Below are 57,671 nucleotides of genomic sequence, written 5' to 3' on the forward strand. Positions count from 1 at the left end.
TTCTTGGCTCGCTACAATGGATCCTCCAAAAATATGAGCAACCTACAGAATCCACCCACATTGAACTCAATTAGCCCCCTGGGATTTTGGGATGACGCTCTTGGCATACTTGCACGTGAGCTATCCCCCCAACAATTTAAAACCTGGATTCAACCCCTGAGCTTGGTTTCTTATGATGAAAGTGAGCAATCACTCATACTGGGGGCTCCGAATAGATTCAAACTTGACTGGATTAAAAAGACATTTTCAGATCGCTTCCAAGCTATTGCCGACCAATACTTTGGCCGACCAATCAACTTAAACTTCGTCCTCAATGTTGAAGGCGCGAGCACCCAAACAATAGAGTTGACTTCACCCAAGGAAAAGCTTGAGCCGCAAGAGGTCGCAATTACCCCAGATAACTCTTCCACAGAAGAACAGTCGTTTGAAATTGAAGACCACTCTAAACTCAACCCAAACCTTACTTTTGAAACCTTTGTAACCGGTAAGGCCAATCAACTAGCAAGGGCAGCATCCATTCAGGTGGCACACAATCCAGGGACCTCATATAACCCAATGTTTTTATATGGTGGTGTGGGCTTGGGTAAAACCCACTTAATCCACGCTATTGGCAATCATCTTTTAAAAGAAAAGCCCAACGCCCGAATTCGGTATATCCACGCTGAGCAATACGTCTCTGATGTGGTTAGAGCCTATCAACAAAAGGCTTTTGACCGCTTTAAGCGCTATTACCACTCTTTAGACCTCTTACTTATTGACGATATTCAGTTTTTTAGTGGGAAGTCGAGGACGCAAGAGGAGTTTTTCTACGCCTTTGAAGCTCTTTTAAGCAACAAAGCCCAGGTCATCATTACAAGCGATACCTACCCGAAAGAAATGGCTGGGATTGACGATCGCCTCATCTCTCGTTTTGACTCCGGACTAACCGTAGCAATCGAGCCGCCAGAACTTGAGATGCGGGTCGCCATCTTGATGAAAAAGGCCTTAAGCGAGGGCATCCCCATGAGCGAAGATGTTGCCTTCTTTGTGGCAAAGCACCTTAGATCCAACGTACGTGAGCTTGAGGGGGCGCTAAGAAAGATACTGGCTTTTGTGCGCTTTCACGGCAAGGAGGTCACAATTGAGGTGGCCCGCATAGCCTTAAAAGACTTACTTTCAATACAAAACCGACAGATTTCAGTCGAAAACATCCAAAAAGCTGTGGCAGACTTTTACAGCATTAAGGTTGCGGATATGTATTCAAAGAAGCGGCCAGCTAATATCGCGCGCCCACGTCAAATTGCCATGTTTATGGCTAAAGAATTAACCCAAAAAAGCCTCCCGGAAATTGGTGAATTATTTGGGGGTCGAGACCACACCACCGTCTTGCATGCGGTTCGTAAGATTGGTGAGGAGCGTTCTCATGATGGGCAGCTTAACCATGAAATCCACGTTATTGAGCAAACCCTAAAGTCCTAGGTTTTTTGCCTGTGGATAAGTTTGTGGATAGCTCAATGGATAACTTTGGGGATAAGGGGTGGATAAATTGTGGAAAGCTCACGCTTCATGCAAAAATAGGGTGTTGATAAAAAGTTATCCAATATTTATGCAGTGTTTATACAAAAGTTTTCCACAGGTTTTTTTGGTTTTAATAGCTTGTTTTATATACGGTTTTTGACTTATCCACTGAAATAACAAGCCTTATTACTACTACTAATAAGATATATACAAGGATTTAAAAGCAATGCAACTCGTAAACACTTCACGTGACAGTTTATTAAAACCACTTCAAGTTGTTAGTGGCATTGTTGAACGTCGACATACTTTACCCATCTTGGCAAATTTATTGTTTAAGAAGCAAGGCGATAAGGTTTCTTTTATATCCACCGATATAGAAATTCAAATTACAACCAATGCTAGTTTTGGTGTTGGTGCTGAAGATGTGACAACTACAGTTGCTGCAAGAAAGTTGCTTGATATCTTGCGCGCACTTCCGGAGGGTCCGGTTGCACTGAATCTTAAAGATAACAAGATGGTTGTTCAGAGCGGTAAGAGCCGTTTTTCTTTACAAACACTTTCTGCAACCGAGTTTCCGGTCATGCAAAGCGTTGGTGAAGTGACTGCAAGTTGGAAGATGACTCAAAAGAGCTTTCGTCAACTGGTTAGTCAAGTGCATTTTGCAATGGCGCAGCAAGACATCCGTTATTACCTCAACGGTATGCTGTTGGTTGTTGAGGGTAAACAGGTGATCGCTGTTGCCACGGATGGTCATCGCTTAGCCTATTCTCAAGTTGAGTTATCCGATGCTCCGGTGGGGTCTGGCCAGCGACAGGAAATTATTATTCCCCGCAAGACTATTCTTGAGTGTCAACACTTACTTGAAGACTCAGATGAATTATTAGAAATGAGTCTGACATCAAACCAAGTCAAATTTACATTTGGTGATATTGAACTCATCTCAAAATTGGTTGAGGGTAAGTTCCCTGATTTTCAGAGAGTGATCCCTAAGGGCCATAAAAACTCATTAGTGGTAGGTCGGGATGTTTTGCAATCAGCATTACAGCGAGCGGCAATTCTGACGACCGATAAATTCAAAGGTGTGCGTTTTTCTTTATCACCAAATCGAATTACCGTTCAATCCACTAACGCTGAACAAGAAGAGGCTCAGGAAGAAATTGAGACTGAGTACAGTGGTGACACTGTTGAGATTGGATTCAATGTGAGTTACTTGTTAGATGTTTTATCAAACTTGAAAAATGAGAAAATTCAAATTAGTTTAGGTGACGCCAATAGTAGTGCGGTGATTACCTTACCTGGTTCGGAAGACTTCAAGTATGTCGTGATGCCAATGCGTATTTAATTTAGAAAAAAATGACTGAAGAAAAAAAAGTAGTAGAGCAGTATGGTGCATCATCAATCCAAATCTTAGAAGGTCTCGAGGCTGTTCGTAAGCGTCCGGGTATGTACATCGGAGACACCTCCGATGGAACAGGTTTGCATCACCTGGTTTTTGAGGTTTTAGATAACTCTATTGATGAGGCTTTAGCGGGTTATTGCTCTGAAATCACTGTCGTTATTCAAACCGACAACTCTATTTCTATTGTTGATAACGGGCGCGGCGTTCCAACTGGAATTAAATACGACGATAAGCATGAGCCAAAAAGGAGTGCGGCCGAGATCGTCATGACCGAGTTGCATGCTGGTGGTAAGTTTGATCAAAATAGCTACAAGGTTTCTGGTGGTTTACATGGTGTGGGTGTTAGTTGCGTAAACGCGCTTTCTAAGTGGCTGAAGCTCACCATCCGTCGTGATGGTAAGGCACATTACATGGAGTTTGCGCGTGGCGTTATTCAGAACCGCAATATTCAAGAGGAAAATGGTGTTGCAGTTTCACCAATCACCGTTACAGGTGACACAAGCCTGTCTGGTACCGAGGTACATTTTTTAGCTGATGAGGAGATCTTTGGAAATATTGAGTTCCATTATGAAATTCTGGTTAAGCGTATACGTGAGCTCTCATTTTTAAATAATGGCGTTCACATTAAATTAATTGATCAACGCTCTGGTCAAGAAGAAGACTTTGCCTTCTCTGGCGGTGTCAAAGGTTTTGTTGAATACATTAACCAAACAAAAAATGTTTTACACCCCAATATTTTTTATGCAGAAGGTATTCGTCCATCAGACTTGGGCGGCAATATTACTGCTGAAGTATCGATGCAGTGGAATGATAGTTTTAGTGAGCAAGTCTTATGTTTTACTAACAACATCCCTCAGCGTGATGGTGGTACCCACCTAACAGGCTTACGCGCAGCGATGACGCGTGTTATTAATAAATATATTGATGAGCATGAAGTAGCTAAAAAGGCTAAGGTAGAAATTTCTGGTGACGATATGCGCGAAGGCCTTGCTTGCGTTTTGTCGGTTAAAGTCCCGGAGCCAAAATTTTCAAGCCAAACAAAAGACAAATTGGTTTCTAGCGAAGTTCGTGGGCCTGTTGAAGAGATTGTTGCTGAAGCATTAAGCGCCTATCTTCAAGAGCGCCCAGCCGATGCAAAAATTTTGTGTGGAAAAATTGTAGATGCTGCTCGAGCTCGTGAAGCAGCTCGTAAGGCTCGCGACATGACTCGTCGCAAGGGTGTTCTTGATGGTTTGGGTCTTCCTGGAAAGCTGGCAGACTGCCAAGAGAAGGACCCAACAAAATCAGAATTATTTATTGTTGAGGGAGATTCCGCGGGTGGTTCTGCTAAGCAGGGTCGTGACCGACGTTTCCAGGCGATTCTTCCATTAAAAGGAAAAATTCTCAACGTTGAAAAAGCTCGATTCGATAAAATGTTGGCTAGCCAGGAGGTGGTTACCTTAATTACCGTTCTTGGAACCGGTATCGGTGTTGAGGAATATAAAGCTGACAAACTACGTTATCACCGCATCATTATCATGACCGACGCGGACGTAGATGGCAGTCACATTCGCACACTCTTACTCACCTTCTTTTACAGACAGATGCCTGAGTTGATTGAGCGCGGCCATATTTATATCGCTCAACCACCTTTGTATAAAGTAAAGTTTGGTAAGAATGAGCAGTACATTAAAGATGATGCTGAACTGAACCAGTTGCTCTTAAAGATTGCATTAGAGTCAGCATCTCTACAAACCCCGTCAGGCGAGGTTATTGAGGGTGAGGCATTGGGTGAGCTTGCTAAGCACTATCAAGTTATTCAGTCGGTTGTAGATCGCCTATCCCGTAACATTGATGAAGATGCCCTGCGTGCCATTGCCTCAGGCACTCAATTAAATCTAGACACTGAGAAATCAGCACAAGAGTCAGCGGAGCGTTTGCGCCTTGCCTTAGCAGACTCTTTAAACCCTTTAGCACTTCCACCAGAAATCATCGTGCAAAAAGAAGAGCGCACTGAACGCTTTAAGTTGCTGTTATCGCGCCGCATCCATGGCAACTTAAAACTATCTGCAATCAACTCTGATTTTGTACATGGTGACGACTATCAGAGCCTAGCAAATGCGGCAGCAGTTTTGTCTGGCAAAGTATTGCCGGGCTCAAAAGTGCGCCGAGGTGATCCAGATAAAAACCAAAAAGAACAATCCATTCAAAATTTCAGGGCGGCTTTCGCTTGGCTACTTTCTGAAGCGGAGCGCGTACTCAGTCGCCAGCGATATAAGGGTCTTGGTGAGATGAACCCATCACAGTTGTGGGAAACCACAATGGATGCGGGTTCGCGTACCTTGCTTCAAGTCAAAATTGAAGATGCCATTGCTGCCGACCAAGTCTTCACCACTTTGATGGGTGACGAGGTTGAGCCGCGCCGCGCCTTTATTGAGAAAAACGCTCTAATCGCTCGTAACCTGGATGTTTGATTTAAATGGCTAAAAAGAAATTGGTTGTACCGAGTGTGGATAGGTCTTGCATTGTTGTTAAGTCATCACCAATCCACGGCAAAGGGGTTTTTGTTGCCAAACCCATTAAAAAAGGTGCAGCAATTATTGAGTACAAGGGTGAGCGCATTAGTTGGAAGTTGGCCGAGAAGCGCCACCCACATGATCCAAAAGACCCAAATCACACTTTCTATTTTTCACTAGAAGATGGCCGCTGCATTGATGCCAAATATGGTGGTAACGCCGCTCGTTGGATCAATCACTCTTGTAAGCCAAGTTGTGAGACTAGGGAAGATAGTTTTAATGGTGAGCCTCGTGTATTTATTTATGCGAAACGCGACCTAAAAAAGGGCGAAGAGCTTTTTTATGACTATTCCCTTGATGTTGAGGGCCCGGTTACCAAGCAGATGAAAAAAGACTACGAGTGTCGTTGTGGTGCCAAAAAATGTCGCGGCACCATGTTATCGCTCGATACTAAATAATTTTGAAGATGTTGTTCGTTAGTATTCAGGACTTGGAGGCGGCCATCAATTATTGGCGCAGTCAATCACCGGCGGTTGGTGAGGAGTTGCATTTGTGTCCTGAAGCTGCGGTGCTTGCGAAGCCTTATGCCCTCATGATTGTTCAGGGGTCTCAAAGGGTTCCCATGGATGTCTTAGATGAGGCGGCCAAGGCGGCAATCCAAGCCTTTCTAAAAAATAGTAAAAATAGTTAAGCTACTTAACTTAGGTTTTACATAAATACCAATAAAAACAATGGGTTAGAAGTTTTATTTTGATACTTGGCCTATGTTTTTCCAGATTTGTTTCACGTGAAACCTACAAAATGCTATGATCATCGCCCTATCTGAGGCAAATCATGCGTTATTCAAAGAACTTCGATGTCATTGTGGTTGGTGGTGGTCACGCCGGAACTGAGGCCGCCCTCGCGGCTGCGCGCATGGGATGCCAAACCCTCCTGATTACCCATAGCATTGAGAGTTTGGGGGCCATGAGTTGTAATCCCTCAATTGGTGGCATCGGTAAAGGGCACCTAGTTAAAGAGATTGATGCAATGGGTGGCGCCATGGCGGCTGCTACTGATGAGGCTGGTATTCAGTTTCGGATCTTAAATTCAAGCAAGGGCCCCGCTGTTCGTGCGACCCGCGCACAAGGGGATCGCGTTTTATATAAGGCCGCAATCCGTCGTCGTCTTGAAAACCAAGCAAACCTAACCCTTTTCCAGGCCGCCGTTGACGATCTTCTAGTTGTGGGTGATGAGGTTCAGGGTGTGGTGACGCAAATGGGCTTGAAGTTTATGGCCAAAAAGGTGGTGCTGACTGCGGGCACCTTTTTGGATGGGAAGATTCACGTTGGTTTAAATAATCATGCTGGCGGTCGAGCTGGTGATCCCGCAGCCGTTTCTTTATCGGCAAGATTAAAAGAGTTGAAGCTGCCTCAAGGAAGGCTAAAGACTGGTACTCCACCCCGGATTGATGGAAGAACCATTGATTTCTCGGTGATGTTGGAGCAACCTGGGGATCTAGACCCTGTACCTGTTTTTTCATACCTGGGTCGACCAGAGCAACACCCTAAGCAAGTGCCTTGTTGGATTTCTCATACGAATGAGCAAACACACGACATTATTCGCGGCGGCTTAGATCGTTCCCCAATGTATACCGGCGTTATTGAGGGGGTTGGTCCGCGCTACTGCCCCTCTATTGAGGATAAGATTCATCGCTTTGCCTCCAGAAATAGTCATCAGATTTTCTTGGAGCCAGAGGGTTTAACCACAAACGAGTTTTACCCTAACGGTATCTCCACCAGCCTACCATTTGATGTTCAATGGAATTTGGTGCGTAGTATTCGCGGCCTAGAGTCGGCGGTTATTGTGCGCCCCGGCTATGCGATTGAATACGACTTCTTTGATCCGCGCCATTTACGCCACAGTTTAGAGACCAAGGCTATCGCAGGTTTGTATTTTGCCGGCCAGATTAATGGCACAACAGGCTATGAAGAGGCCGCCGCCCAAGGCATGCTTGCTGGCATTAATGCCGGCCTGGCGGCACAAGGCAAAGAGCCATGGCTACCCAAGCGCAGTGAATCCTACATCGGTGTTTTGGTTGATGACTTGATTACTCTTGGTGTTCAGGAGCCCTATCGCATGTTTACTAGTCGCGCGGAATACCGCTTGAGCTTACGTGAGGACAATGCAGATCTGCGCCTAACCACCATTGGTCGTAAGCTTGGTTTGGTCGACGACTATCGCTGGAATACGTTCTGCAGAAAACAAGAGGCTGTTTCACGTGAAACATCCCGTTTGCAGGATATTTGGATTGGTCCAAAGCATGCCTCGGCAATGGCTGTTTCTGAGCTTTTGGGGCAAGACTTGTCCCACGAGTGTAGTTTGGCAGACCTTTTAAGGCGTCCCGGCATTACTTATGAGGCGGTTACTGGCTTGGCAGATGGCCTTTGGTCGCCAGGAACGTTGGATGACGACCTGGGTTTAGCGCAACAAATTAGCGACCAAGTTGAAATTTCCATTAAATATCAAGGGTATATAGATAGGCAGGCGGTTGAGATTGCTCGGCAAGAGCATAACGAGACCTTCCCTTTGCCGGACGCTTTGGATTACACCCAGGTTCTTGGTTTATCTAAAGAGGTTCAGCAAAAACTCAATTTGCATAAGCCTGGCACCTTGGGTCAGGCCGGCAGGATCTCCGGCGTTACTCCCGCAGCCCTTTCCTTATTATTGGTCCACTTAAAAAAAGGCTTAGGCCGCACCCAAGAAGAAACCCATGAGCCATGATTTGGTTTCTTTGGGAATTGAGGATTTAGGCCTCAATCTCAGCTCTGGGAATATTGCCGATTTGGAGCTTTTCCTGCAGGAAATGGGCCGCTGGAACCAGGTGCATAATTTAACTGCAATTGAGGGTGAAAAGAACTCTGTTCGTCTGCATCTTATTGATTCCATTACAGTTTTGCCAGTAATGCGCCAATTTCTAGGTGTACAAAACCCTAAAATTGCTGACTTGGGGTCGGGCGGTGGCCTGCCTGCAATTCCTATTGCTATTTTGCAGCCCGAGTGGCATGTGACCTTGATTGAGGCCATCCGGAAAAAGACGGCATTCTTGCAACATGTGCGCGGTAAGCTGGGTTTAAAGAATATTCAGGTGCTGAGTGATCGTGTCGAGGCGGTGGCCAAATCTCAACCAGGACAGTTTGATGCGGTGATTTCTAGGGCGTTTACTAATCTTGCCCACTTTCTAGAGCTTTCCTTACCCCTTCTCAAGCCTGATGGCTTGGTATTTGCGATGAAGTCTAAGCGCGCAGATGAAGAGTTGCAGGATGTTTGTATGGATGACTGGCGATTGGTAGCTGATGAGCCCCTACAGATCCCGAATTTAGAGGTAGATCGCCGGCTTTTAGTTTTATCCCCCATGAGAAAATTACCCCTTTAAAGCACGACATTTTTAAGAAAAACTATGGCCAAAATATTTTGTATTGCAAATCAAAAAGGTGGTGTTGGAAAAACGACTACCGCTGTGAATTTGGCTGCCGGTTTAGCTGGGCATCAGCAACGTGTTTTATTGGTAGATTTAGATCCGCAGGGTAACGCCACAATGGGATCTGGAATTGAAAAAGCGGATCTCAATAGTACGGTGTATCAAGTCCTAATTGGCTTGTCGTCGGTGAAAGAATCTGCTGTGCGTTGCGAGAGCTCTGGCTACGATGTGTTGCCAGCAAATCGAGATTTAGCTGGCGCAGAAATTGAGTTAGTAGATTTGGATTCTCGCGAGCAAAGATTAAAAGATGCGCTTGCGCTCGTAGCAGATGATTACGATTTTATTTTGATTGATTGTCCCCCTGCGTTATCTCTGTTAACGCTGAATGGATTGTGTGCGGCGAACGGTGTGATCGTACCAATGCAGTGTGAGTATTTTGCATTAGAAGGTTTGTCAGATTTAGTGAATACCATTAAACAAGTGCATGCCAATTTAAATCCCGACCTGGTGATTATTGGATTGTTGCGCGTGATGTTTGATGCGCGCATGACATTGCAGCAACAAGTTTCCGATCAATTGCTTGAGCACTTTGGTGACAAAGTATTCAAGAGCATTATTCCCCGCAACGTCCGCCTGGCCGAGGCTCCGTCCTACGGGCTTCCTGGGGTGGCGTTTGATAAGTCATCACGTGGCGCTAAAGCTTACTTAGAGTTTGGTGCCGAGATGATTGAGCGCATCAAGCAAATGTAAAACTTAGGAACAATAAAATATTATGGTTGCAATAAAGAAAAAAGGTTTAGGTCGCGGCTTGGAGGCCTTACTCGGTGACAAAGCGCAAAAAGAAATCACAACAGAAATTAATCGTTTGCCTTTGACTGCATTGCAGGCGGGTAAATATCAACCCCGACAAAAAATGGAAGCGGGCGCATTACAAGAGCTGGCTGAAAGTATTCGTGAGCAAGGTGTGATGCAACCACTATTGGTGCGTTTAGTTGCTCCCGGCAAATACGAAATTATTGCGGGTGAGCGCCGCTTTCGTGCCGCAACTTTAGTTGGCTTAAAAGAGGTGCCCGTTTTAGTTTCTGGCGCCAATGATCAAGCTGCTGCAGCGATGGCTTTGGTCGAGAATATGCAGCGCGAGGATTTGAATCCTCTAGAAGAATCTCAAGGCCTCGCCAGATTAATTGAAGAGTTTGGTTTTACGCATGAGCAAGCTGCAAAAGCGGTAGGCAAGTCACGTAGTGCTGTAACAAATTTATTGCGCTTAAATCAATTAGCAAAACCAGTGCAAGCCATGCTATTGGCAGGCGATATTGACATGGGCCACGCCCGCGCTTTATTACCCTTGCCTGGTGCCAGTCAAATTGCTTTGGCGCAAAGAATTGCGGCTCAGGGCCTGTCTGTTCGAGAGGCTGAAAAAATGTCTACTGCCCTCGCGCTTGCCGGAGGCCAGATTGGGGACAAAAAAGCCAAAATGAAGTCGGAAGTGGGTGCGCCAAGTCGAGATCCTGATATGCGCCGCTTAACTCAAGAAATTGCTGATTTGATAGGCTTAAACGCTGAATTTAAGTTCAAAGGCAAGGGTGGCGAGCTCAGAATCCGGTTTAGCCAATTTGATGAGTTGGATTCATTGTTGAAAAAGCTGGGCGTTGGGGCTTAAAACTCTTCAAAAATGACCCTAAAACATTTGACCTATTGCAGTGCACACATTAAACTCACGGGGCTAAATTGATTCCTCAAAAAAATCGATTTTCCGAGGCAAATGACTGGGATGAGCCTGACGAAGAGGTTTACCGAGTCCTAAGCAAGGGGGAAATGACGGCGCTGCAACTCAGCAATGCTGTTAAACACCCCCCGCTGTCGCCTTGGAGGATCTTGGCAGCACAAGTAGTGCTTACAGTGCTCAGTATGGTGGTTTGGTCAATTTTTGGGGAGCCGGTAGGGGTAAGCCTTTATACTCAGTCGGCCTTTTTAGGTGGTTTAATTAGCGTCTTGCCTTCAACCCTGTTCTTGATTAGGTTGGAGTTGGCAAAAAAAACGCAAATATTGAATCCTGGGAATTACTTAGCGGCATTGGTTTCGGGCGAATTTATCAAAATCGTCGTCACCTTGATGCTGTTTTTAGGGGTCGCTTTTTTGATCCCGGGTGTGCATTGGGTCCCATTGTTGGTGACTTATGTGCTTGCCCTAAAGTGTGTATGGCTAGCGTGGTTGTGGCGCTAAGAGTAATAAATGTGATTGAACCAAAGGACTAGTTAAGAGATGTCTAGCGAAGTAAACCAGGCCCACGCGGCTGCCGAGCAAATGACGCCAACAGCGTACATTTCTGAGCACTTACAAAACCTCAACAATACAGGTGGACCACAGACGTCCATTATTGATTTCAGCATCATCAACTTGGATACTATTTTTTGGGCATCAGCCATGGGCCTGCTCACCGTATTGATTTTGTTGATTGCAGCACGTCGTGCAACCCCAGGTGTGCCAGGCCGCTTTCAGTGCTTTGTGGAAATGATTGTCGAAATGGCAGAAACCCAATCGAAAAGCATCGTTCATGGCGACCGCTCGTACATTGCTCCACTCGCCCTATTTGTATTCTTTTGGATCATCCTTCTTAACACCTTAGACTTGGTCCCTGTGGATTGGGTTTTGGGCGTAAATCATTTCATCGAAAGCTTTGGTGTCCATGTTCCGCACCATAAGGTTGTTCCTACAACCGATCTCAATGCGACCATGGGCATGTCCATGTCTGTTTTGCTTTTGGTTTTCTTTTACAGCTTCAAAGTAAAGGGTTTTGGTGGTTTCTTGCACGAGCTCGTTTCTGCCCCGTTTGGTGCTAAGTGGTACTTGGCGCCATTCAACCTCGCTTTGAACATCATTGAATATCTTGCTAAAGGTGTTTCATTGGGAATGCGACTGTTCGGCAATATGTATGCCGGCGAGTTAGTTTTCTTGTTGATCGCATTGCTAGGTAGTGTGTGGACATTTAATTTAGATTTATCCCTGTTCGGATTGGTGGGCCATGTTATTGCTGGATCAGCTTGGGCCATCTTCCACATTTTGGTTATTTTGTTGCAAGCCTTTATTTTCATGATGTTGACTTTGGTTTACATCGGGCAAGCGCATAGCCATCACTAAGATTTTTACTTTTAACTTATCTCTTTAACTTCAGGAGTCAGCAACATGCAACAATTTCTCGCAAACATTCAAGGTTTCACAGCAATCGCTATCGGCATCATCATCGGCCTCGGCGCGATCGGTGCTTGTTTAGGTATTGCATTGATGGGTGGTAAGTACATCGAAGCTTGTGCACGTCAACCAGAATTGATGGAGCCACTCCAAACTAAGATGTTCCTTTTGGCTGGTTTGATCGACGCTGCGTTCTTGATCGGCGTTGGTGTTGCAATGTTGTTTGCTTTCGCAAACCCACTGCTCGCAGTTATTAAGTAATTGTTTTGGCGTGGATGACCACCGGGTCATCCAACCGTTCTCAACAATACTGAAAGGAATATCGTGAATCTGAACGCGACCCTATTCGCGCAAATGATCGTTTTCTTCGTCTTATGGTGGGTTGTTGCACGCTTTGTGTGGCCACCGCTAGTTAAGGCGTTAGACGAGCGTTCAAGCAAAATTGCTGACGGCTTAGCTGCTGCCGAGCGCGGTAAAGAAGCACTCGCATTAGCAAGCAATGAAGCAGAGCAAGAATTAAATAAAGCACGCCAAGAGGGTGTGCAGCGTGTTGCAGAGGCAGAAAAACGTGCACAGATGTCCGCCGAAGAAATTCGCGTCAATGCACAAGCTGAAGCAGCCCGCATCATTTCTCAAGCTAAGCAAGATGCAGATCAACAAGTAACTCGTGCTCGCGAAGTGTTGCGTGCTGAAGTTGCCGTGTTGGCTGTTAAAGGTGCAGAGCAAATTTTGCGTCGTGAAGTTGATGCAAAAGCCCATGGCACATTGCTTGATCAACTAAAGGCAGAACTTTGATATGGCTGAATTAGCCACGATTGCACGCCCTTACGCTGAAGCGCTTTTTCAAAGCGCTAAGCCTGCTGAGCTTGCTACTTGTTTAGAGCAGTTAAATGAATTGGCGCAGCTAGCTGCATTGCCAGAAGTTGCTGCTTTATCAAACAATCCAAAAGTATCTGCAGATGATTTAAGCAAATTGCTTTCCGGTATGGTGAAGACAAAGCTGGACGGCAAAATTGCAAGTTTTTTAAGTCTTGTAAATCAAAACCATCGCTTATCTGCCATTCCTGAAATTGCGCGTCAATTTGAGGCAATGAAGAATCAAAGCGAAGGTGCAGCAGAAGTAATGATTACTAGCGCATTCCCATTAGAGGGTTCAGCGTTAAATGATTTGTTGTCAAGTTTGAAGAAGCGCTTTGGGGGTAAAGAATTGCGCCCAACTATTCAAGTAGATCCTGCATTGATTGGCGGAGTTCGCATTCAAGTTGGTGATGAGGTATTGGATAGTTCAGTTAAAGCACAGTTAGCTCAAATGCAAGCAAGTCTTGGCGCATAAGTTATCCCTATTAAGAACATACGAAATAAGACCCAGGAGTAAGTAATGCAACTCAACCCTTCCGAGATCAGTGAACTGATCAAAAGCCGAATTAGCGAAATGGGTGTTGATTCCCAACTTCGCAACGAAGGCACTGTAATTTCAGTGACCGACGGTATTTGCCGTGTACATGGCTTGTCTGGTGTTATGCAGGGCGAAATGTTGGAGTTCCCTAACAACACAATCGGCCTCGCGTTGAACCTTGAGCGTGATTCAGTTGGTGCTGTGGTGTTGGGTGAGTACACCCATATTAAAGAAGGCGATCCAGTTAAGTGTACTGGCCGCATCTTGGAAGTTCCAGTTGGCCCAGAGTTGCTCGGTCGCGTTGTAAACGCGCTCGGTCAGCCGATTGATGGCAAAGGCCCAATCAACACTAAGTTGACTGACTTTATCGAAAAAGTTGCTCCAGGCGTTATCGCACGTCAATCTGTTAGTCAGCCAGTTCAAACTGGTTTGAAAGCGATTGATGCAATGGTTCCAATCGGCCGCGGTCAGCGCGAGTTGATCATTGGTGACCGTCAAACAGGTAAGACAGCAGTTGCAGTTGATGCGATCATCAACCAAAAAGGTAAAGGCGTTTATTGCGTTTACGTTGCGATTGGTCAAAAAGCTTCTACTATTGCTAACGTTGTGCGCAAGCTCACAGAGCTCGGCGCAATGGAATACACAGTTGTTGTTGCAGCGAGTGCTTCCGAGTCTGCAGCGATGCAGTACCTCTCAGCATATGCTGGTTGCACAATGGGTGAATACTTCCGCGACCGTGGCGAAGATGCGTTGATCGTTTATGACGATTTAACTAAACAAGCTGTTGCATACCGTCAGATTTCATTACTCTTGCGTCGCCCACCAGGCCGCGAAGCTTACCCTGGCGATGTGTTCTATCTCCACTCACGTTTGCTTGAGCGTGCTGCTCGTGTAAGTGCTGATTACGTTGAGAAATTTACAAACGGTTCAGTAAAAGGTAAGACAGGCTCATTGACTGCATTGCCAATTATTGAAACTCAAGCTGGTGACGTTTCTGCTTTCGTTCCAACCAACGTTATTTCGATTACTGACGGTCAGATCTTCTTGGAAACTGACTTGTTTAACGCCGGCGTACGTCCTGCGATTAACGCGGGTATTTCTGTGTCACGTGTTGGTGGTGCAGCACAAACTAAAGTTATTAAGAAACTGTCTGGCGGTATTCGTACCGACTTGGCGCAGTATCGTGAATTGGCAGCGTTTGCTCAGTTCGCTTCTGACCTTGACGAAGCAACTCGTAAGCAGTTAGAGCGCGGTCGCCGCGTTACAGAATTGTGTAAGCAAGCTCAGTACAAGCCTTTGCAGGTTTGGGAAATGGCGGCTTCACTCTACGCTGTGAATAACGGCTACTTTGATGACCTCGAAGTAAAGAACGTATTGCCATTCGAAAAAGGTTTGCAAGATCATTTGAAGTCCAAATACGCTGATTTAGTTGGCCGTATTGAAGAGACTAAAGATTTGAGCAAAGATGACGAAGCTGCTTTGCGTGCTGCAATTGAGGATTACAAGCGTTCAGCCTCTTTCTAAGAGGGCTCGCATAAATCATGGCAAGCACAAAAGAGATACGATCTAAGATCAAGAGCGTGCAAAACACGCGCAAGATCACGAAGGCAATGGAAATGGTCGCCGCATCTAAGATGCGTCGCGCCCAAGAGCGCATGCGTAATGCGCGTCCATATGCTGAAAAAATTCGTGAGATTGTTGCTAATCTTTCTAAAGCAAATCCTGAGTTCCGCCCTGCTTACATGGCAACTCGTGAAGTGAAGAAAATTGGCACGATTTTGGTTACAACAGACAAAGGTTTATGCGGGGGTTTGAATACCAACGTATTGCGTCTGATTGCAAACCAAGTGCGCGATATGGAAGGCAGCAATGTTGGTATTGAATACACCGCCATTGGTTCAAAAGGCCTCCAGTTTTTAAATCGCTCTAAAGCAAAACTCATTTCTCAAACAATTCAGATTGGCGATACGCCACATATGGATGTTTTGATTGGTGCAATTACTGCCCAATTGGAAGCGTTTGAGCGCGGCGAAATTGATGCTGTCTATTTGGCATACACCCGCTTTGTTAACGCAATGAAACAAGAGCCTGTTTTAGAAAAGCTCTTACCTTTGGAGCCGGCTGCATTAACTCCAGAAGAGAAAGCAGGAAATTCTTGGGATTACATCTATGAACCAGATGCAGAGTCCATTTTGAATGGCTTGCTCAAGCGTTACGTAGAGGCAATGATTTATCAAGCTGTTGCTGAGAATATGGCTTCAGAACAATCTGCTCGCATGGTCTCAATGAAGGCCGCTTCAGATAATGCGAAGAATGTAATCGGCGAATTGCAATTGGAATACAACAAAACACGACAGGCTGCTATTACTAAAGAGTTGTCAGAGATTGTTGGCGGAGCGGCTGCTGTTTAAGCGGTCAGCGTTTAGGAATACGAAAGAATTCAGGAATTAAAAGCGGAGAAATGCGATGAGTAACGGAAATATCGTGCAGTGTATCGGTCCAGTGGTGGACATTCAGTTCCCACGCGACAAAATGCCAAACATTTATGATGCGTTGACATTAGTTGATAGCGGCGAAAAATCATTTGCTGAAAAAGGTTTGACCTTTGAGGTACAACAACAGATCGGTGACGGCGTAGTTCGCGCGATTGCCATGGGCGCAAGCGATGGTTTGCGTCGCGGTATGGAAGTCAAATCTACTGGCGGTCCAATTTCTGTTCCTGTTGGCCCGGCAACATTAGGCCGCATCATGGACGTTTTAGGTCGTCCGATTGATGATGCAGGTCCAATTGCTACTGAAGAGCGTCGCGCAATTCACCAGCCAGCACCAAAATTTGATGAACTCTCCCCTTCCGTTGACTTGTTAGAAACCGGTATTAAGGTTATTGACTTAGTTTGCCCGTTTGCTAAAGGTGGTAAGGTTGGCTTGTTCGGTGGTGCGGGTGTTGGTAAGACCGTAAACATGATGGAATTGATTAACAACATCGCTAAGCAACACTCAGGTTTATCAGTGTTTGCTGGTGTTGGTGAGCGTACTCGTGAAGGTAATGACTTCTACCACGAGATGAAAGAATCTAACGTTATCGACAAAGTTGCGATGGTGTTTGGTCAGATGAATGAGCCTCCTGGCAACCGTCTGCGCGTAGCGTTGACTGGTTTGACAATGGCTGAAGCATTCCGTGACGAAGGCCGTGACATTTTGTTCTTCGTTGATAACATCTACCGTTACACACTCGCAGGTACTGAAGTATCAGCGTTGTTAGGTCGTATGCCTTCAGCTGTAGGTTATCAACCTACTTTGGCTGAAGAAATGGGTAAGTTGCAAGAGCGTATTACTTCAACTAAGACTGGTTCTGTTACATCTATTCAGGCCGTTTACGTGCCTGCGGATGATTTGACCGATCCATCACCAGCTACAACCTTCTTACACTTAGACTCCACAGTTGTGTTGTCACGTGATATTGCTGCTTTGGGTATCTACCCAGCGGTTGATCCATTGGATTCAACCAGCCGTCAGCTCGATCCACAAGTGGTTGGTCAAGAGCACTATGAAGTTGCTCGTGAAGTTCAGATGACATTGCAACGCTACAAAGAGTTGCGCGACATTATTGCTATTTTGGGTATGGATGAGTTGTCACCAGAAGACAAATTAGCTGTATCACGTGCACGTAAGATTCAACGTTTCTTGTCCCAGCCTTTCCACGTTGCTGAAGTATTTACTGGTTCACCAGGCAAATACGTTCCATTGAAAGAAACTATTCGTGGTTTCAAAATGATTTGCAGCGGTGAATTGGATCACTTGCCAGAGCAAGCGTTCTACATGGTGGGTTCAATTGATGAAGCCATCGAGAAAGCTAAGAAGCTTTAATCGAACTCATCTAGGGAAATTATGTCAACCATACGCGTCGATGTAGTAAGTGCTGAGCAATCTATTTTTAGCGGTGAAGCCAAGTTTGTTGCGCTTCCTGGTGAGAATGGTGAGCTCGGTATTTTGCGCGGCCACACCCCTTTGATTACACGCATTCGTCCAGGTTCAGTTCGTATTGAAAAAGCTGATGGTGATGAAGAGTTTGTATTCGTAGCGGGTGGCTATTTAGAAGTTCAGCCCGATCATGTCACTGTGTTAGCAGACACTGCTATCCGCGGCCATGATTTAGATGAAGCTAAGGCTAACGAAGCTAAGAAGCGCGCTGAAGAAGCAATGCAAAATCGTGGCACCGACTTTGATTTGGCATTAGCTCAATCAGAGTTTGCAATGGCAGCGGCACAGCTTGCAGCGATTGCTCGTTTCCGTCGTAAAAAGTAAGAGCCGGTCATCTCCTTGTTGTTAAATGATCGGTTTTTAAAAGCCTGCTTGGGCGAAGCGGTTGATCAAACACCGCTTTGGCTCATGCGCCAAGCGGGCCGCTATCTACCTGAGTACAACGCTACTCGTGCAAGAGCCGGAAGCTTTCTTGGCCTTGCAAAAAATCCAGCATATGCAACTGAAGTAACGCTCCAGCCATTGGATCGCTACCCGCTGGACGCCGCAATTTTGTTCTCCGATATTTTGACCATTCCTGATGCAATGGGTTTGGGCTTGAAATTTACGGCGGGCGAAGGACCTAGCTTTGATCACCCCCTTCGTACAGAAGATGCGGTAAGGAAATTACATGTTGCGGATATGGATCAGCTCAAATATGTTTTTGATGCTGTCTCTGAAATTCGCAAAGCATTAATTCAGGATGGAAAGCAGCGTGTTCCATTAATTGGTTTCTCTGGAAGCCCATGGACATTAGCTTGCTACATGATTGATGGTTCAGGTTCTGATGATTTCCGTCACGCCAAGACCATGATGTTTAGTCGCCCTGATTTACTTGAGCATATTCTTGAGATTAATGTGCAGTCGGTTTCCGCTTATTTACTTGAGCAAGTAAAAGCCGGAGCACAAGCGCTCATGATATTTGATACATGGGGAGGCTTGCTTCCTGACGGTTGGTATCAGCGCATGTCTTTGGCGGCTATGCAAAAAGTTATTGCTCTATTGCCTCGCGAACATGAGGGCCGCAAGATCCCAATCATCATGTTTACTAAAGGCGGTGGAATTTGGTTAAATGACATGGCTCAGGTCGGCGCAGATGTTATTGCGATTGACTGGACTATGCGTTTAAGTCGTGCCCGTAAACAGCTATTAGAAATTAACAAGCCGCTAGCGCTGCAGGGAAATTTAGATCCACTTATCTTGTTTTCAGAGCCAAATCAAATTTCGGCAGCAGCCGAATCCCTTTTGAACGATCTGGCTAGTGCCCCCGCATTAAAGCCGGGCCTTCATTCGCTGGATGGCCATATCTTTAATTTGGGTCATGGCATCAATCAATTTACCCCACCCGAAAGTGTGGCAGCTCTATCTGAGACGGTAATCTCAAGGTCAAAAGCCCTTCGGGCAGCCAAATAAGCACAAGTAATTGCTAACTTTAGCCAATATTTCGGCAAAAGTTATGCACAGAAATGTGCAAAACCATAAATACAGTGAGATTGAAGGGAATTATAAACTTTCACCTTTAGTAATCACTGTAACTTATTGATTAATATAGGAAATAAGTAAAATACTAATTTTCTGCCCAAGATGGCGCTCCTATAAAATAGCTATAGAAATATTAAAGAACAAATGATATCCACAGACTTATCCACAGGGTAAGGCCAAAAATTTACAAAATGATGCTTAAACCCATTGTTGTTCAGGTAGTGATTGATAAGCCCTTGGCCCAGGGCTTTGATTACCTATGGGATGCTGAAAAATTAGGCAAATTACCAGAAATAGGCCACGTAGTTGAGGTGCCCTTCGCAAGGATAAAGGAAGTCGGTCTTGTAATAAAAGTGAGTAATCACTCTGATTATGAGATTGAAAAACTCAAATCTGTCGAGCGACTAGCTCCACTCCCGGCATTCGATCCAGCACTATTGCGGCTAACGAACTTTGCCAGCCAGTATTACATTCATGCGCTTGGTGAAACCATCTTGCCAGTGATTCCACAAATGTGGAAAAAGGCGGATAACTGGGAAAAAATTCCAGAAAAAATAGAGGCAGTAAAAAAGAAGAATAAAGAAACTGACTTGGTGGCAGAGGGATTGATCACGCAGGACCAATTGAACCCAAATCAGAAGATTGCCTTACAAGAGCTATTTGCAAGCAGAGAAACAGAAAATCAATTTCGAGCGATCTTATTGCAGGGTCAAACAGGAAGTGGAAAGACCGCAGTCTTCCTCAATTGGCTGGCAAGCATCTTGAACGATGAAAGTGCTCAAGTACTTTTGTTGGTGCCAGAAATTAATTTAACGCCGCAATTAGAGCGACGCGTAATGGCCTATTTTCCGAATAAGAAAATGGCGGTACTGCATAGCGGCGTTAGTGAAAAGAAAAGAGGCATTGCTTGGTATGAGGCAATGACTGGAAAGGCGCAGATTATTTTAGGAACGCGTTTAGCGGCTTTAACACCAATGCCGAACTTGCGGGCTATCGTAGTGGATGAAGAGCATGACCCCTCATATAAGCAGCAAGATGGAACGCGTTACTCTGCGAGAGATTTAGCAATATGGCGGGCGCATGATCAAAAAATTCCTATACTCTTATCTTCAGCTACACCATCACTAGAAACTTGGTTGGCCGCTCAATCAGGTCGCTATGAATATATACGATTGGATCAGCGTGCACAGGGCGCAAGCCTACCCAAGGTGCATTTAATTAATACGCGTGATCCACAAAATCAATTTAGCCCAGGTGATAGTGGTGCTCCCAAACAAAAGAGCCTCATCACTAAAACGCTTGCGAATGCTATTAGCAAATCACTTGCGGAAAAAAAGCAGAGCCTCATTTTGATCAATCGCCGAGGCTATGCACCAGTGTTAAGTTGCTCGGCATGTAATTGGTTATCAAAATGTACGCAATGCTCAACCTTTACCGTGATGCATAAAGCGGAGACCTTCGGACGGCGACCAGCATTAAGTTGTCATCATTGTGGCTTGGTAAAGTCGATACCGCAGTTTTGCCCAGACTGTGGGAATGCTGATTTAAAAACACTTGGCCATGGCACGCAAAAGCTAGAGGATGCTATCGAAGAAATGTGGCCACAAGCAAGGGTGTTGCGTGTAGATACGGACTCCAGCAGAAAGAGTAAGGGCGCAGAAAAGCTCTTTCAGGAGATACATCATGGCAATGTAGATATTGTTGTTGGCACTCAAATGATTGCCAAGGGGCATGATTATCAGAATATTGGATTGGTTGCTGTATTGGATGCAGATAGTCGGCTCTATTCCGCAGATTTTAGGGCTGCCGAAAGATTGTTTGCACAGTTGGTTCAGGTGGCTGGACGTGCCGGAAGATCTGGCACTAGTGGTGAAGCTGGCGGCAATATTTATATCGAGACGCAGTATCCAGAGTCACCAGTATTTCAGTATTTATTAAGACACGACATTGATGGATTTTTAGGATTTACTGCTAGTGAGCGTGAGGAGGCAAAGTTACCACCCTACTCTTATCAAGCACTGGTTCACGCTGAGGGCAAAAGCCTCGATAAGGCAATTCAGTTTTTGAATAATTTAAAGTCTCGCATGAAAGCTAGGGGCTTGATTACGAAAGAGCTGAAAGTCTACGACCCTGTACCCAAGCCGGTCATGAGGGTTGCTGGTTCTGAGCGCGCCCAATTACTAATCGAATCGGGCAATCGCAAGGCACTACAAGAGGCACTTGAAATGATTGACCAAGAGTTGCGTCAAGAATCTACCGGAAGAATCAGCAAAACATCACGCATTCGTTGGTTAGTGGAGCGCGATCCGATTGCTATTTAAGCGCCGGGACCAGATTCGTATTGCGCAAGAGGCATCAATGCGTTGAGATCGGTGCTCAGCGATTCTGATGATGCTGGTTTAATTTTAAATAGCCAAACTGCATAAGGATTTGCATTTACCAATTCAGGGCTAGCATCCATCGCTGTATTGAGCGCAACGATCTCACCACCAATAGGCGCGTGTATATCACTCGCAGCTTTAACGGATTCAATTGCAGCAATAGCCTCACCCTGCTTCACTTGCCGACCAATTTCCGGCGCCTGAAAAAACATCACATCACCCAATGCCTCTTGTGCGTGGTTGCTAATACCTACCCACACTAGTCCATCATCTTCGATGCTGGCCCACTCATGCGTTTCTGCAAATTTAAATGTATCTTGAGTTTTCATTGTTTATCCTGTGAGATATATTCTAGCGTCTTTGGCATAAACTAGTGGCCAATCACTTTTACGCGTTTTCATTTATGCCGATCAAATTAGGAATTGTTCCTGTTACCCCGTTCCAGCAAAACTGTTCAGTCTTAGTTTGCCAAGAAACTGGTGATGCAGCTGTTGTTGATCCAGGCGGTGATGTAGATAAGATTCTGGATACTGTTAGGCAAATGGGCGGCACCATTAAAAAAATTTTGTTAACCCACGGCCATCTTGATCATTGTGCTGCAGCCAAGGACTTGGCAGATCAATTCAGTGTTCCTATCGAGGGCCCACAAATAGATGAGCGTTTTTGGCTAGATCAATTGCCTGAACAAACTGTTCGCTTTGGATTTGGTCATGCAAAAGCATTTGTACCAACTCGCTGGTTGGAAGATGGTGATCGCGTACAAATTGGTAAGGTAGATCTAGAGGTGCTGCACTGTCCCGGACATACGCCAGGACATGTAGTATTTTTTAATAAGGAGGATCGCCTAGCTTTGGTGGGCGACGTACTTTTTGCGGGCTCAATTGGAAGAACTGATTTTCCTCGCGGCAACCACGCAGATTTAGTTAATGCGATCAAGACAAAATTATGGCCATTAGGAGACGACGTGCAGTTTGTTCCTGGTCATGGACCTATGTCGACATTTGGCAAAGAGCGCCAAACAAATCCCTATGTCGGGGATTAATCTAGCCTGAGTTGGTGAAGCCGAATTGAGAGACTAGGTTTTTGCTGAACCGGTACGATGTGTGCGGTTGTATAAACAGCTTGCGCAAATCCAGCGCTGTTTCCGGTTACTTGTCGGAATCCAGGTGCCGCCCTCCAGACGCTTTTCGCGACTGCAAGAAGAGCAAAACTTAAGGCTCTGAGAGGTTTCTTGGGGAGCAGCTGGAGTCGAGGTAGTCATGGGCAATCCGGGTAAGCCAAATCTTGTACAGAGGATCTATTTTACCCGTTTTGTCCCGCTGGGGCAGGGCTTAGGACGACTCTGACTGAATCAGCGGTTTTATTGCCGTCAAAATCGAGCCAAGCCTTGTTTTCGAAGTCGTAGAGCTTACATTTGCGGGCGGTATCGAAATACCAGGCCCAGGAGAACTTTTGAACAAAAATACGCTCTGGAAGGATGGTTTCAAGGGTATTTTGGGCTTCTTGGAGGCGATATAGGGGGACGCTCATATCCACGTGATGGGCGGTATGCTCCATGATGTTGTGCATCAAGGAGCCCCAAATCCAATTAAACGTCAAATGCACTGTGGTGGATACAAAAGGCTGGGCGCGTAACCACTCAGACTTCTTGTCATACCAAGAGACTTTTGGGTGTGTATGGTGAACGTAGACCACAAAACCAATCATGCCGTTCCAGAATAAGAACGGGATAACAAAGCCAGTAATTAGCCCAATCCAGACCGACTGGCCAGTGGCAAGTGCGCCAGCAATCAGGCTGGCAATCCAAATGATGGCAAAACCAGTTACCAGCAAATTGTCCTTGAGGAAAATTGGGCGGTCACCAGGTTTGTTCTGGGCATTTGGGAAGTACTCACGTCTCCACCAAATTTCAATGAGGTAATAGAAGACCGGTCCCCAACCACTACGATAAAGACGCTCTAAGGCTTTACGCCATGCAGGCAGAGCATCAAACTCGGCTTTAGATAGTGGAGCCCAAACAAAGTCAAAGCCCTTCAAATTAGTCTGGCCATGGTGAACCACGTTATGCCCTACATCCCATAAGCTATAAGGGGTTAAGGATGGCAAGAATGCAATACGACCCAAGACTTTGTTGAGTTCGCGGTGTGGTGTGTAGCTTTGGTGGCAAGCATCGTGACCCAAAATGAAGATGCGTCCAGTAACAAAGCCAGCAACCAAGCCCAAGATGATCTTGATCAGAATGCTTTCAACAAAAATGGTTCCAGCAATACAGCCCAGCCACAAAGCCGCATCTAATACTAGAAGCGCGATGGCTTTTACCGTTTGCCCTTCAGCCATTGGGATTAGCCAGCTGCGGATAACTTTACGGTGCGGCAATGGAAGATCAGGAGCCAAAGGATTGGCCAAAGATGGTTCAGAGAGTGCTGGATTTACGTGATTTGACATGATAAGAATCAATAAGTTAGGTGCAAATGATAGCCTTTTTCACGAATTTACGCATGATGTAGGTCAAAAACCCCCCTGTTTTGGTGCGCCCGGCAGGAATCGAACCTGCGACCCTTGGCTTCGGAGGCCAATACTCTATCCACTGAGCTACGGGCGCCAGTAAGGAATTCGCTAACTGCACTATTGTAAGTGCCTATATCCCTCCCGGTCTCGTTATAATTGAGGCAACGTAACCTTACAACCCGTCTAACTATAAAAGTCCTATGAGCGAAGCACACGGCAGTCTAATCAAGTCTCCCAAACAATTGATCATCATGGTGTTTGCCAGCTTTTTTGTGCCCCTGATCATCATTCTTTTATTAATGGTGTTTGTAAATAATGGCAAGCGCATGGATTCAGAGGCTTCTGCTGAGCAACTCATTAAGCCTGTTGCGCAATTGAATTTCAAGGATGCCAACCCACCGGCGGATGCTAAGGAAGCTACCCCCGCTGCTAAATAATTCTTACTAGATTTAAAAAGCTGGCTATATGCCAGCTTTTTTATTGCTCTTCATGTTGATCTTTAGCATCGAGCGCCACTTGGTAAGCTTCTTTTTTGGTGATCCCAAGTACTTGTGAAAGTACAGTAGCAATCTCTTTGCTGCCCAAATGGGGGCTTAATGCATTTGCCCACAACAAGAGCGCTGCATGTTCTGGAGCCTCTTCCGAACTAGCTTGGCGACCTGCTACCAAAATAACAAATTCACCTTTTAGGCTCTCAGCCCTATCAAGCCACCCTGGAATATCTGCAGCGCTGAGTGTGACCAGTTGCTCAAATTTTTTGGTGAGCTCTCTGCCTACGAGCACTTGTCGCTCGGGCTCGAGTTCTTTACTAAGCGTTGTTAGCGTGTCGCGTATTTGGTGCGGGGATTCAAAAAAGATGCTCGTTTTTGAAGTGCTTCGTATGTCTTGAATAAGGATGCTGCGCTCCTTTGCCTTGTTTGGCCAAAAGCCAAGAAACTGAAAGCGCCCTTCTGATGCGAGCATAACTGAGCCACTAGCGGAGATTGCAGAGGAAACTGCGCTAGCTCCCGGAACAGGAATAATTCGTAGGCCGGCTTTTTGAACAGCATTGACTAATCTTGCGCCTGGATCAGAAACGCCTGGGGTGCCCGCATCCGATATGTAGGCCCAGCGTTCATTTTGGGAAAGATGTTGAATGATGTTTTGAGCGCCTGAAATTTCATTGTGCTCATGCAGGGCGACGCATTTCTTATGAATGCCAAAGTGTTGAAGCAGGGGCGCGCTATGCCGAGTGTCCTCACAAGCAATGCCGTCTACGGAATTAAGTACATGCAATGCGCGCAATGTAATGTCTCCCATGTTGCCAATTGGGGTGGCAACCATATATAGAGCCCCAGCTGGCATATCCTGCTGTTTTAAAAAGTCAAAGGCATTGAATTCCATGGGGTAATCTTTTGCAAAAGAGATATCGATAGGTAAGAGCATACGTCTCTTTTCAATTCAGGGGCAGCGTAGACATTTTGTAAGCACTTTGGCGCATAATAATGTGATGGATAAAGATACCTTCGAACGTTTGCGCGCTCGCGCATCCCAACATTTCTTAGACAGCATTGCTGTAAAGCAGGCGGCTGAAAAAATACTTCCTGAGCAAATTGCACGTGGCATAGTCGCCATGACAGACTGTTTACGTTCAGGCGGAAAAGTAATGGCTTGTGGCAATGGCGGATCTGCTGCGGATGCGCAACATTTTGCAGCTGAGTTGATTGGTCGCTTTGAAAGAGAGCGACAAGAGTTGGCTGCGATTGCATTGACAACGGATAGCTCAATCTTGACTGCGGTAGGAAATGATTACAGCTATGACGAGATCTTTAGCAAGCAGGTTCGCGGCCTTGGAAAAAAAGGCGACATCTTGATCGGTATCTCCACCTCAGGAAATTCAAAAAATGTAGTCAAGGCAATTGAGGCCGCAAAAAAGTTGGGGATCAAGATTATTGCGCTGACTGGTAATGACGGTGGAAAAATTGCAAGCCTATTAGATGCAGATGACATTCATCTATGCGCGCCCTCCACTCGTACCGCTCGCATTCAAGAAACGCATTTAGTTCTACTGCATGCGCTATGTGATGGCGTAGATCATTTATTGCTCGATTAATAGATTCATCAATTAGAAAGTTCGTATATGCGTAATACACTCACCATCAAACTATTTGCAGCGATGTTGATTTCATCATTCTTGTCTGGTTGCGGTGTGTTAGCTGTTGGTGGTGTTGTGGCGGGTACGAGTGTCATGGCGGATCGTCGCACACCAGCAGTTCAGGCGATTGATAAGGGGATCGGGCTTGAGGTAGAAAGTGCTTTAGACAAGAAGTTTGGAGATAACGCACACATTAATGTGACATCCTTCAATCAAAAAGTACTGCTAACTGGCGAAGTCAAGGATGTCGGTATTAAAGATCAGGCCGGCGCATATGCAAAAGCAAACAAGAATGTTCGTTCTGTATTTAATGAATTAGTCGTTGGCCCAAACAGCACTTACACTGCTCGCGCTAATGATTCTTATCTCGAATCTAAAATCAAAGCACAAATGATCTTCACAGAAAAATTACCATCGAACTCGATGGTAATCGTTGCTGAAGGCAGCAGTGTTTATTTGATGGGAATTTTGACTCAGAATGAAGCGGCGATTGCTAAGAAGGTGGCGAGTAATGCTAACGGTGTTAAAGACGTCTATGCCTACTTCGATATTATTTCTGAGGCAGAGAAAACGCGCTTAGAGAAACAAGGCAAGGCAGATGAGTCGCAGCCCGACTCAATGCCTAAGCAGTAAAGTTATTTAATGGGAAGCAAGCAATGAATTTTTTTGCATCGCCACTGAAAATTTTTTTGCTTGCCACCCTCTTCTCGCTTTTTTCCTTGGGCGCGCAAGCTGCTACTGATGATGCCAAGGCGGCAACACTTGCAAAACAAAACGCTTGTCTAGGGTGTCATGCGGTTGATAAAAAAATTGTGGGCCCTGGCTTTCAAGCCGTTGCAAAAAAATATGCGAATGATCCTGGCGCAACCGTGTTTTTAAAAAACAAAATTCTTAAAGGCGGTTCAGGATCTTGGGGTGTTGTACCAATGCCAGCAAATGCGAAGTTAAGTGATGCCGATGTATCTCTATTGGCAAGCTGGATTTTGCGCGGAGCGCCTAGCGCAAATTAAGTCGGGCGAACGAGAGGCTTGCCGAGAAACCAAGACCACGCATCATTCGAACGTTTCAGATTTTCTTTCAGCGCATAGTCAAAGTCAGCCCATTGCTCATTGGCGGCTTCTTCAACAATCGTGCCTGGATTTGCTGGCGGCAATTTTAGGTATGCGTCTGCATCACCATAAGCGTATTCAACGCGCATGCCAGCCTTTTGAGCCAGATGCATCATGGCTCTATTGTTTGCAAGGCAATGCACAAATAAGGTTTCGATACGAGTATTACGCGAGTGAACGGATGCGCGCGCTAATAAAGCCGTGCCGATACCTTGCCCGCGTCCATTAGGGAGCACAGAAACACCAAACTCTGCTGCTCGTGGCTGAGCTTTAATTTTTGGCAGATACGCTAAATGCGCCATGCCGATGAGGTTGAGTTGTGAATCAAAGCTGCCAAACACCGTATCTCGATTGAAATCGAGCCCCTCTACATAGTGATGGATCACCTCATCTGGTGTTTGCGTACCAAATCGAAGGCGTCGATCCTCCTCGTTTAGGAGTAATAGGTGGCGCAATATCTCGGCCCTATGACCTGCATGTAATTCGCGCACAGGAACTGTCAAGCCCGCCGCATAGGGCTTGCTGGGTAAGTGACTGTTTGCTAATTTATTGTGCATAGCAATATATTAGCAGAAATCATCAGAATTTACAGGGTTTTCCCTAGGTATCGAGATTTGGCTAGAAAAAAGCAACAAAGCTGTAAAAGAGGGCCTAAATTCACCCCTTAGGTGCCAGCATATCCATAAAAATCCTGATATTTTTAAAAAAAGTTAAAAATATTTTCAATGTCTATCCCATTGTTTTTAATGGAATTATTTACAAAGTAAGAAAAAACTTTGCTTTTTTATTGAAAAAGACTACGAAAGGTGTTGACAGACCCAAATGACTAGGATAAAGTCTCATCTCTCTGCTGAATGTTTTTAAGAAATACGAAACAAGTCAGCCCTCTTTAAAAATTAGTCAACCGATAATTGTGGGTACTAAGTGAAAGCATCAAGTCCTTCGGGACAGATGTAAATAAATAGTACTCATAGACAGTAAAAAGATTTGGTTTTATTACCAAGTCAATTTCTTGAATGAGTGCGACGATCCGCAAGGATCACAGGAATTGAACTGAAGAGTTTGATCCTGGCTCAGATTGAACGCTGGCGGCATGCCTTACACATGCAAGTCGAACGGCAGCACGGGTGCTTGCACCTGGTGGCGAGTGGCGAACGGGTGAGTAATACATCGGAACGTACCTTATCGTGGGGGATAACGCAGCGAAAGCTGTGCTAATACCGCATACGCCCTGAGGGGGAAAGCGGGGGATCGAAAGACCTCGCGCGATTAGAGCGGCCGATGCCTGATTAGCTTGTTGGTGGGGTAAAAGCCCACCAAGGCGACGATCAGTAGCTGGTCTGAGAGGACGATCAGCCACACTGGGACTGAGACACGGCCCAGACTCCTACGGGAGGCAGCAGTGGGGAATTTTGGACAATGGGGGAAACCCTGATCCAGCAATGCCGCGTGAGTGAAGAAGGCCTTCGGGTTGTAAAGCTCTTTTGTCAGGGAAGAAACACCGGCTCTAACACAGTCCGGGAATGACGGTACCTGAAGAATAAGCACCGGCTAACTACGTGCCAGCAGCCGCGGTAATACGTAGGGTGCGAGCGTTAATCGGAATTACTGGGCGTAAAGCGTGCGCAGGCGGTTATACAAGACAGGCGTGAAATCCCCGGGCTTAACCTGGGAATGGCGCCTGTGACTGTATAGCTAGAGTGTGTCAGAGGGGGGTAGAATTCCACGTGTAGCAGTGAAATGCGTAGATATGTGGAGGAATACCAATGGCGAAGGCAGCCCCCTGGGATAACACTGACGCTCATGCACGAAAGCGTGGGGAGCAAACAGGATTAGATACCCTGGTAGTCCACGCCCTAAACGATGCTGACTAGTTGTTCGGGATTTACATCCTGAGTAACGTAGCTAACGCGTGAAGTCAGCCGCCTGGGGAGTACGGTCGCAAGATTAAAACTCAAAGGAATTGACGGGGACCCGCACAAGCGGTGGATGATGTGGATTAATTCGATGCAACGCGAAAAACCTTACCTACCCTTGACATGTCACTAACGAAGTAGAGATACATTAGGTGCCCGTAAGGGAAAGTGAACACAGGTGCTGCATGGCTGTCGTCAGCTCGTGTCGTGAGATGTTGGGTTAAGTCCCGCAACGAGCGCAACCCTTGTCTTTAGTTGCTACGCAAGAGCACTCTAAAGAGACTGCCGGTGACAAACCGGAGGAAGGTGGGGATGACGTCAAGTCCTCATGGCCCTTATGGGTAGGGCTTCACACGTCATACAATGGTGCATACAGAGGGTTGCCAACCCGCGAGGGGGAGCTAATCTCAGAAAATGCATCGTAGTCCGGATCGTAGTCTGCAACTCGACTACGTGAAGCTGGAATCGCTAGTAATCGCGGATCAGAATGTCGCGGTGAATACGTTCCCGGGTCTTGTACACACCGCCCGTCATACCATGGGAGTGGGTTTTGCCAGAAGCCGTTAGCCTAACCGCAAGGAGGGCGACTGCCACGGCAGGGTTCATGACTGGGGTAAAGTCGTAACAAGGTAGCCGTATCGGAAGGTGCGGCTGGATCACCTCCTTTCTAGAGAAAGATGCTGAATCCTAGTGCCCACACTTATCGGTTGACAATAAAAGCCACGGGTCTGTAGCTCAGCTGGTTAGAGCACTGTGTTGATAACGCAGGGGTCGTAGGTTCAAGTCCTACCAGACCCACCACCAGCCAGAAACAAGACTTAGTGGGACGTTGGGGGATTAGCTCAGCTGGGAGAGCACCTGCTTTGCAAGCAGGGGGTCGTCGGTTCGATCCCGTCATCCTCCACCATCATCTAAATGTCAAAACTAAGCGAACATTTAATCGTTTAGTTTTGCCATTTATGGCTGTTCTTTAAAAATTTGAGTAAGCAAAGTGTCAAATGTTTCTTTGAGAGGACATTTGACAATGTAATAAGGGTAAAGATTGAATCATCAATCAGTAATACAAACGAGTTTTACCAAGTTCTTAACAAAGTACTTACAGTTTGGATTACGGCAAACATGTCAGAAGTAGAAGTAAACCTGTAACAGGTACTAGCAATGGTGCTCGTTATAGGATCAAGTGAATAAGTGCACATGATGGATGCCTTGGCGATTACAGGCGACGAAAGACGTTATAACCTGCGATAAGCCCCGGGGAGCTGGTAAATAAGCTTTGATCCGGGGATTTCTGAATGGGGAAACCCACCACTTTTGTGGTATCCATACCTGAATACATAGGGTATGAGAAGCGAACCTTGTGAACTGAAACATCTAAGTAGCAAGAGGAAAAGACATCAACCGAGATTCCCAGAGTAGTGGCGAGCGAAATGGGAACAGCCTTCTAGTGATAGCTCAGTAATTAACAGAACGGAATGGAAAGTCCGACAATAAAGGGTGATAGTCCCGTATGTGAAAATTATTGGGTGGTACTAGGCTAGAGACAAGTAGGGCGGGACACGTGAAATCCTGTCTGAATATGGGGGGACCATCCTCCAAGGCTAAATACTCGTAATCGACCGATAGTGAACAAGTACCGTGAGGGAAAGGCGAAAAGAACCCCGGGAGGGGAGTGAAATAGATCCTGAAATTGTGTGCATACAAACAGTAGGAGCCTCGTAAGGGGTGACTGCGTACCTTTTGTATAATGGGTCAGCGACTTACATTCAGTAGCAAGCTTAACCGAATAGGGAAGGCGTAGCGAAAGCGAGTCCGAATAGGGCGCTAGTTGCTGGGTGTAGACCCGAAACCAGTTGATCTATCCATGGCCAGGTTGAAGGTGCGGTAACACGTACTGGAGGACCGAACCCACTAACGTTGAAAAGTTAGGGGATGAGCTGTGGATAGGGGTGAAAGGCTAAACAAAACTGGAAATAGCTGGTTCTCTCCGAAAACTATTTAGGTAGTGCCTCGTGTATCACTGTAGGGGGTAGAGCACTGTCATGGTAGTGGGGTCCATTGCGGATTACTGCGCCATAGCAAACTCCGAATACCTACAAGTGCAAGCACGGGAGACAGACATCGGGTGCTAACGTCCGGTGTCAAGAGGGAAACAACCCAGACCGCCAGCTAAGGTCCCTAATATATGCTAAGTGGGAAACGAAGTGGGAAGGCTAAAACAGTCAGGAGGTTGGCTTAGAAGCAGCCATCCTTTAAAGAAAGCGTAATAGCTCACTGATCGAGTCGTCCTGCGCGGAAGATGTAACGGGGCTAAGCATATAACCGAAGCTGCGGATCACAGTAATGTGATGGTAGGAGAGCGTTCTGTAAGCCTGTGAAGGTGTCTTGTAAAGGATGCTGGAGGTATCAGAAGTGCGAATGCTGACATGAGTAGCGATAAAGGGGGTGAAAAGCCCCCTCGCCGTAAGCCCAAGGTTTCCTGTTCAACGTTCATCGGAACAGGGTGAGTCGGCCCCTAAGGCGAGGCAGAGATGCGTAGCTGATGGGAACAAGGTTAATATTCCTTGACCATTGTTAGATGCGATGGGGGGACGGATCGCGGAAAGTTGTCCGGGTGTTGGAAGTCCCGGTTCTTGCGTTGGAGATGGCTATTAGGTAAATCCGGTAGCGTAATTCAAGGGCGTGAGACGAGCGAATTTATTCGCGAAGCAATTGGAAGTGGTTCCAAGAAAAGCCTCTAAGCTTCAGTCTAACAAGACCGTACCGCAAACCGACACAGGTGGGCGAGATGAGTATTCTAAGGCGCTTGAGAGAACTCAGGAGAAGGAACTCGGCAAATTTGCACCGTAACTTCGGGATAAGGTGCGCCCTGGTAGTTTGACCGTGAACAACGGGAGGACGAAAGGGTTGCAATAAAAAGGTGGCTGCGACTGTTTAATAAAAACACAGCACTCTGCAAACACGAAAGTGGACGTATAGGGTGTGACGCCTGCCCGGTGCTGGAAGATTAAATGATGGGGTGCAAGCTCTTGATTGAAGTCCCAGTAAACGGCGGCCGTAACTATAACGGTCCTAAGGTAGCGAAATTCCTTGTCGGGTAAGTTCCGACCTGCACGAATGGCGTAACGATGGCCACACTGTCTCCTCCTGAGACTCAGCGAAGTTGAAATGTTTGTGATGATGCAATCTACCCGTGGCTAGACGGAAAGACCCCATGAACCTTTACTGTAGCTTTGCATTGGACTTTGAACCGGTCTGTGTAGGATAGGTGGGAGGCGTTGAAAGCGGGATGCTAGTTCCGCTGGAGCCAACCTTGAAATACCACCCTGGTTTGTTTGAGGTTCTAACCTTGGCCCATTATCTGGGTCGGGAACAGTGCATGGTAGGCAGTTTGACTGGGGCGGTCTCCTCCCAAAGTGTAACGGAGGAGTACGAAGGTACGCTTGGTACGGTCGGACATCGTACCTAAAGTGCAATGGCAAAAGCGTGCTTAACTGCGAGACCGACAAGTCGAGCAGGTGCGAAAGCAGGTCATAGTGATCCGGTGGTTCTGTATGGAAGGGCCATCGCTCAACGGATAAAAGGTACTCTGGGGATAACAGGCTGATACCGCCCAAGAGTTCATATCGACGGCGGTGTTTGGCACCTCGATGTCGGCTCATCTCATCCTGGGGCTGTAGCCGGTCCCAAGGGTATGGCTGTTCGCCATTTAAAGAGGTACGTGAGCTGGGTTTAAAACGTCGTGAGACAGTTTGGTCCCTATCTGCCATGGGCGTTGGAGATTTGACGGGGGCTGCTCCTAGTACGAGAGGACCGGAGTGGACGTACCGCTGGTGTACCTGTTGTTTCGCCAGAAGCATCGCAGGGTAGCTATGTACGGAAGAGATAACCGCTGAAAGCATCTAAGCGGGAAACTTGCCTGAAGATGAGATCTCCCGTAGGTTTAACCTACATAAAGGGTCGTTGAAGACCACAACGTTGATAGGTCAGGTGTGGAAGCGCAGTAATGCGTTAAGCTAACTGATACTAATTGCCCGTTAGGCTTGATCCTATAACCAGCACTATTGTGTTGGATGTTTGCCAGATTTAATCTGCATCCTTAATTACATGCTTACTCAAATAAGAGTTGTTGATTTATCAACAACTCGACCCTCTACGCCCGGTGACCATAGCAAGTTGGAACCACTCCTTCCCATCCCGAACAGGACAGTGAAACGACTTTACGCCGATGATAGTGCGGATTACCCGTGTGAAAGTAGGTAACTGCCGGGCACCAATGCGACGCCCAGACCCTCTTAGGTCTGGGCGTTTTTACTTGTGCAAAGCGTTTTGAGGTTTAAGAGATTGACATAAACTCCATTTGGAGTCAGAATATTGGGTTCGCGGAGGGGTGTCCGAGCGGCTAAAGGAGGCAGACTGTAAATCTGTTGGCTATGCCTACGTAGGTTCGAATCCTACCCCCTCCACCAGATGTGCGGGATTAGTTTAATGGTAAAACAGCAGATTTCCAATCTTCGGTCAAGAGTTCGATTCTCTTATCCCGCTCCAGTATTAACAGTATTTGTATTTGCCCATGTGGCTCAGTGGTAGAGCACTCCCTTGGTAAGGGAGAGGTCGGCAGTTCGATCCTGCCCATGGGCACCATGGCTTAGCATTAAAGAATTTTAATTTCGTGTGTTGGTTTAAGAGTTAACTAAAGGCAGACAAAAAAATGGCAAAAGAAAAGTTTGAGCGGACAAAACCGCACGTAAACGTTGGCACAATCGGTCACGTTGACCATGGTAAAACCACATTGACAGCAGCTATTGCAACCGTGCTTTCAAAAGCATTCGGTGGCGAAGCAAAAGCATACGATCAGATCGATGCTGCTCCAGAAGAAAAAGCACGCGGTATTACTATTAATACAGCACACGTTGAGTATGAGACTGCAAATCGTCACTACGCACACGTGGATTGCCCAGGACATGCTGACTACGTTAAGAACATGATTACTGGTGCTGCTCAGATGGACGGCGCTATTTTGGTTTGCTCTGCAGCTGACGGCCCAATGCCACAAACTCGCGAGCACATCCTCTTGGCACGCCAAGTTGGTGTTCCATACATCATCGTTTTCTTGAACAAGTGCGACATGGTTGATGACGCTGAGTTGTTAGAACTCGTAGAAATGGAAGTTCGTGAGCTTCTATCTAAGTACGACTTCCCAGGCGATGACACACCAATCGTTCAAGGCTCTGCTAAGTTAGCTCTTGAAGGCGACGAAGGCCCATTGGGTAAAGAAGCCATCATGAAGTTGGCTGAAGCGCTTGACTCATACATCCCAACTCCAGAGCGTGCTGTTGACGGTGCGTTCTTGATGCCAGTAGAGGACGTGTTCTCTATCTCCGGTCGCGGTACTGTTGTTACAGGCCGTATCGAGCGCGGTATCGTTAAAGTTGGTGAAGAGATTGAAATTATTGGTATCAAGCCAACACTCAAGACAACTTGTACTGGTGTTGAAATGTTCCGCAAATTGCTCGACCAAGGTCAAGCAGGCGATAACGTTGGTATCTTGTTACGCGGTACAAAACGTGAAGAAGTTGAGCGCGGCCAAGTATTGGCTAAACCAGGTTCAATCACCCCACACACTCACTTTACAGCCGAGGTTTACATCTTGGGTAAAGACGAAGGTGGTCGTCATACTCCATTCTTTAACAACTATCGTCCACAGTTCTACTTCCGTACAACGGACGTAACTGGTTCAATCGAGTTGCCAAAAGACAAAGAAATGGTTATGCCTGGTGATAACGTCACGATTACCGTAAAACTCATTGCTCCAATCGCGATGGAAGAAGGTTTACGTTTTGCGATCCGTGAAGGTGGCCGTACTGTTGGCGCCGGTGTGGTTGCAAAGATTTTGGCTTAATAGTTTTAATAAAGGGGTGTAGCTCAATTGGCAGAGCGTTGGTCTCCAAAACCAAAGGTTGGGGGTTCGATGCCCTCCGCCCCTGCCACGATTTGAACTGAAAGTAATATGTCTCAAAATACAGCAAGTCATACCGAAGAAAAAAGCGGCTGGGTCTCTGGACTCGCTGCTTTAATCGTCGTTGCAGCGTTAGTTCTTTACTATACGTTGGCGGATCAATCACTATTGATTCGGTTAGCTGTTTTGTTTGGCGGCATTGCTGTTGCAGTTTTGATTGTGGCGATGTCAGCAGATGGGCGTCGTTTTATCGCCTATGCAAAAGACTCTTGGTATGAAGTGAAAAAGGTTGTTTGGCCGACTCGTAAAGAGACCACGCAAATGACTCTAGTCGTATTTGGCTTTGTTCTGATCATGTCCCTGTTTTTGTGGATTGCAGACAAATTAATTGAATGGCTAGTTTTTTCAGTCTTCCTAGGCTGGAAGTGAGTAAAAAATGATTGATTCTGAATTGGTCTCAAATCCACAAGCTACCGGCAATATGCGCTGGTATGTTATTCATGCGTATTCAGGCATGGAAAAAAGCGTTAAAAGAGGCCTTGAAGAGCGTATTGCACGCTCTGGAATGCCTGAAAAATTTGGCCGTATCTTGGTTCCATCCGAAGAGGTTGTAGAAATCAAGTCTGGCACTAAATCTGTATCTGAGCGTCGTTTCTTCCCGGGTTATGTATTAATCGAGATGGAAATGACCGATGAGAGCTGGCACTTGGTGAAAAACACACCAAAAGTAACTGGTTTCGTTGGTGGCGTTCGTAACCGCCCAAGCCCAATTTCTACGGCTGAAGTGACCAAAATCATGGATCAAATGCAGGCTGGTGTTGATAAGCCGAAGCCGAAGACCCTCTTTGAGGTGGGCGAGATGGTTCGCGTAAAAGAAGGCCCATTCACAGACTTCAACGGAAATGTCGAAGAAGTGAACTATGAGAAGTCAAGATTACGCGTTTCTGTTACAATTTTTGGCCGCGGTACCCCAGTTGAGCTGGAGTTCGGCCAGGTAGAAAAGATGTAAAAAATACCCAATTTAAGGGTGTTTTGTAGCAAAAGTAGTGGTTTTAAGTGGTTAGCAATAACCGAGGAGCGGATCTAGAAAGCCAAAAACTAGTGAAGCGTTTACTCAACAGCGGTCTTTCCTAATGAGGTCAGGCGCGCTTTTAGGAGCAATCAATGGCAAAGAAGATCATTGGCTTTATCAAGCTGCAGATCCCTGCAGGTAAAGCAAATCCATCACCTCCCGTAGGTCCAGCATTGGGTCAACGTGGTCTCAATATTATGGAATTCTGTAAGGCGTTTAATGCTCAAACTCAGAGCATGGAACCAGGCCTTCCAATTCCAGTCGTGATTACAGCGTTTGCTGATAAGAGCTTCACTTTCATCATGAAGACTCCTCCAGCAACCATCATGATTAAGAAGGCTGCAAAGATCGAAAAAGGATCACCACGTCCGCATACCGATAAGGTAGGAAAAATTACACGTGCTCAAGCAGAAGAAATTGCTAAAGCAAAAATGCCAGATTTGACAGCTGCTGATATGGATGCTGCTGTAAGAACAATCGCTGGTAGCGCCCGTTCAATGGGCATCACAGTGGAAGGTCTCTAATCATGACTAAGTTATCTAAGCGTTTAAAAGCAATCGAATCTAAAGTAGATCGCAATAAGTTTTATGCATTAGAAGATGCATTGAACCTCGTTAAAGAGTGTGCAACTGCTAAGTTTGATGAGTCTATCGACGTTGCAGTTCAGTTGGGCATTGATGCTAAGAAATCTGACCAAGTTGTGCGTGGCGCAGTTGTGCTCCCAGCTGGTACAGGTAAGCATGTTCGTGTAGCGGTATTTGCACAAGGCGAAAAAGCTGAACAAGCTAAAGCTGCTGGTGCTGAGATCGTTGGCATGGAAGATCTTGCTGACCAAATTAAGGGCGGCAAAATCGATTTCGATATTTTGATCGCATCCCCAGACACAATGAAAATTGTTGGTACCTTAGGTCAAGTATTGGGCCCACGTGGTTTGATGCCGAATCCAAAAGTTGGAACTGTTACTCCTGACGTTGCTACTGCAGTTAAGAATGCAAAAGCTGGTCAAGTGCAATTCCGTGTGGACAAAGCCGGTATCGTGCACGCAAGCATTGGCCGTCGTTCATTCGAGCCAGCTGCATTGAAATCAAACTTGCTCGCATTGCTTGAGGCTTTGAACAAAGCTAAGCCACCTGCATCTAAGGGCGTTTATTTAAAGAAGGTTGCCGTAAGCAGCACCATGGGTGCAGGCGTACGTGTAGACCAAGCATCGATACAGGCTGCTCAGTAATTAGCCTGTAGCAAAAAGAACTTTGGGTCGACTCCTACTCATTGAGTGAGAGTCGAACATCAAAGACCGTTGGTGAATTATTTGCTTACTCAGAATTAATTCTTAATCGTTACGAAAGTAATAGCCAGCGCAGATGGCGACCCTGAAAAGATTTCACAAGATTCCCTTGTGACAAATGATCAGACGCTGGTGTGTAACCCCAACTGGAAACAGTTGGTTTTTTAGGAGTTAAACCGTGCCTTTGAATGTACAAGACAAAAAAGCGATTGTTGCTGATGTCGGCGCTCAATTGGCTGGAGCTCAAACAGTCGTGCTCGCTGAATACCGTGGTATTCCAGTAGAGCAGTTGACAAAGCTACGTGCTAGCGCACGTGACCAAGGTGTATATCTTCGCGTTTTGAAGAACACATTGGCACGTCGTGCTGCACAAGGCACACAGTTTGAGCCTCTTGCTGATTCGATGGTTGGCCCCTTGATCTACGGCATCTCTGCTGATCCGATTGCTTCGGCAAAAGTATTGCAGAACTTTGCTAAGACTCAAGACAAGCTAGTCATTACTGCTGGCTTATATAACGGCAAGTTGTTAGATGTTGCAGGCGTTAAAGCTCTTGCAACAATTCCAAGCCGCGACGAGTTGTTATCTCAGTTGTTAGGTGTGATGTTGGCGCCAGTATCTGCGATGGCTCGCGTATTGGGCGCAGTAGCAGCGCAAAAATCAGCCGGAGCACCTGCTCCAGTTGCAGCACCTGTAGTTGAAGCAGCAGCCCCAGCAGCAGTAGTTGCTGAAGCCGCCGCTCCAGAAGCAGCTGCTGAGCCTGTAGCTGCATCCCCAGAAGCTGGAACAGAAACACCGCAAACCCCTGCCGCTGAATAAGCGCAGATTAACTATTAAGTATTAGGAGCTAAAAATGGCGATTACCAAAGAAGAAATCATTGATGCAGTAGGTAGCATGTCCGTAATGGATTTGAACGACTTGGTTAAGGCGTTCGAAGAGAAGTTTGGCGTTTCAGCAGCAGCGATGGCTGTTGCTGGTCCTGCTGGTGGTGGCGCAGCTGCTGCTGGTGAAGAGCAAACAGAATTCACTGTTAACTTGCTCGAAGCTGGTGCAAATAAAGTTTCAGTAATTAAGGCTGTTCGCGAAATCACTGGCCTTGGCTTGAAAGAAGCTAAAGACTTAGTTGATGGCGCACCAAAGCCAATCAAAGAAGCTGTTGATAAGAAGACAGCTGAAGAAGCTAAGAAGAAGCTTGAAGAAGCTGGCGCTAAAGCAGAACTTAAGTAATACAAACTCAGTTAGCGCCCCTCAAAAAGGGGTGCTAGCCCTGTTGGGTTTGACCATTAGTGGTCAAACCCGATTTCATTTCTGATTGAAATCGGGTTTGCCTTCTGATACGACTGCAGAATGCAAGTTTGGTCGGACACTAGATCTTTCGATTTAGTGTTGTCCGCCAGTGATTGGTAGTGGCCAATCGCCAAATCTTTGTACAGTCGCTGAATTCGGAGATGAAATGAACTACAGCTTCACCGAACGCAAGCGAGTCCGTAAAAGCTTTGCTAAGCGAGTAAATAATCATCAGGTTCCATACCTGATCGCAACGCAGCTGGAATCCTATGCTAAATTTTTACAGGCTGAAAAGCCAGCAATGTCTCGTCTCACAGAGGGACTTCAAGCTGCCTTTACATCAGCATTCCCAATTGTGTCCAACAATGGCTACGCACGTATGGAATACGTGTCATACCAGTTGTCACAACCACCGTTTGACGTTAAAGAATGTCAACAACGTGGTTACACATACCACTCAGCCTTACGTGCAAAAGTTCGCTTGATTATTTATGATCGCGAAGCACCAACTAAGGTTAAAGAGGTAAAAGAGAGCGAAGTCTACATGGGTGAAATTCCACTCATGACCGATAACGGCTCTTTCGTGATCAACGGTACTGAGCGCGTGATCGTTTCTCAGTTGCACCGTTCACCAGGCGTGTTCTTTGAGCACGACAAGGGCAAGACACATAGCTCAGGTAAGTTGCTGTTCTCAGCACGCATCATTCCTTACCGTGGTTCATGGCTCGATTTCGAGTTTGATCCAAAAGATATTCTGTATTTCCGCGTTGACCGTCGTCGTAAGATGCCTGTCACCATTTTGCTCAAAGCAATTGGTTTAAACAACGAACAGATTCTTGCAAACTTCTTTAACTTTGATCATTTCTCATTGAGCGCAAATGGCGCCTCTATGGAATTTGTTCCAGAGCGTTTGCGTGGTCAGTTAGCAAGTTTTGATGTGCTTGATAAGAATGGCGTTGTTGTCATTCAAAAAGACAAGCGTATCAACGCAAAACATATTCGTGAACTCGAAGCCGCTAAGACTAAAAACATCGTTGTTCCAGATGACTACTTAGTTGGCCGCGTAGTTGCACGCAACATCATCGATCCAGACTCTGGTGAAATCTTGGCTTACGCTAATGATGAAATCACTGAAGAGTTGTTGGCTACATTGCGCGATGCAGGCATCAAGCAATTGGAAACCATCTACACCAATGATTTGGATTCTGGTGCGTACATTTCACAGACATTGCGTACTGATGAAACTGCTGATCAAATGGCTGCTCGTATCGCCATCTATCGCATGATGCGTCCTGGTGAGCCTCCAACAGAAGATGCTGTTGAAGCCTTGTTCCAGCGCTTGTTCTACAACGAAGATAGTTACGATTTATCACGCGTTGGCCGTATGAAAGTTAACAGCCGTCTCGGTCGTTCAGAGATGGAAGGCAAAATGGTTTTGTCGGACGAAGATATTCTCGACACCATTAAGTCCTTGGTTGACTTGCGTAACGGTAAAGGCGAAGTCGATGACATCGATCACCTAGGTAATCGTCGCGTGCGTTGCGTAGGTGAGTTGGCTGAGAATCAATTCCGTGCAGGTTTGTCACGTGTTGAGCGTGCGGTTAAAGAACGTCTCGGTCAAGCTGAAACAGAAAACCTCATGCCGCATGATTTGATTAACAGCAAGCCAATCTCTTCAGCAATTCGTGAGTTCTTTGGATCTTCACAGTTGTCCCAGTTTATGGACCAAACAAACCCATTGTCAGAGATCACGCACAAGCGTCGTATTTCTGCATTGGGACCTGGTGGTTTGACACGTGAGCGTGCAGGTTTCGAAGTGCGTGACGTGCATCCAACCCACTACGGACGTGTTTGCCCAATTGAAACTCCAGAAGGACCAAACATTGGTCTGATCAATTCACTCGCGTTGTTTGCGCGTTTGAATGAGCATGGTTTCTTAGAGACTCCATATCGTAAAGTTTCCAATAGCAAAGTAAGCGATGAAGTTGTTTATCTCTCTGCGATTGAAGAAGCGAAGTACGTGATTGCTCAGGCAAACGCAACGATCGACAAGAGCGGTAAGTTAGCCGATGAGTTGGTTTCGGCGCGTCAAGCTGGTGAGACCATGATGGTTAGCCCAGAGCGCATCGATTTCATCGACGTTGCTCCGAGCCAGATCGTTTCTGCTGCTGCTTCACTGGTTCCATTCTTGGAGCATGACGATGCGAACCGTGCGTTGATGGGTGCGAATATGCAACGTCAAGCGGTTCCTTGCTTGCGTCCAGATAAGCCATTGGTTGGTACCGGTTTAGAGCGCATTGTTGCGGTTGACTCAGGTACAGTTATTTTGGCCTCCCGTGGCGGTATCGTTGACTATGTTGACGCAAACCGTGTCGTTATTCGTGTAAACGATGACGAAACAGCGGCTGGTGAAGTTGGTGTGGATATTTATAACCTCATCAAGTACACCCGTTCAAACCAAAACACCAACATCAACCAACGTCCAATCGTTCAGGCTGGTGATCGTGTAGCCCGTGGCGACGTAGTTGCTGACGGTGCATCTACCGACTTAGGTGAGTTGGCTTTGGGTCAAAACATGACTGTGGCATTTATGCCATGGAACGGTTACAACTTCGAAGATTCAATCTTGATTTCTGAGAAAGTTGTTGCTGACGACCGTTACACCTCTATTCATATTGAAGAGCTGTCGGTTGTTGCCCGTGATACCAAGCTTGGTTCAGAAGAAATTACACGCGATATCTCCAACTTGGCTGAGTCACAACTCTCCCGTTTGGATGAGAGCGGTATTGTTTACATCGGTGCTGAAGTTGAAGCTGGTGACGTATTGGTTGGTAAAGTTACTCCGAAGGGTGAGACTACTCTCACTCCAGAAGAGAAGTTACTGCGTGCGATCTTCGGTGAAAAAGCATCTGACGTTAAAGATACTTCTTTGCGCGTTCCATCTGGAATGATTGGTACTGTTATTGATGTTCAAGTCTTCACCCGTGAAGGCATTGAGCGCGATGCACGTGCACAGTCAATCATTCAAGAAGAATTACAGCGCTATCGTTTGGACTTAAACGACCAGTTGCGTATTGTTGAAGGCGATGCCTTCATGCGTTTAGAAAAGCTGTTGATTGGCAAAGTTGCTAACGGCGGCCCTAAGAAATTAGCTAAAGGCACCAAGATCGACAAGGAATACCTTGCTGACTTAGACAAATACCATTGGTTTGATGTTCGTCCAGCGGATGATGAGGTTGCCACACAAGTTGAGGCAATCAAATCTTCTATCGAAGCGAAGCGTAAGCAATTTGATGAGGCTTTTGAAGAGAAGCGCACCAAGCTTACCCAAGGCGATGATTTGCAGCCTGGCGTAACGAAGATGGTTAAGGTGTACTTGGCTGTTAAGCGTCGCTTGCAGCCAGGTGACAAGATGGCCGGTCGTCACGGTAACAAAGGTGTGGTTTCTAAAATCGCCCCAGCTGAAGACATGCCATTTATGGCTGACGGACGCCCTGTTGACATCGTCTTGAACCCATTGGGTGTTCCTTCCCGTATGAACGTAGGTCAGATCCTGGAAACCCACTTAGGTTGGGCAGCTCAAGGTATTGGTAAGCGTATTGATGAGATGGTTCGTCAACAAGCTAAACAAGCTGAACTCCGTAAGTTCATGAAGCAGCTTTACAACGAAACCGGTCGTATCGAAGATATCGACAACTTCACTGATGAGCAGATCACCGTTTTGGCTGAGAATTTACGCCAAGGCTTGCCATTTGCAACTCCAGTGTTTGACGGTGCAACCGAAGCTGAAATCGGACGCATGCTCGAGTTGGCATATCCACAGGAAGTGGCTACTTCCTTGAAGATGACGCCTTCACGTCAGCAAATGATTTTGTGCGACGGCCGTACTGGAGATCAGTTTGAGCGTCCTGTAACTGTTGGCGTAATGCACGTCTTGAAACTCCACCATTTGGTTGATGACAAGATGCACGCACGTTCAACCGGACCTTACTCCTTAGTAACGCAACAGCCACTGGGCGGTAAAGCTCAGTTTGGTGGTCAGCGCTTTGGTGAGATGGAAGTTTGGGCCCTCGAAGCATACGGCGCTTCATATGTCTTGCAGGAAATGCTGACAGTGAAGTCCGATGACGTCGCAGGCCGTACCAAGGTTTACGAAAACATCGTCAAGGGCGAGCACACAATTGATGCTGGCATGCCCGAATCCTTCAACGTACTGGTAAAAGAAATCCGTTCGTTGGGTATTGACATTGACATGGAGCGCAACTGATATGAAAGCATTGCTCGATTTATTTAAGCAAACGCAGGGTGATGAGCAGTTTGATGTCATCAAGATTGGTCTTGCATCCCCTGAGAAAATTCGCTCATGGTCTTTTGGTGAAGTGCGCAAGCCAGAAACTATTAACTACCGGACTTTTAAGCCCGAGCGTGATGGTTTGTTCTGCGCCAAGATTTTTGGACCAACCAAAGACTACGAGTGCTTATGCGGTAAGTACAAGCGTTTAAAGTTCCGTGGCGTTATCTGTGAGAAGTGCGGCGTTGAAGTTACGCTGGCTAAGGTACGTCGTGAGCGCATGGGCCACATTGAGTTGGCAGCCCCTGTAGCGCACATCTGGTTCTTGAAGTCATTGCCGTCCCGCTTGGGTATGGTTCTCGATATGACATTGCGTGATATCGAGCGCGTTCTTTACTTTGAAGCATATGTAGTTGTTGATCCTGGCATGACTCCTGAGGGCGCAATGAAGCGCGGTCAGATCATGTCTGAGGACGAGTACATTGCTAAGACTGAAGAGTATGGTGACGGTGCATTTACTGCCATCATGGGCGCTGAAGGTATTCGTGATCTCTTGCGTTCGATTGATATCGATCGTGAAGTTGAGACTATTCGTGCTGACTTAAAAGCCACTGGTAGCGATGCCAAGATCAAGAAATACGCTAAGCGCTTAAAAGTGCTCGAGGCGTTCCAGACTTCAGGTATTAAGCCTGACTGGATGATCATGGAAGTATTGCCAGTATTGCCACCTGAATTGCGCCCATTAGTGCCATTGGATGGCGGTCGCTTTGCTACTTCCGATTTGAACGACCTCTATCGTCGCGTGATTAACCGTAACAACCGTCTCAAGCGTTTGTTAGAGTTGCGCGCACCAGAGATCATCGTTCGCAACGAAAAACGTATGTTGCAAGAAGCGGTTGACTCATTGCTCGATAACGGTCGTCGCGGTAAGGCCATGACTGGCGCTAACAAGCGTCCGTTGAAGTCCTTGGCTGAGATGATTAAAGGTAAGAGCGGTCGTTTCCGTCAAAACTTGTTGGGTAAACGTGTTGACTACTCAGGTCGTTCAGTCATCGTGGTTGGTCCGACATTGAAATTGCATCAGTGCGGCTTGCCAAAATTGATGGCCTTGGAATTGTTCAAGCCATTTATTTTCAACAAGCTTGAGACTTTGGGAATTGCAACCACGATTAAGGCTGCGAAGAAAGAAGTTGAAAGTCAGACTCCAATCGTTTGGGATATTCTCGAAGAAGTGATTCGTGAACATCCAATCATGTTGAACCGTGCGCCTACATTGCACCGTCTCGGTATCCAGGCTTTCGAGCCAATGCTGATTGAAGGTAAGGCGATCCAATTGCACCCATTAGTCTGCGCGGCATTTAACGCTGACTTTGACGGCGACCAAATGGCGGTTCACGTTCCTTTGTCGCTCGAAGCGCAAATGGAAGCGCGTACATTGATGTTGGCTTCGAACAACGTATTGTTCCCAGCTAACGGCGAGCCATCCATCGTTCCTTCACAGGACGTGGTGTTGGGTCTGTACTACGCAACTCGTGACAAGATTAACGGTAAAGGCGAAGGCATGGTCTTCGCTAACATCACTGAGGTAATTCGTGCATACGAGGCTGGCCAGGTTGAATTGGCTTCCCGCGTTGCTGTACGTATTACTGAGTTTGAGATTGTGGACAAGAAGGCAGAGGGCGAAGCCCGTTTTGCTGAAAAGACCAAGATCTATCAGACTTCAGTTGGCCGTGCCATCTTGTCAGAAATTTTGCCTAAAGGCATGTCTTTTGAGGAAATCAATAAGCCTCTGAAGAAAAAAGAAATCTCACGTTTGATCAACACTTCATTCCGTAAGTGCGGTCTTCGTGAAACGGTTATTTTTGCTGACCGCCTCTTGCAGTCTGGTTTCCGCTTGGCGACTAACGCCGGTATCTCGGTTGCGATCGACGATATGCTGATTCCAACTTCTAAAGAGCGCATCATCACTGAAGCTTCTACCAAGGTTAAGGAATATGACAAGCAGTTCATGTCAGGTCTCGTAACCAATCAAGAGCGTTATAACAACGTAGTTGATATTTGGGGTGCTGCTGGTGACCAAGTTGGTAAGGCAATGATGGATGAGCTGTCACACGTTGACGTGCTCGACCGTAACGGTAAAACTGTGCGTCAAGAATCTTTCAACTCTATCTACATGATGGCGGATTCTGGTGCGCGTGGATCTGCAGCGCAGATTCGTCAGTTAGCCGGTATGCGTGGTTTGATGGCGAAGCCTGATGGCTCCATTATTGAAACCCCAATTACTGCGAACTTCCGTGAAGGTTTGAACGTATTGCAGTACTTCATCTCAACCCATGGTGCTCGTAAAGGTCTGGCTGATACAGCGTTGAAGACAGCGAACTCTGGTTACTTGACACGTCGTTTATGCGACGTAACTCAAGACCTCGTGGTTATTGAAGAAGATTGCGGCGCAACTTCTGGCGTAACAATGAAGGCACTCGTAGAGGGCGGCGAAATTATCGAAGCATTGCGAGATCGTATTTTGGGTCGTGTATGTATCGGTGACATCGTTCATCCAGACACGCAAGAAGTGATCGTTCCTAACGACACATTGCTCGATGAAGATCATGTAGATCAAATCGTTGCTTTGGGTATCGACGAAGTTAAAGTTCGTACAGTATTGTCATGCTTAACTCGCTTTGGCTTGTGCGCTAAGTGCTACGGACGTGATTTAGGTCGCGGTGGTTTGGTCAACGTTGGTGAGGCAGTTGGTGTTATTGCTGCTCAGTCCATCGGTGAGCCGGGCACACAGTTGACAATGCGTACTTTCCACATCGGTGGTGCAGCGTCACGTGCATTGGTTGCAAGCAATATTGAAGCGAAGTCTAACGGTGCTTTGAAGTTCTCTGGAACGATGCGTGTTGTGAAGAATGCGAAGGGCGAGCAGATCGTGATTTCACGTTCAGGCGAAGCTGTGATCATTGACGATAACGGCCGTGAACGTGAGCGCCATAAGGTACCTTACGGTGCAACTCTATTGTTCAAAGAGGATGCTGCAGTGAAGGCCGGCGCAAGCTTGGCGACATGGGATCCGTTAACACGTCCAATCATCTCTGAGTACGCTGGTATTGCTCGCTTTGATAACGTTGAAGAAGGCGTTACTGTGGCTAAGCAGGTTGACGAAGTAACCGGTCTCTCCACTTTGGTGGTAATTGACGGGAAGCGTCGCAGTGCTGCTAGCAAAGGCGTTCGTCCAATGATCAACTTAGTTGATGATAAGGGCGGCGAAGTGATGATTGCGGGTACAGATCATCCAGTAAACATTGGTTTGCAGGTTGGCGCTTTGATCACTGTTAAAGATGGTCAAAAAGTTGAAGTTGGTGAAGTGTTGGCACGTATTCCAATCGAATCACAGAAGACGCGTGATATTACCGGTGGTTTGCCACGCGTTGCTGAATTGTTCGAAGCACGTTCACCAAAAGATGCTGCTGTATTAGCTAAAGTAACTGGAACAGTTTCCTTCGGTAAAGAAACCAAAGGTAAGCAACGTTTAGTTATTACTGATATGGATGGCGAAGCCAACGAATTCTTAATTCCTAAAGAGAAGCAAGTTCTCGTTCATGACGGCCAAGTTGTGAACAAGGGCGAGATGATTGTGGAAGGCCCTGCCGATCCGCATGACATCTTGACGCTCAGAGGCATTGAAGAGTTGGCGATCTACATCGTGGACGAAGTTCAAGACGTTTACCGTTTGCAGGGCGTGAAGATTAACGACAAGCACATTGAAGTAATCGTGCGTCAAATGTTGCGTCGTGTGCAAATTACTGATGGTGGCGATACTGCCTACATCACTGGTGAGCAAGTTGAGCGTTCTAAGTTGTATGACGCAAACGATGCCGTGATTGCTCAAGGTAAGCGCCCAGCTCAGTTCGAGAATGTGTTGCTTGGTATTACTAAAGCATCCTTGTCGACAGACAGCTTCATTTCAGCGGCTTCTTTCCAAGAAACCACCCGTGTATTGACCGAAGCCGCGATTATGGGCAAGACAGATACACTCCGTGGCCTCAAGGAAAACGTCATTATTGGTCGCCTGATCCCTGCTGGTACTGGCTTGTCTTACCGCCGTGCACGCAAGGTCAGAGAGCAATTCGAGCGTGATCGCGCTCAAATGATTGCCGCCGAAGAGGAAGCAATGGCTGATATGCCTGTAGAAATAGAGGCTGAAGTGATTGCTCCTGCTGGGGAGGCTGATCCAAGCTAATTTGGTATTCCTGGCCAGAAATGGCCAGTTTTTTCCCTCGAGGTTGACGGAAAGGGCTGGCCAGGCTAGAATGCTGAGTTCTACTGATTCAGAAGAGGGTCGTTTTGACCTAGGATTTCTCTAAGTCATTGATTTTCTTGAAGAAAGCAACAAAGAAGTACTAACCGAGCTATTTTATGCCAACAATTAATCAATTATTACGTAAGCCAAGAACTCGGCTGACCGTTAAAAGCAAGAGCCCTGCGCTGCAAAACAGCCCGCAGCGCCGTGGTGTTTGTACACGTGTGTACACAACCACTCCTAAAAAGCCTAACTCTGCGCTACGTAAAGTAGCAAAAGTTCGCTTAACCAATGGTTTTGAAGTGATTTCATACATTGGTGGTGAAGGCCATAACCTCCAGGAACACTCAGTAGTGTTGATCCGTGGTGGTCGTGTAAAGGATTTGCCAGGTGTTCGTTACCACATCGTTCGTGGCTCACTTGACTTGCAAGGTGTTAAAGACCGTAAGCAGTCACGTTCCAAGTACGGTGCTAAGCGCGCTAAGAAAGCTGCTTAATAGCAACTTAAAGTATTTGCAGTAAGTCTTCGTTTGTCAGACTTTAAAGACAAGTAAGTGGCCGTTCCGTCTCGAGATTTCTCCAGATAGTAGGACGGCCGGAGCGGGTGATCCATTTGGGCCACCCCTAACTGAACTGAAGGAGTAGTTATGCCACGTCGTCGTGAAGTTCCCAAACGGGAAATCCTGCCTGATCCAAAATTCGGCAATGTAGAAGTAGCAAAATTCATGAACGTCCTCATGTTGGACGGCAAGAAATCGGTTGCAGAGCGTATCGTTTACGGTGCCTTTGATCATATCGAGAAAAAAGCAAACAAAGAACCACTCGAAGTTTTCTCAACAGCTATGGGCAACGTTAAGCCAATGGTTGAGGTGAAGAGCCGTCGTGTTGGTGGCGCTAACTACCAGGTTCCTGTTGAAGTTCGCCCATCACGCCGTTCTGCTTTGGCAATGCGCTGGGTGCGCGAAGCCGCTAAAAAGCGCGGTGAAAAATCGATGGCCCAACGTTTGGCCAACGAATTATTAGAAGCTGCAGAAGGTCGCGGCGGAGCAATGAAGAAGCGTGAAGAAGTTCACCGTATGGCAGAAGCTAACAAAGCTTTCTCACATTTCCGCTTCTAATCGCACAGCAAAGAAAAGGTACCAACAGTGGCACGTAAAACCCCTATCGACAAATACCGCAATATCGGTATTTCTGCGCACATTGACGCAGGCAAGACAACAACAACAGAACGCGTTTTGTTCTACACCGGTGTTAATCACAAAATCGGTGAAGTGCATGATGGCGCTGCAACCATGGACTGGATGGAGCAAGAGCAAGAGCGTGGTATCACGATTACTTCTGCTGCTACTACAACGTTCTGGAAGGGCATGGCTGGTAATTTCCCAGAGCACCGCATCAATATTATTGATACCCCAGGACACGTAGACTTCACAATTGAAGTTGAGCGTTCAATGCGCGTTTTGGATGGCGCTTGCATGGTTTACTGTGCGGTAGGTGGTGTACAGCCACAATCTGAAACTGTTTGGCGTCAAGCTAACAAGTACCAGGTTCCACGTTTAGCATTCGTAAACAAGATGGACCGCACTGGTGCGAACTTCTTCAAGGTCTATGACCAAATGAAGATGCGCCTCAAAGCTAATCCTATCTTGATCCAAATCCCAATCGGCGCTGAAGAAAACTTTAAAGGCGTTGTGGACTTGGTAAAAATGAAGGCCATCTATTGGGACGAAGAGTCACAAGGTACTAAGTTTACATACGCAGATATCCCTGCTGAATTGCAAGCATCTGCAGAAGAGTGGCGCGAGAAAATGCTCGAAGCTGCTGCAGAGAGTTCAGAAGAGTTGATGGAAAAGTATCTCGGCGGCGAAGGCTTGACCGAAGAAGAAATCAAAGGCGCATTACGTCAACGTACTATTGCTAATGAAATCGTTCCAATGTTGTGCGGAACAGCTTTCAAAAACAAAGGCGTTCAGGCGATGTTGGATGCAGTTGTTGAATTGTTGCCTTCACCATTAGACGTTCCACCAGTTCCATGTGAATTGGAAGACGGCACACCAACAACACGTGAAGCTTCTGATAGCGCGAAATTTTCAGCCTTAGCATTTAAGATCATGACTGACCCATTCGTTGGCCAGCTCATCTTCTTCCGTGTTTACTCAGGCGTCATGAAATCTGGTGACACAATCTACAACCCAATTAAGGGTAAGAAAGAGCGTGTTGGACGTTTGTTGCAGATGCATGCAAATGAACGTGAAGAAATTAAAGAAGTATTCGCTGGCGATATCGCAGCTGCAGTTGGTCTGAAAGACGCAACTACTGGCGAAACATTGTGTGATCCAGATAGCATCGTTATTTTAGAGCGCATGGTATTCCCAGAGCCTGTAATCTCTCAAGCAGTTGAGCCAAAGACAAAAGCAGACCAAGAAAAAATGGGCCTTGCTTTGAATCGCTTGGCACAAGAAGATCCTTCTTTCCGCGTGAAGACAGACGAAGAGTCTGGTCAAACGATTATTTCCGGTATGGGCGAGCTGCACTTGGAAATTTTGGTTGATCGTATGAAGCGTGAATTTAGCGTTGAAGCAACTGTTGGTAAGCCACAAGTTGCTTACCGTGAAACGATTCGTAAAGTTTGCGAAGAGATTGAAGGTAAATTCGTTAAGCAGTCTGGTGGTCGTGGTCAATACGGTCACGTGGTCTTGAAGTTAGAGCCACAGGCACCAGGCAAAGGTTTTGAATTTGTTGACGCTATTAAGGGTGGTGTAGTTCCACGTGAATACATTCCTGCGGTAGAAAAAGGAATTATCGAAACATTGAACTCCGGTATTTTGGCTGGCTATCCAGTTGTAGATATCAAAGCAACATTGTTCTTCGGTTCATACCATGACGTTGACTCCAACGAAAACGCATTTAAGATGGCGGGCTCGATGGCATTCAAAGACGGTATGCGCAAAGCATCACCAGTGTTGCTAGAACCAATGATGGCTGTTGAAGTTGAAACACCAGAAGATTTCATGGGTAACGTAATGGGTGACCTCTCATCACGTCGCGGTATTTTGCAAGGTATGGATGACATTCCAGGGGGCGGTAAGATCGTTCGCGCTGAAGTGCCATTGGCAGAGATGTTTGGTTACTCAACTGGCTTGCGCTCGTTGACCCAAGGTCGCGCTACCTACACCATGGAATTTAAGCATTATTCCGAAGCACCTAAGAACGTTGCTGAAGCAGTTATGGCTGCTAAAGCGAAGTAATTTATCCACATTATTTTGAATATTGACTAGCTAAGAAGGCAGACAAAAAAATGGCAAAAGAAAAGTTTGAGCGGACAAAACCGCACGTAAACGTTGGCACAATCGGTCACGTTGACCATGGTAAAACCACATTGACAGCAGCTATTGCAACCGTGCTTTCAAAAGCATTCGGTGGCGAAGCAAAAGCATACGATCAGATCGATGCTGCTCCAGAAGAAAAAGCACGCGGTATTACTATTAATACAGCACACGTTGAGTATGAGACTGCAAATCGTCACTACGCACACGTGGATTGCCCAGGACATGCTGACTACGTTAAGAACATGATTACTGGTGCTGCTCAGATGGACGGCGCTATTTTGGTTTGCTCTGCAGCTGACGGCCCAATGCCACAAACTCGCGAGCACATCCTCTTGGCACGCCAAGTTGGTGTTCCATACATCATCGTTTTCTTGAACAAGTGCGACATGGTTGATGACGCTGAGTTGTTAGAACTCGTAGAAATGGAAGTTCGTGAGCTTCTATCTAAGTACGACTTCCCAGGCGATGACACACCAATCGTTCAAGGCTCTGCTAAGTTAGCTCTTGAAGGCGACGAAGGCCCATTGGGTAAAGAAGCCATCATGAAGTTGGCTGAAGCGCTTGACTCATACATCCCAACTCCAGAGCGTGCTGTTGACGGTGCGTTCTTGATGCCAGTAGAGGACGTGTTCTCTATCTCCGGTCGCGGTACTGTTGTTACAGGCCGTATCGAGCGCGGTATCGTTAAAGTTGGTGAAGAGATTGAAATTATTGGTATCAAGCCAACACTCAAGACAACTTGTACTGGTGTTGAAATGTTCCGCAAATTGCTCGACCAAGGTCAAGCAGGCGATAACGTTGGTATCTTGTTACGCGGTACAAAACGTGAAGAAGTTGAGCGCGGCCAAGTATTGGCTAAACCAGGTTCAATCACCCCACACACTCACTTTACAGCCGAGGTTTACATCTTGGGTAAAGACGAAGGTGGTCGTCATACTCCATTCTTTAACAACTATCGTCCACAGTTCTACTTCCGTACAACGGACGTAACTGGTTCAATCGAGTTGCCAAAAGACAAAGAAATGGTTATGCCTGGTGATAACGTCACGATTACCGTAAAACTCATTGCTCCAATCGCGATGGAAGAAGGTTTACGTTTTGCGATCCGTGAAGGTGGCCGTACTGTTGGCGCCGGTGTGGTTGCAAAGATTTTGGCTTAATAGCAGTAAAAATATTTAGCGGTTTGCTAACCGGTGACATCAGTGCTGCTGATGTCACCGAGCTCTTTAGAAATATAACGCGGCAGCACCGCAACGCTCTTTGGAATTAATATGCAAAACCAAAAAATTCGTATTCGTCTTAAAGCATTTGATTACCGTTTGATCGACCAGTCTGCAGCTGAAATCGTTGATACAGCTAAGCGTACTGGTGCAGTTGTTAAGGGTCCAGTACCTTTGCCAACTCGTATCGAGCGTTTTGATATTTTGCGTTCACCACACGTAAACAAGACTTCACGTGACCAGTTAGAGATTCGTACCCATCTGCGTTTGATGGATATCGTTGATCCTACAGAGAAAACAGTGGATGCCTTGATGAAATTAGACCTCCCAGCAGGTGTGGACGTCGAAATTAAGTTGCAGTAATTCAGTATTTCCAGTCTTAGCGCTTGCCAAGACTGGCCTTTCGGGATAGAATCTAAGGCTTCGCTCAATTATTTGGGCGAATTTAAAGGTTTTATCAGCATTAAAAACGTTGTAAGTTATTGATTTAGAAGTACTTTTACTTGTAAATCACTTAAATTAATTTTGCCGACCAATCGAAGTCGGCGTGGAGCATGAATATGAGCTTAGGCTTAATCGGTCGCAAGATCGGCATGACCCGTCTATTTACGGACGAAGGGGAAGCGATTCCTGTCACCGTAATTGACGTGAGCGACAACAGAATCGCTCAAATCAAGACCCAGGCAACTGATGGCTATGATGCTATCCAGTTGGCACATGGCACACGTAGAGCTACTCGCGTTACCAAAGCAATGGCTGGTCACTTCGCTAAGGCGGGTGTGATGGCTGGTAACGGTCTCAACGAATTTCATTTAGATGCAGCAAAAATCGCTGAAATGGCACCAGGACAAGTAATTCCTGCTGACACTGCATTTGCTGCTGGCCAAAAAGTAGATGTACAAGGTGTAACGATTGGTAAAGGTTATGCCGGTACCATCAAGCGCCACCACTTCGCTTCAGGTCGCGCGTCACACGGTAACTCACGTTCACATAACGTGCCAGGTTCTATCGGTATGGCGCAAGATCCAGGTCGTGTTTTCCCAGGTAAGCGCATGACAGGCCACCTTGGTGACGAAACACGCACTGTACAAAATTTAGTCATCGCACGCATTGATGCAGAACGTAATCTCATCATGGTTAAAGGCGCTATTCCAGGTGCCCCAGGCGGTAAAGTTATTGTTACTCCAGCGGTGAAGACACCGTTGAAGAAGAAATAAGGAGAGCGAATATGGAACTTAAGCTTCTCCAAGATAACGGAACTTTGGGCGCAGGCGTTCAAGCCTCACCAGAAGTATTCGAGCGCGAATATAACGAAGCATTGGTACACCAAGTTGTTGTGGCTTACCAAGCAAATGCACGTAGCGGTAACCGTGCACAAAAAGACCGTGAGCAAGTTAAGCACACAACCAAAAAACCTTGGCGTCAAAAAGGTACTGGTCGTGCTCGTGCTGGTATGAGCTCTTCCCCGCTGTGGCGTGGAGGTGGTCGTATATTCCCGAATTCACCTGAAGAAAATTTCAGCCAAAAAGTAAACAAGAAAATGTACCGCGCTGGTATGAGATCTATTCTGTCTCAGTTAGCACGCGAAGGTCGTTTGAATGTTGTTGACCAATTTAATCTTGATGCTCCAAAGACTAAAGTTTTAGCTGACAAAGTTAAAGCAATGGGCTTGGATTCAGTCTTGATCATCGTTGATCAGGTTAGCGAGAATTTGTATTTGGCATCACGCAACTTGCATAAGGTTGCTGTATGTGAGCCACAGCACGCTGATCCATTAGCTTTAGTTCAATACAAAAAAGTATTGGTAAGCAAAGCAGCGATCGCAAAAATTGAGGAGTTGCTGAAATGAGCCAAGTCCGTAAAAACGATCACAGCTTGATGAAGGTTCTGCTTGGACCGGTTATCTCTGAAAAAGCAACTATGGTTGCAGAGAAAAACGAACAAGTAGTATTCCAAGTTACACGCGACGCTAATAAGAGCGATGTGAAACAAGCGGTTGAGTTGCTCTTCAAGGTGCAAGTTGACTCTGTTCAAATCGTGAATCAAAAAGGTAAGCCAAAGCGCTATGGCCGTTTTGAAGGTCGTCGTGACCACACTAAGAAGGCCTACGTTAGCTTGAAGCCAGGTCAAGAAATTAACTTTGAAGCGGAGGCGAATTAATCATGCCTTTGATGAAGACAAAACCGACCTCACCAGGTCGTCGCTCAATGGTCAAGGTGGTAAATCCTGATCTGCATAAAGGTAAGCCTTTTGCAGCGTTGGTAGAGCCACAGTTCCAAAAAGCAGGTCGTAACAATAATGGTCATATCACTACCCGTCATAAGGGTGGTGGTCATAAGCATCACTATCGTGTTGTTGATTTCAAACGCAACGACAAAGATGGTATTCCAGCAAAAGTTGAGCGTTTGGAATACGATCCAAATCGCAGTGCAAATATTGCATTGATCGTGTTTGCTGATGGTGAGCGTCGCTATATTCTTGCTGCAAAAGGCATGACTGTTGGTCAGGCATTGATGAGTGGCTCTGAAGCCCCAATCAAGTCTGGTAACAACTTGCCAATTCGTAATATTCCAGTTGGTAGCACAATTCATTGCGTAGAAATGTTGCCGGGCAAAGGTGCTCAAATCGCACGTTCTGCTGGTGGCTCTGCAGTGTTATTAGCTCGTGAAGGTGTATACGCTCAGGTGCGCTTGCGCTCTGGTGAAGTTCGCCGTATTTTGATCGATTGCCGTGCCACTATTGGTGAAGTTGGTAATGAAGAGCATAGCTTGCGCGTTATCGGTAAAGCTGGTGCAAATCGCTGGCGTGGTATTCGCCCAACCGTTCGCGGTGTGGCAATGAACCCAGTAGATCACCCACACGGTGGTGGTGAAGGTAGAACTGGCGAAGGCCGTGTACCTGTCTCCCCATGGGGCACACCAACTAAAGGTTATCGTACACGTCGCAATAAGCGTACAACTTCGATGATCGTTCAACGTCGTCAAAAACGTTAAGCGATAAGGATAAATAGATATGACACGTTCAGCTAAAAAAGGCCCATTTTGCGACGCCAGCTTAGTAAAAAAAGTTGAAGTTGCACAAGCCAACAAAGACAAAAAGCCGATCAAAACTTGGTCACGCCGTTCAACAATCCTCCCAGACTTCATTGGTCTGACGATTGCTGTACATAACGGTCGTCAACACGTTCCGGTATATGTATCAGAAAACATGGTGGGTCATAAGTTAGGCGAATTTGCCTTGACCCGTACTTTCAAAGGTCACGCTGCTGACAAGAAAGTAACGAAGAAGTAAGGGGATGATGATGGAAGTTAAAGCTATTCACAAAGGCGCCCGCATTTCTGCGCAAAAGACACGTTTGGTCGCTGACCAAATTCGTGGTTTGCCAATTGCACGCGCATTGAACATTTTGAATTTCAGCCCCAAGAAAGCTGCCTTCATTGTGAAAAAAGTTGTTGAGTCCGCAATGGCCAACGCTGAACACAATAAGGGTGCTGATATTGATGAGCTCAAGGTTTCAACAATTATTGTTGATAAGGGTACTTCCTTGAAGCGCTTCACAGCACGTGCTAAGGGTCGCGGTAATCAAATCGAAAAACAAACATGTCACATCACCGTGACCTTGAGTAACTAAGGAAAGATATGGGACAAAAGATAAACCCAACCGGATTCCGACTCTCGGTAACGAAGAACTGGACATCACGTTGGTATGCAAACAATACTGATTTTGCGAAGATGCTTAAAGAGGACGTAGATGTCCGCATCTATCTCAAGAAGAAGTTAAAGAATGCGTCCGTAAGTAAAGTCATTATTGAGCGTCCTGCAAAGAACGCACGTATCACTATTTACAGCTCACGCCCAGGTGTTGTGATCGGTAAAAAAGGTGAAGATATTGAAGTGCTCCGTCGTGAACTCCAGAAGCGTATGGGCGTTCCAGTCCACGTGAACATCGAAGAAATTCGTAAGCCTGAAGTAGATGCGCAATTGATCGCTGACTCTATTACTCAACAGCTAGAGAAGCGCATCATGTTCCGTCGTGCAATGAAGCGTGCAATGCAAAATGCAATGCGCCTTGGTGCACAAGGGATCAAGATCATGTCTTCTGGCCGTTTGAACGGTGCTGAAATTGCACGTCGCGAATGGTATCGTGAAGGTCGCGTTCCACTTCATACATTGAAGGCTGATATTGATTACGCAACTTCTGAGGCGGAAACAACATACGGCATCATCGGTGTAAAAGTTTGGGTTTACAAAGGCGATACATTAGGCCGCGGTGCTGATGCTGCAGCAGTTACAGCAGAGCCAGCAGCTGAAGAGAAGAAGCCACGTCGCGCACCAGCTAAAACAACCGCACGCAAACCAGCAGCCGACAGCAAGCCATTAGTTGCTGCTAAGCCTGCAGTAAAGCGTGCACCGAAAGCCGTTGAAGCCGCAAGTGCTGAAGCGCAGAAGTCAGGAGAGTAAGCATGCTACAACCAAAGCGTCGTAAGTATCGCAAGGAACAAAAGGGACGTAACACTGGCGTGGCAACACGCGGTAGTTCAGTAGCCTTTGGTGACTTTGGATTGAAAGCTATTGGCCGTGGTCGTTTGACCGCACGTCAGATTGAATCTGCACGTCGCGCAATGACCCGTCACATTAAGCGTGGTGGTCGTATCTGGATTCGTATTTTCCCAGACAAGCCAATTTCACAAAAGCCAGCTGAAGTACGTATGGGTAACGGTAAAGGTAATCCAGAGTACTACGTAGCAGAAATTCAACCAGGCAAGATTTTGTACGAGATGGATGGCGTGGATGAAGGTTTGGCGCGCGAGGCTTTCAAGCTTGCAGCAGCTAAATTGCCATTGCAAACCACTTTCGTGATTCGCCACTTAGGTTGATCGGGATAGAGATTATGAAAAAGACAGAATTAGCATCCAAAGATCTGGTTGCCTTGAACGCAGAATTAACAGAGCTCTTGAAGACTAGCTTCAAGCTCCGTATGCAAAAGGGTACTCAGCAACTCACAAATACCAGCCAATTGGGTAAAACTAAGCGTGAAATTGCTCGCGTAAAGACTTTTATTACTCAAAAAACTGCACAGAAATAAGGAAAAAGGGATATGACAGAATTATCTAAACCCTTGCGCCGCACCCTTGTGGGTCGTGTCGTTAGCGACAAAATGCAAAAAACTGTGACTGTGCTAGTTGAGCGCCAAGTAAAACATGCGCTTTATGGCAAATATGTTGGACAGTCCAAAAAGTACCACGCTCACGACGAAGCTGGTCAATACAAGATGGGTGATACCGTTGAAATTGCTGAATCTAAGCCAATTTCACGCACTAAATCTTGGGTTGTGACCCGTTTGGTAGAGGCTTCAAAGGGTATTTAAAGAAATATTAGGGATTTTGGCGAACTTTCTTGCCAAATCCCTGTTTTACGTAGTATGATAGAAGGCTTCTCTGGTTGTATTGGGAGAAGCAGTGTTTTTTCATTAATTCCGGGTTTTAACTTTCGTTAAAGCCCATAGACGGAACCAAGACTGTTTGCCTTTGGCTAACAAGTTGGGGATTAAAAAATGATTCAGACCGAAAGTAGATTACAGGTCGCCGATAACACAGGCGCCAGTGAAGTTTTGTGCATCAAGGTATTGGGCGGCTCTAAGCGTCGTTACGCCAGTATCGGTGATGTCATCAAAGTGACTGTAAAGTCCGCTGCTCCACGTGGCCGTGTAAAAAAAGGTGATATTTATAACGCCGTAGTAGTGAGAACTGCTAAGGGTGTACGTCGTCCAGACGGCTCATTGATTAAGTTCGATGGAAACGCTGCGGTATTGCTCAACGCCAAGTTAGAGCCAATCGGCACACGTATCTTTGGACCAGTTACGCGCGAATTGCGTACTGAGAAGTTCATGAAGATCGTTTCTCTCGCCCCCGAAGTTATTTAAGAGGCTGATATGAAAAAGATTCG

Annotated in this window: 54 protein-coding genes, 7 tRNA genes, 3 rRNA genes and 1 pseudogene (1 of these 65 running past the window's edge); 60 read left to right on the top strand and 5 right to left on the bottom strand. The window is 46.4% G+C overall.

From position 1 onward, the window contains the following. Positions 1-33 precede the first annotated feature (33 nt). The 20 genes from dnaA (at position 34) to priA (ending at position 21,259) form a co-directional block, all read left to right on the top strand. On the top strand, positions 34-1,458 hold the full coding sequence (gene dnaA / locus AOC19_RS00005; RefSeq protein ID WP_215376381.1) for a chromosomal replication initiator protein DnaA: 1,425 nt from the start codon (positions 34-36) through the stop codon (positions 1,456-1,458). 265 nt (positions 1,459-1,723) lie between these two features. Next, positions 1,724-2,839 (top strand): DNA polymerase III subunit beta, encoded by a 1,116-nt coding sequence (dnaN, locus tag AOC19_RS00010; protein WP_215376384.1) that lies wholly within the window; start codon positions 1,724-1,726, stop codon positions 2,837-2,839. Positions 2,840-2,850: 11 nt separating this feature from the next. Then, a complete protein-coding gene (gyrB, locus tag AOC19_RS00015; protein WP_215376387.1) occupies positions 2,851-5,349 on the top strand; it encodes a DNA topoisomerase (ATP-hydrolyzing) subunit B in 2,499 nt (832 codons plus the stop codon). A 5-nt stretch (positions 5,350-5,354) separates the two neighbouring features. Beyond that, positions 5,355-5,849, top strand: a complete 495-nt coding sequence (locus AOC19_RS00020; RefSeq protein ID WP_215376389.1) for an SET domain-containing protein — start codon at positions 5,355-5,357, stop codon at positions 5,847-5,849. An 8-nt stretch (positions 5,850-5,857) separates the two neighbouring features. Then, a complete protein-coding gene (locus AOC19_RS00025; RefSeq protein ID WP_215376392.1) occupies positions 5,858-6,082 on the top strand; it encodes a DUF3717 domain-containing protein in 225 nt (74 codons plus the stop codon). Between the two features lie 143 nt (positions 6,083-6,225). Next, positions 6,226-8,154, top strand: a complete 1,929-nt coding sequence (gene mnmG, locus AOC19_RS00030) for a tRNA uridine-5-carboxymethylaminomethyl(34) synthesis enzyme MnmG (RefSeq protein ID WP_215376395.1) — start codon at positions 6,226-6,228, stop codon at positions 8,152-8,154. Then, positions 8,144-8,806: a 16S rRNA (guanine(527)-N(7))-methyltransferase RsmG gene (rsmG, locus tag AOC19_RS00035; protein ID WP_215376398.1), complete on the top strand. Its 663-nt coding sequence runs from the start codon at positions 8,144-8,146 to the stop codon at positions 8,804-8,806. Before mnmG ends, rsmG begins: the two co-directional genes overlap by 11 nt. A gap of 24 nt (positions 8,807-8,830) precedes the next feature. Beyond that, positions 8,831-9,601: a ParA family protein gene (locus AOC19_RS00040; protein WP_215376401.1), complete on the top strand. Its 771-nt coding sequence runs from the start codon at positions 8,831-8,833 to the stop codon at positions 9,599-9,601. Positions 9,602-9,620: 19 nt separating this feature from the next. Then, positions 9,621-10,511, top strand: a complete 891-nt coding sequence (locus AOC19_RS00045; protein ID WP_435367694.1) for a ParB/RepB/Spo0J family partition protein — start codon at positions 9,621-9,623, stop codon at positions 10,509-10,511. Between the two features lie 68 nt (positions 10,512-10,579). Then, complete coding sequence (locus tag AOC19_RS00050; RefSeq protein ID WP_215376406.1) at positions 10,580-11,074, top strand: ATP synthase subunit I; 495 nt, start codon at positions 10,580-10,582, stop codon at positions 11,072-11,074. Between the two features lie 39 nt (positions 11,075-11,113). Next, a complete protein-coding gene (gene atpB, locus AOC19_RS00055) occupies positions 11,114-11,989 on the top strand; it encodes a F0F1 ATP synthase subunit A (RefSeq protein WP_215376409.1) in 876 nt (291 codons plus the stop codon). A 45-nt stretch (positions 11,990-12,034) separates the two neighbouring features. After that, positions 12,035-12,301, top strand: a complete 267-nt coding sequence (gene atpE / locus AOC19_RS00060; RefSeq protein WP_012357116.1) for a F0F1 ATP synthase subunit C — start codon at positions 12,035-12,037, stop codon at positions 12,299-12,301. Between the two features lie 63 nt (positions 12,302-12,364). Continuing rightward, positions 12,365-12,835, top strand: a complete 471-nt coding sequence (locus tag AOC19_RS00065; protein WP_215334139.1) for a F0F1 ATP synthase subunit B — start codon at positions 12,365-12,367, stop codon at positions 12,833-12,835. Between the two features lies 1 nt (position 12,836). Then, positions 12,837-13,373, top strand: a complete 537-nt coding sequence (locus AOC19_RS00070) for a F0F1 ATP synthase subunit delta (protein ID WP_015420204.1) — start codon at positions 12,837-12,839, stop codon at positions 13,371-13,373. A gap of 45 nt (positions 13,374-13,418) precedes the next feature. Next, entirely contained in the window at positions 13,419-14,960 is a 1,542-nt protein-coding gene (gene atpA, locus AOC19_RS00075; RefSeq protein ID WP_015420205.1) for a F0F1 ATP synthase subunit alpha, read from the top strand. A 17-nt stretch (positions 14,961-14,977) separates the two neighbouring features. Further along, entirely contained in the window at positions 14,978-15,847 is an 870-nt protein-coding gene (atpG, locus tag AOC19_RS00080) for a F0F1 ATP synthase subunit gamma (protein ID WP_215376411.1), read from the top strand. A gap of 55 nt (positions 15,848-15,902) precedes the next feature. Further along, on the top strand, positions 15,903-17,303 hold the full coding sequence (gene atpD / locus AOC19_RS00085) for a F0F1 ATP synthase subunit beta (protein ID WP_015420207.1): 1,401 nt from the start codon (positions 15,903-15,905) through the stop codon (positions 17,301-17,303). 21 nt (positions 17,304-17,324) lie between these two features. Further along, positions 17,325-17,741 (top strand): F0F1 ATP synthase subunit epsilon, encoded by a 417-nt coding sequence (locus tag AOC19_RS00090; RefSeq protein WP_015420208.1) that lies wholly within the window; start codon positions 17,325-17,327, stop codon positions 17,739-17,741. Between the two features lie 9 nt (positions 17,742-17,750). After that, complete coding sequence (gene hemE / locus AOC19_RS00095; protein WP_215377923.1) at positions 17,751-18,869, top strand: uroporphyrinogen decarboxylase; 1,119 nt, start codon at positions 17,751-17,753, stop codon at positions 18,867-18,869. A 260-nt stretch (positions 18,870-19,129) separates the two neighbouring features. Further along, the gene (priA, locus tag AOC19_RS00100) at positions 19,130-21,259 is read left to right on the top strand and encodes a replication restart helicase PriA (RefSeq protein WP_251368031.1); all 2,130 of its coding nucleotides are present in this window, start codon (positions 19,130-19,132) and stop codon (positions 21,257-21,259) included. Here the strand turns inward: priA and gcvH are convergent. Further along, complete coding sequence (gene gcvH, locus AOC19_RS00105; protein ID WP_215376413.1) at positions 21,256-21,648, bottom strand: glycine cleavage system protein GcvH; 393 nt, start codon at positions 21,646-21,648, stop codon at positions 21,256-21,258. The genes priA and gcvH overlap by 4 nt on opposite strands. A gap of 80 nt (positions 21,649-21,728) precedes the next feature. Between gcvH and AOC19_RS00110 the strand changes: the two genes are divergently transcribed. Continuing rightward, positions 21,729-22,361 carry an MBL fold metallo-hydrolase gene (locus tag AOC19_RS00110; RefSeq protein ID WP_215377927.1) on the top strand — a complete coding sequence of 211 codons (633 nt, stop codon included), beginning with the start codon at positions 21,729-21,731 and terminating at the stop codon, positions 22,359-22,361. Positions 22,362-22,621: 260 nt separating this feature from the next. On the opposite strand, the gene AOC19_RS00115 is transcribed toward AOC19_RS00110, so the two are convergent. Both AOC19_RS00115 and AOC19_RS00120 read right to left on the bottom strand, forming a co-directional pair. Beyond that, the gene (locus tag AOC19_RS00115) at positions 22,622-23,764 is read right to left on the bottom strand and encodes a fatty acid desaturase (RefSeq protein ID WP_215376415.1); all 1,143 of its coding nucleotides are present in this window, start codon (positions 23,762-23,764) and stop codon (positions 22,622-22,624) included. Between the two features lie 81 nt (positions 23,765-23,845). After that, positions 23,846-23,921, bottom strand: a tRNA-Arg gene (locus tag AOC19_RS00120). 106 nt (positions 23,922-24,027) lie between these two features. Between AOC19_RS00120 and AOC19_RS00125 the strand changes: the two genes are divergently transcribed. Continuing rightward, positions 24,028-24,264, top strand: coding sequence for a hypothetical protein (locus AOC19_RS00125; protein ID WP_251368032.1), 237 nt, complete (start codon positions 24,028-24,030; stop codon positions 24,262-24,264). A gap of 40 nt (positions 24,265-24,304) precedes the next feature. On the opposite strand, the gene rsmI is transcribed toward AOC19_RS00125, so the two are convergent. After that, positions 24,305-25,252 (bottom strand): 16S rRNA (cytidine(1402)-2'-O)-methyltransferase, encoded by a 948-nt coding sequence (gene rsmI / locus AOC19_RS00130; protein ID WP_251368033.1) that lies wholly within the window; start codon positions 25,250-25,252, stop codon positions 24,305-24,307. 64 nt (positions 25,253-25,316) lie between these two features. On the opposite strand from rsmI, the gene AOC19_RS00135 reads away from it, so the two are divergent. Genes AOC19_RS00135 through AOC19_RS00145 form a run of 3 tightly spaced genes read left to right on the top strand, consistent with a single transcriptional unit; the run spans position 25,317 to position 26,971 of the window. After that, the gene (locus tag AOC19_RS00135; RefSeq protein WP_215376417.1) at positions 25,317-25,919 is read left to right on the top strand and encodes a phosphoheptose isomerase; all 603 of its coding nucleotides are present in this window, start codon (positions 25,317-25,319) and stop codon (positions 25,917-25,919) included. A gap of 27 nt (positions 25,920-25,946) precedes the next feature. Then, entirely contained in the window at positions 25,947-26,594 is a 648-nt protein-coding gene (locus AOC19_RS00140; RefSeq protein WP_215376419.1) for a BON domain-containing protein, read from the top strand. Between the two features lie 23 nt (positions 26,595-26,617). Continuing rightward, on the top strand, positions 26,618-26,971 hold the full coding sequence (locus AOC19_RS00145) for a c-type cytochrome (RefSeq protein WP_215376421.1): 354 nt from the start codon (positions 26,618-26,620) through the stop codon (positions 26,969-26,971). Here AOC19_RS00145 and AOC19_RS00150 read toward each other — a convergent pair. After that, complete coding sequence (locus AOC19_RS00150; protein ID WP_215376423.1) at positions 26,968-27,627, bottom strand: GNAT family N-acetyltransferase; 660 nt, start codon at positions 27,625-27,627, stop codon at positions 26,968-26,970. The two genes, AOC19_RS00145 and AOC19_RS00150, sit on opposite strands and share 4 nt — an antisense overlap. Positions 27,628-28,120: 493 nt before the next feature. Between AOC19_RS00150 and AOC19_RS00155 the strand changes: the two genes are divergently transcribed. The 35 genes and pseudogenes from AOC19_RS00155 to rplX form a co-directional block, all read left to right on the top strand. Then, positions 28,121-29,653, top strand: a 16S ribosomal RNA gene (locus AOC19_RS00155). 57 nt (positions 29,654-29,710) lie between these two features. Beyond that, positions 29,711-29,787 (top strand) — tRNA-Ile (locus AOC19_RS00160). A 30-nt stretch (positions 29,788-29,817) separates the two neighbouring features. Further along, positions 29,818-29,893 (top strand) — tRNA-Ala (locus AOC19_RS00165). A gap of 267 nt (positions 29,894-30,160) precedes the next feature. Beyond that, a 23S ribosomal RNA gene (locus AOC19_RS00170) occupies positions 30,161-33,034 on the top strand. 107 nt (positions 33,035-33,141) lie between these two features. Continuing rightward, positions 33,142-33,255 (top strand): 5S ribosomal RNA (rrf, locus tag AOC19_RS00175). The 16S, 23S and 5S rRNA genes sit together here with 5 tRNA genes alongside, the layout of an rRNA operon. 112 nt (positions 33,256-33,367) lie before the next feature. Then, a tRNA-Tyr gene (locus AOC19_RS00180) sits at positions 33,368-33,452 on the top strand. 5 nt (positions 33,453-33,457) lie between these two features. Further along, positions 33,458-33,531, top strand: a tRNA-Gly gene (locus AOC19_RS00185). A 21-nt stretch (positions 33,532-33,552) separates the two neighbouring features. Next, positions 33,553-33,627 (top strand) — tRNA-Thr (locus AOC19_RS00190). A gap of 67 nt (positions 33,628-33,694) precedes the next feature. After that, positions 33,695-34,885, top strand: coding sequence for an elongation factor Tu (gene tuf, locus AOC19_RS00195; RefSeq protein ID WP_215302340.1), 1,191 nt, complete (start codon positions 33,695-33,697; stop codon positions 34,883-34,885). A gap of 12 nt (positions 34,886-34,897) precedes the next feature. Continuing rightward, positions 34,898-34,973, top strand: a tRNA-Trp gene (locus AOC19_RS00200). 20 nt (positions 34,974-34,993) lie between these two features. After that, positions 34,994-35,371 (top strand): preprotein translocase subunit SecE, encoded by a 378-nt coding sequence (gene secE, locus AOC19_RS00205; protein ID WP_215376425.1) that lies wholly within the window; start codon positions 34,994-34,996, stop codon positions 35,369-35,371. Positions 35,372-35,378: 7 nt separating this feature from the next. Continuing rightward, the gene (nusG, locus tag AOC19_RS00210) at positions 35,379-35,951 is read left to right on the top strand and encodes a transcription termination/antitermination protein NusG (RefSeq protein WP_015420222.1); all 573 of its coding nucleotides are present in this window, start codon (positions 35,379-35,381) and stop codon (positions 35,949-35,951) included. Between the two features lie 155 nt (positions 35,952-36,106). After that, on the top strand, positions 36,107-36,538 hold the full coding sequence (gene rplK / locus AOC19_RS00215; RefSeq protein ID WP_011901890.1) for a 50S ribosomal protein L11: 432 nt from the start codon (positions 36,107-36,109) through the stop codon (positions 36,536-36,538). A gap of 2 nt (positions 36,539-36,540) precedes the next feature. Beyond that, positions 36,541-37,242 carry a 50S ribosomal protein L1 gene (gene rplA, locus AOC19_RS00220; protein WP_015420223.1) on the top strand — a complete coding sequence of 234 codons (702 nt, stop codon included), beginning with the start codon at positions 36,541-36,543 and terminating at the stop codon, positions 37,240-37,242. A gap of 235 nt (positions 37,243-37,477) precedes the next feature. After that, a pseudogene (rplJ, locus tag AOC19_RS00225) lies at positions 37,478-37,990 on the top strand (50S ribosomal protein L10); the annotation flags it as partial. Between the two features lie 160 nt (positions 37,991-38,150). Beyond that, a complete protein-coding gene (gene rplL / locus AOC19_RS00230) occupies positions 38,151-38,525 on the top strand; it encodes a 50S ribosomal protein L7/L12 (RefSeq protein ID WP_114654227.1) in 375 nt (124 codons plus the stop codon). Positions 38,526-38,751: 226 nt separating this feature from the next. Continuing rightward, the gene (gene rpoB / locus AOC19_RS00235; RefSeq protein ID WP_215376429.1) at positions 38,752-42,852 is read left to right on the top strand and encodes a DNA-directed RNA polymerase subunit beta; all 4,101 of its coding nucleotides are present in this window, start codon (positions 38,752-38,754) and stop codon (positions 42,850-42,852) included. Between the two features lies 1 nt (position 42,853). Then, positions 42,854-47,116 carry a DNA-directed RNA polymerase subunit beta' gene (rpoC, locus tag AOC19_RS00240; RefSeq protein ID WP_215376432.1) on the top strand — a complete coding sequence of 1,421 codons (4,263 nt, stop codon included), beginning with the start codon at positions 42,854-42,856 and terminating at the stop codon, positions 47,114-47,116. Between the two features lie 176 nt (positions 47,117-47,292). After that, the gene (gene rpsL, locus AOC19_RS00245; RefSeq protein WP_041484791.1) at positions 47,293-47,673 is read left to right on the top strand and encodes a 30S ribosomal protein S12; all 381 of its coding nucleotides are present in this window, start codon (positions 47,293-47,295) and stop codon (positions 47,671-47,673) included. A 150-nt stretch (positions 47,674-47,823) separates the two neighbouring features. Next, positions 47,824-48,294, top strand: coding sequence for a 30S ribosomal protein S7 (gene rpsG / locus AOC19_RS00250; RefSeq protein ID WP_015420229.1), 471 nt, complete (start codon positions 47,824-47,826; stop codon positions 48,292-48,294). Positions 48,295-48,321: 27 nt separating this feature from the next. Continuing rightward, positions 48,322-50,424, top strand: coding sequence for an elongation factor G (gene fusA, locus AOC19_RS00255; protein WP_215376434.1), 2,103 nt, complete (start codon positions 48,322-48,324; stop codon positions 50,422-50,424). Between the two features lie 50 nt (positions 50,425-50,474). After that, complete coding sequence (gene tuf, locus AOC19_RS00260; RefSeq protein WP_215302340.1) at positions 50,475-51,665, top strand: elongation factor Tu; 1,191 nt, start codon at positions 50,475-50,477, stop codon at positions 51,663-51,665. Positions 51,666-51,776: 111 nt separating this feature from the next. Further along, positions 51,777-52,088 (top strand): 30S ribosomal protein S10, encoded by a 312-nt coding sequence (gene rpsJ, locus AOC19_RS00265; RefSeq protein ID WP_011901899.1) that lies wholly within the window; start codon positions 51,777-51,779, stop codon positions 52,086-52,088. Positions 52,089-52,285: 197 nt separating this feature from the next. After that, entirely contained in the window at positions 52,286-52,942 is a 657-nt protein-coding gene (rplC, locus tag AOC19_RS00270; protein WP_215326125.1) for a 50S ribosomal protein L3, read from the top strand. Between the two features lie 11 nt (positions 52,943-52,953). Then, on the top strand, positions 52,954-53,574 hold the full coding sequence (gene rplD, locus AOC19_RS00275; RefSeq protein WP_015420233.1) for a 50S ribosomal protein L4: 621 nt from the start codon (positions 52,954-52,956) through the stop codon (positions 53,572-53,574). Then, on the top strand, positions 53,571-53,885 hold the full coding sequence (gene rplW / locus AOC19_RS00280; RefSeq protein WP_076024545.1) for a 50S ribosomal protein L23: 315 nt from the start codon (positions 53,571-53,573) through the stop codon (positions 53,883-53,885). Before rplD ends, rplW begins: the two co-directional genes overlap by 4 nt. A 2-nt stretch (positions 53,886-53,887) precedes the next feature. After that, positions 53,888-54,718, top strand: a complete 831-nt coding sequence (gene rplB, locus AOC19_RS00285; RefSeq protein WP_015420235.1) for a 50S ribosomal protein L2 — start codon at positions 53,888-53,890, stop codon at positions 54,716-54,718. A gap of 19 nt (positions 54,719-54,737) precedes the next feature. After that, a complete protein-coding gene (gene rpsS, locus AOC19_RS00290) occupies positions 54,738-55,016 on the top strand; it encodes a 30S ribosomal protein S19 (RefSeq protein ID WP_011901904.1) in 279 nt (92 codons plus the stop codon). Between the two features lie 7 nt (positions 55,017-55,023). After that, complete coding sequence (gene rplV, locus AOC19_RS00295; RefSeq protein WP_205621309.1) at positions 55,024-55,356, top strand: 50S ribosomal protein L22; 333 nt, start codon at positions 55,024-55,026, stop codon at positions 55,354-55,356. Between the two features lie 8 nt (positions 55,357-55,364). Continuing rightward, positions 55,365-56,186 (top strand): 30S ribosomal protein S3, encoded by an 822-nt coding sequence (gene rpsC / locus AOC19_RS00300; protein ID WP_215376436.1) that lies wholly within the window; start codon positions 55,365-55,367, stop codon positions 56,184-56,186. Positions 56,187-56,188: 2 nt separating this feature from the next. Further along, complete coding sequence (rplP, locus tag AOC19_RS00305; RefSeq protein ID WP_015420238.1) at positions 56,189-56,602, top strand: 50S ribosomal protein L16; 414 nt, start codon at positions 56,189-56,191, stop codon at positions 56,600-56,602. A gap of 14 nt (positions 56,603-56,616) precedes the next feature. Further along, entirely contained in the window at positions 56,617-56,811 is a 195-nt protein-coding gene (gene rpmC, locus AOC19_RS00310; protein WP_015420239.1) for a 50S ribosomal protein L29, read from the top strand. Positions 56,812-56,823: 12 nt separating this feature from the next. After that, complete coding sequence (gene rpsQ / locus AOC19_RS00315) at positions 56,824-57,093, top strand: 30S ribosomal protein S17 (protein WP_015420240.1); 270 nt, start codon at positions 56,824-56,826, stop codon at positions 57,091-57,093. A 186-nt stretch (positions 57,094-57,279) separates the two neighbouring features. Continuing rightward, entirely contained in the window at positions 57,280-57,648 is a 369-nt protein-coding gene (rplN, locus tag AOC19_RS00320; RefSeq protein WP_015420241.1) for a 50S ribosomal protein L14, read from the top strand. 9 nt (positions 57,649-57,657) lie between these two features. Then, positions 57,658-57,671, top strand: the 5' portion of a protein-coding gene (rplX, locus tag AOC19_RS00325; RefSeq protein ID WP_015420242.1) for a 50S ribosomal protein L24. Its footprint extends 295 nt past the window's final position; only the first 14 of its 309 coding nucleotides appear in the window; its start codon is at positions 57,658-57,660; the stop codon falls past the right edge of the window.

The sequence above is a fragment of the Polynucleobacter asymbioticus genome (assembly GCF_018687575.1).
Lineage (GTDB): Bacteria > Pseudomonadota > Gammaproteobacteria > Burkholderiales > Burkholderiaceae > Polynucleobacter > Polynucleobacter asymbioticus_C.

What these genes read in the sequence shown, in the direction of transcription:
- dnaA (WP_215376381.1), top strand. Translation starts at nt 34, where the DNA reads ATGAGCAACCTACAGAATCCACCCACATTGAACTCAATTAGCCCCCTG.
- dnaN (WP_215376384.1), top strand. Translation starts at nt 1,724, where the DNA reads ATGCAACTCGTAAACACTTCACGTGACAGTTTATTAAAACCACTTCAA.
- gyrB (WP_215376387.1), top strand. Translation starts at nt 2,851, where the DNA reads ATGACTGAAGAAAAAAAAGTAGTAGAGCAGTATGGTGCATCATCAATC.
- AOC19_RS00020 (WP_215376389.1), top strand. Translation starts at nt 5,355, where the DNA reads ATGGCTAAAAAGAAATTGGTTGTACCGAGTGTGGATAGGTCTTGCATT.
- AOC19_RS00025 (WP_215376392.1), top strand. Translation starts at nt 5,858, where the DNA reads ATGTTGTTCGTTAGTATTCAGGACTTGGAGGCGGCCATCAATTATTGG.
- mnmG (WP_215376395.1), top strand. Translation starts at nt 6,226, where the DNA reads ATGCGTTATTCAAAGAACTTCGATGTCATTGTGGTTGGTGGTGGTCAC.
- rsmG (WP_215376398.1), top strand. Translation starts at nt 8,144, where the DNA reads ATGAGCCATGATTTGGTTTCTTTGGGAATTGAGGATTTAGGCCTCAAT.
- AOC19_RS00040 (WP_215376401.1), top strand. Translation starts at nt 8,831, where the DNA reads ATGGCCAAAATATTTTGTATTGCAAATCAAAAAGGTGGTGTTGGAAAA.
- atpB (WP_215376409.1), top strand. Translation starts at nt 11,114, where the DNA reads ATGTCTAGCGAAGTAAACCAGGCCCACGCGGCTGCCGAGCAAATGACG.
- atpE (WP_012357116.1), top strand. Translation starts at nt 12,035, where the DNA reads ATGCAACAATTTCTCGCAAACATTCAAGGTTTCACAGCAATCGCTATC.
- AOC19_RS00070 (WP_015420204.1), top strand. Translation starts at nt 12,837, where the DNA reads ATGGCTGAATTAGCCACGATTGCACGCCCTTACGCTGAAGCGCTTTTT.
- atpA (WP_015420205.1), top strand. Translation starts at nt 13,419, where the DNA reads ATGCAACTCAACCCTTCCGAGATCAGTGAACTGATCAAAAGCCGAATT.
- atpG (WP_215376411.1), top strand. Translation starts at nt 14,978, where the DNA reads ATGGCAAGCACAAAAGAGATACGATCTAAGATCAAGAGCGTGCAAAAC.
- atpD (WP_015420207.1), top strand. Translation starts at nt 15,903, where the DNA reads ATGAGTAACGGAAATATCGTGCAGTGTATCGGTCCAGTGGTGGACATT.
- AOC19_RS00090 (WP_015420208.1), top strand. Translation starts at nt 17,325, where the DNA reads ATGTCAACCATACGCGTCGATGTAGTAAGTGCTGAGCAATCTATTTTT.
- priA (WP_251368031.1), top strand. Translation starts at nt 19,130, where the DNA reads ATGATGCTTAAACCCATTGTTGTTCAGGTAGTGATTGATAAGCCCTTG.
- gcvH (WP_215376413.1), bottom strand. Translation starts at nt 21,648, where the DNA reads ATGAAAACTCAAGATACATTTAAATTTGCAGAAACGCATGAGTGGGCC.
- AOC19_RS00115 (WP_215376415.1), bottom strand. Translation starts at nt 23,764, where the DNA reads ATGTCAAATCACGTAAATCCAGCACTCTCTGAACCATCTTTGGCCAAT.
- AOC19_RS00125 (WP_251368032.1), top strand. Translation starts at nt 24,028, where the DNA reads ATGAGCGAAGCACACGGCAGTCTAATCAAGTCTCCCAAACAATTGATC.
- rsmI (WP_251368033.1), bottom strand. Translation starts at nt 25,252, where the DNA reads ATGCTCTTACCTATCGATATCTCTTTTGCAAAAGATTACCCCATGGAA.
- AOC19_RS00135 (WP_215376417.1), top strand. Translation starts at nt 25,317, where the DNA reads ATGGATAAAGATACCTTCGAACGTTTGCGCGCTCGCGCATCCCAACAT.
- AOC19_RS00140 (WP_215376419.1), top strand. Translation starts at nt 25,947, where the DNA reads ATGCGTAATACACTCACCATCAAACTATTTGCAGCGATGTTGATTTCA.
- AOC19_RS00145 (WP_215376421.1), top strand. Translation starts at nt 26,618, where the DNA reads ATGAATTTTTTTGCATCGCCACTGAAAATTTTTTTGCTTGCCACCCTC.
- AOC19_RS00150 (WP_215376423.1), bottom strand. Translation starts at nt 27,627, where the DNA reads ATGCACAATAAATTAGCAAACAGTCACTTACCCAGCAAGCCCTATGCG.
- tuf (WP_215302340.1), top strand. Translation starts at nt 33,695, where the DNA reads ATGGCAAAAGAAAAGTTTGAGCGGACAAAACCGCACGTAAACGTTGGC.
- secE (WP_215376425.1), top strand. Translation starts at nt 34,994, where the DNA reads ATGTCTCAAAATACAGCAAGTCATACCGAAGAAAAAAGCGGCTGGGTC.
- nusG (WP_015420222.1), top strand. Translation starts at nt 35,379, where the DNA reads ATGATTGATTCTGAATTGGTCTCAAATCCACAAGCTACCGGCAATATG.
- rplK (WP_011901890.1), top strand. Translation starts at nt 36,107, where the DNA reads ATGGCAAAGAAGATCATTGGCTTTATCAAGCTGCAGATCCCTGCAGGT.
- rplA (WP_015420223.1), top strand. Translation starts at nt 36,541, where the DNA reads ATGACTAAGTTATCTAAGCGTTTAAAAGCAATCGAATCTAAAGTAGAT.
- rplL (WP_114654227.1), top strand. Translation starts at nt 38,151, where the DNA reads ATGGCGATTACCAAAGAAGAAATCATTGATGCAGTAGGTAGCATGTCC.
- rpoB (WP_215376429.1), top strand. Translation starts at nt 38,752, where the DNA reads ATGAACTACAGCTTCACCGAACGCAAGCGAGTCCGTAAAAGCTTTGCT.
- rpoC (WP_215376432.1), top strand. Translation starts at nt 42,854, where the DNA reads ATGAAAGCATTGCTCGATTTATTTAAGCAAACGCAGGGTGATGAGCAG.
- rpsL (WP_041484791.1), top strand. Translation starts at nt 47,293, where the DNA reads ATGCCAACAATTAATCAATTATTACGTAAGCCAAGAACTCGGCTGACC.
- rpsG (WP_015420229.1), top strand. Translation starts at nt 47,824, where the DNA reads ATGCCACGTCGTCGTGAAGTTCCCAAACGGGAAATCCTGCCTGATCCA.
- tuf (WP_215302340.1), top strand. Translation starts at nt 50,475, where the DNA reads ATGGCAAAAGAAAAGTTTGAGCGGACAAAACCGCACGTAAACGTTGGC.
- rpsJ (WP_011901899.1), top strand. Translation starts at nt 51,777, where the DNA reads ATGCAAAACCAAAAAATTCGTATTCGTCTTAAAGCATTTGATTACCGT.
- rplC (WP_215326125.1), top strand. Translation starts at nt 52,286, where the DNA reads ATGAGCTTAGGCTTAATCGGTCGCAAGATCGGCATGACCCGTCTATTT.
- rplD (WP_015420233.1), top strand. Translation starts at nt 52,954, where the DNA reads ATGGAACTTAAGCTTCTCCAAGATAACGGAACTTTGGGCGCAGGCGTT.
- rplW (WP_076024545.1), top strand. Translation starts at nt 53,571, where the DNA reads ATGAGCCAAGTCCGTAAAAACGATCACAGCTTGATGAAGGTTCTGCTT.
- rplB (WP_015420235.1), top strand. Translation starts at nt 53,888, where the DNA reads ATGCCTTTGATGAAGACAAAACCGACCTCACCAGGTCGTCGCTCAATG.
- rpsS (WP_011901904.1), top strand. Translation starts at nt 54,738, where the DNA reads ATGACACGTTCAGCTAAAAAAGGCCCATTTTGCGACGCCAGCTTAGTA.
- rplV (WP_205621309.1), top strand. Translation starts at nt 55,024, where the DNA reads ATGATGGAAGTTAAAGCTATTCACAAAGGCGCCCGCATTTCTGCGCAA.
- rpsC (WP_215376436.1), top strand. Translation starts at nt 55,365, where the DNA reads ATGGGACAAAAGATAAACCCAACCGGATTCCGACTCTCGGTAACGAAG.
- rplP (WP_015420238.1), top strand. Translation starts at nt 56,189, where the DNA reads ATGCTACAACCAAAGCGTCGTAAGTATCGCAAGGAACAAAAGGGACGT.
- rpmC (WP_015420239.1), top strand. Translation starts at nt 56,617, where the DNA reads ATGAAAAAGACAGAATTAGCATCCAAAGATCTGGTTGCCTTGAACGCA.
- rpsQ (WP_015420240.1), top strand. Translation starts at nt 56,824, where the DNA reads ATGACAGAATTATCTAAACCCTTGCGCCGCACCCTTGTGGGTCGTGTC.
- rplN (WP_015420241.1), top strand. Translation starts at nt 57,280, where the DNA reads ATGATTCAGACCGAAAGTAGATTACAGGTCGCCGATAACACAGGCGCC.